Genomic DNA, 57,671 nt, shown 5'->3' on the forward strand with positions numbered 1-57,671 from the left:
CTTTGTGCCTCGAAAGCTTTATCGAGCTGACGATAATTGACTTCGCTGGTGCCCACTTGACCAAAATCGCTCGCCAAGTACACATCGCTCATCACAGGGAAGTAATAGTTGCCGTCGTATTTGACCATTAACGCTTTACTGTTGATCAACAGCTCGGCAAATAGCGACAGCACCAACATGGTGGTCAAGATCATAAACGACCAGTAACCACGTTTAATTTGCTTAAAACTGCGGATTTTCTTTTGAGTTAAAGGGCTAATCGTCAACATATCAAGATCCAAACTTCACGCGAGGGTCAATCAAGGCAACACAGATATCAGAGATGATATTGCCCGCCAGCAGTAATAGCGCATTGATGGCAACAATCCCCATCACCACCGGATAGTCACGCTCCATAATCGATTCATAGCCGAGCAAACCAATGCCGTTGATGTTAAAAATCACCTCAATCAAAAATGCACCGGTCATAAAGAACAATAAAGAGTTACCAAAGTGACTAGCAATCGGGATCAAGCTATTGCGCAGCGCGTGCTTGCGTACCGCCGAACGAAACGGTAACCCTTTGGCAATGGCGGTGCGAATATAGTCCGCGGAGAGGTTTTCCATCAGGTTGTTTTTCATCGTCATGGTCAAAGTGGCAAAATCACCAATCAGATAACAAATCAGCGGCAGTACCGCATGCCACATCACATCTTTGGCGCGTTCCCAAAAACTGGTCGCGTCATAGTAGGCATCGCCAACAAAGCCGCCCATCGGGAACCATTCGAGGTGATAACTAAATAGGGTGATCAGCAAGACCCCCACCACGTAACCTGGCAGGGCAAAACCAATAAAGATAAGTACTGAGGAGGATGAATCAAACACCGAGCCGTGCTTGAGGGCTTTGTAATAGCCAAGCGGAAGGGAGATAAAATAACTGATAAAGAAGGTCATCCCGCCATAAAACAGCGACACCGGCAGGCGCTCGGCAATCATATCCGCGACCGGCTCGTAATAGCGCGTCGACTCACCTAAATCAAAATTGGCCAACTTTCCTAACCAATCCATATAGGCTTCAACGACGGGTTTATCGAGACCATAAAAGGCGCGCAAATCGTCCATTTGCGCTTCAGACAAGGCCGAGCTATCTCCTGCACGTTGCAAGCTCGAGCCGCCATCACCTTGTGCTTGCATTTGGGTCATCATTCGCTCAACCGGCCCGCCAGGCACAAGGCGCGTGATACCGAAAATCAAAATGGTGATCCCAAGAAACGTCGGTATCACTAAAAGAAACCGACGTATAAAGTACGACAGCATAGTCCACTACTCCCTGTTAACTGTCTGATATTTTTTCAGGTCATTGATCCTGCCGTTGTGCTCTCTTGGCCATCCTAAGCACTGAAAGCAACAATACGTATTACACACTTACATAATGTGGTCTATATTTATCTCGAATATTGGTCACGATCAACGATAACAGCCTGTCAGAAGTGATTTTTTTGCTACAAAACAGCGAAAGCCATGCTGTTTTTATACTGCGTTGTGCTAGCTTTCTTATCACTAAAAGCAATAAATATTTCAATCAATAGTCAAAAAGGTTTGGTTTAAAATGCAATAAAACTGACATTTCACCGAAACCTTGTGTCTTCTCGTGATCGCACGCACCGATAACCCACCACAGCGCCTGCATTGATAAGCAGACAGCCATCCTCCCGCTCCCCCCTCAATCTCATATTCATTCATCAGGATCAGTGCAATAGAGATAGTGACTTGTTTCACTAAAAACCACAGCTACCAGCATGAATCACTAACTCCAATGATTGTGTGCAGTTGCCCCCCCTGAACGTCCATCGCATCGCTAGGGTCAGGCTCGCTGACACTGAATAACCGTATTTATTAGGGGTTGGTAATTTTTAGCATTCCTCTACAATTGGTGCGACTATGCCGAGCATGCCAATGCTCGGCTTTTTTCACCCTATTAATGTAAAGAGTGCCTGATGGAATCCGTTTCTCGCGCCAAGCGCCTCTTCTCTACCACCCTACCGATGCTGTTTGGTGTGCTGTCGCTGATGAGCTTTCAGTTGGTCGATAGTGCCTTCATTGGTCAATTGGGTGTACTCCCGCTCGCCGCACAAGGTTTCACCTTGCCGATTCAGATGATCATTATCGGGTTGCAAGTTGGCCTCGGCATTGCGACCACAGCGGTGATCTCGCGCGCGCTCGGCGCCGATCAATGTCGCTATGCCAAGCAATTAGGCGGTCTGATTTTATTTATTGGCGCCACAGGCGTGGCATTGTTTGCCGGCTTGCTCTATGCCTTGCGCCATCCGATCTTGATGTTGCTTGATGCGCCGGACAACGTATTTCCGGTAATTGATAGCTATTGGCAAATTTGGTTGGTCAGTGCTTGGACAGGCGCAGTGCTTTACTTCTTTTATAGCCTAGCACGCGCCAACGGGAACACCATGTTGCCCGGCTCCATGATGGTGGTTACCAGCTTATTAAACCTTATCCTCGATCCTATCTTTATTTTTTGGCTCGATTGGGGCATCAATGGCGCGGCGGTGGCCACTCTGATTGCTTTTGGCGTAGGCATTGCCGTTGTCGCCCCTCGCGTACTCGGCAAAGGTTGGGTTTCTTTTGACTGGCATGACGTCAACGTTAAGCAAAGTATAGGATCGATTGGTCACATTATGGGGCCAGCGATGATTAGTCAGCTGCTACCACCCGTCTCATCGATGCTGGCGACCAAGTTACTTGCGAGTTTTGGCTCAACCGCGGTCGCCGCTTGGGCATTAGGCTCGCGGTTTGAGTTTTTCGCGATTGTCTCGGTACTGGCGCTGACCATGTCAATGCCCCCCATGGTGGGTCGTTTGCTGGGCAAAGGCAATCTGACCGAAGTGCGGCATCTGGTCAAGTTAGCGTGTCAGTTTATTCTCGGCTTTCAATTGCTGATCGCCGTGGTCACTTGGCTTGCCGCCGCTCCCCTCGCCGATTTGATGACCAGCGATCAACAAGTTACCGATATCTTGCACACTCATCTTACGCTAGTACCTTTTAGCCTGGGCGCGCTGGGGGTGTGTATGTTGATGGTGTCAATTACCAATGCATTAGGCTGCTCATACACCGCCCTAACCATTTCTGCGCTCCGCCTATTTGCGTTTTTCCTGCCCTGCCTTTGGTTAGGGGCACAAATTGGCGAGCTGTTTGGCCTATTTGCCGGTGCCTTAATCGGTAACCTACTTGCGGGGGCGGTGGCTTATGCCATGTACCGACGTACGCTGGCTAAACTCATGGCGAACCAACCCCGCTAAACTGAGTCGATACTCACTGCTATTATCGGCTGGATTTGCTTAGCAGACCCTCCGCGCCATGGATGGCGCGGCGGAGCCTCCAGGGATGGATTAACGGCGTGTCTGCGTGCGACTCCAGTCGATGCACATAACTAAAAAAGCCCGCTAATAATAGGCGGGCTCAAAGGGTAAATACAGTTAACGCGCGGGGTTAATACCCTAGTTGCGTTAAGGTTGCTTCAATGTCTTTACCGTCGCTATCCGTTAACGTTTTCACCGCCATATTCGGACGATTGGTAAAGAAGCCATCCACACCGCGATCACGGTAGCGAATCATATCCTCGCGATCATCCAGAGTGTACATGTGCATCAGCAAGCCTTTTTCATGGCTCATGTCCACCATCCAGGTCTTCGCCAGGTCCATATAGCTAAATTGGCTTGACCAGGCATCATCGAAGTTGGCTTGGGTACCTGAAGGCCCTACACCGATGGCACCGTTTTGTTTGGCGTAATCGAGCCACTCTGCGTAGTCCGCTTTCGAGGCTACTTCCTGACGCGCGTAGTACTGGGCGTAAGATTCGTCATCCGCTTTCGGTGCGCTATCTTTGGTCGGAATATAGCCATCACCTGCCCATAGCAGCAAGATTTTTGGCACATTCGGCATCACATCTTGCAGTGCTTCAAGGCTCGATTTATTGAAGGTTTGCAGGACCACTTTGCCCTTGGCGTCCTTATCTAGCCAACCGTGTTGGGTTAAATCTTGTTTCAAATCCTCTTCAATGCCAGGGAAGAATTCAGGCACCTTGGTCTCGATGTAAAGTCCTGGCTGATGGGCGCAGCCTTCGGCGATTTCTCGGACCTGGTCAAGTGTCACCAACTTCAAGCCACGAAAGCTTTCGCGTGCGCGTTCGGGATAGGCTTGGTTATACCAGCTACCGGCATCCAGTTTTTCCAGCTCTGCCCACGTAAAGGTGTTAACCGGATCACTGGCACGCTCAGGATAGACTGTCTCAATATTGGTGTTGCGCTTGAGGTTATCGTCATGCACGGCGATCAGTTTGCCGTCTTTTGTGCGCTGCAGGTCCAGCTCGAGGTAATCCGCGCCCACTTCACACGCAAGCTGATAGGCTGGCAACGTGGATTCTGGCGCGTTGTAGGAATCACCACGGTGGGCAATGACCGCGTGATCGGCCATGCCAAGTTGTTCGCTTAGCGCAGTGTCACTGGCTTGAGCAAAAGAGGAAAAAGAAAAGGCACTGGCGACACTGAGCGCGGCAACGGTCACGCTCATATTTTTTTCGATGAGGTATTCAACGGGTACTCCTTACTGTCGTTGAAAAAATAGGCGATAATTAAACATGTGTTCAATTACCAAGACAGCATAGCAAAACCCTGATTTAAAGCGAAAAAATAAAAACGCCCACAAAGAGGTGGGCGTCAACACGGTTAGGAAGCCAGCGGCCAGAGTGACTCTACTGCCTGCAGGGGGCGTTGATCGGGGTTAGATAAATAGTGGGGGCGCGGTGGCAACCCACTAAAGGGCTTCACCGTTTTGTTTTCCACACTATTGTAGACGAACATTAAAATCGAACGTGGGTCGTTGGCGATATTATCGGGTGAGCCATGCATCAAGTTACAATCATGGAACACCAAGGTACCGGCTTGTCCCGTTACAGAGGCAATGCCATTGTCTTCTAACAATGCCTCCATGGTCTCTGGCTTGGGCACCCCCAGCATTTGTTTTTTCAGCGATTGCTGATAGTTCTTCTCGCCGGTGTTGCCTTCACAAGACGCATAGTGATGGTGCGAGCCGGGGATTACATACAAAGGCCCATTGTGCTCGGTGTTGTCGGTTAACATCAGCCATACGGTCACGGCTCGCATCCGTGGCATTCCATCCTCAACGTGCCAAGTCTCGAAGTCAGAATGCCAAGGAAACGACTTGCCTTTAAACGCAGGCTTAATATTGACGCGCGATTGCATCAAATATGCGTCCGAACCCAAAATTTGCCGCACTTTATTGAGAATGCGCGGATCGCGTGAGAAGCGATCAATCAAATCACTGTAGGCAAAAGGTTTAAAAATAGTACGCAGCTCATCACTATCCGGCTCGGTATATAGCTCTTCATAGCCGGCCATATCATCGCGCAAACGGGTTATTTCACGCTTAAGCGGTGCCACCATTTCCGGCATGTAATCCTTCATAACCAGAAAGCCCTGGCGCTCGAACGTATCCAGCTCGTGCTGGCTTAAGCTATGCGGTACCTCTGGCTGCGCACTGCCGTACACAACAGGGTCTAGACGTGGGGAGAGGGTTTCTTTTCCATTGACGCGTGAGGGATACAAATCGGGAGTACCTTCCATTATTGACACCTCCTTCATGTCGTTCGTTTTTTAGTGATATCTTCTCGCTGTTTGAGGCCCTAAAGGGCGTGAATTGCACACAACACAGTTGCGGGCGGCTAATCAAAAATCAACCCCCAGCGCGTGCTATGCATCTTCTTGGATAACTGCGCGCTACCCTACCAGCTCCACATCGAACAGTGAACCTTTGTAAACCCACAACCGCTATGCGTCATAGTAAGCCATCCTAATGATCGCTTTCACCGCGATCCCGTTCAAATCCAAATGAGTTCGTGCTACCCTGCGCGCCTCCCACGGGGAACAACTATCTATTCGTCGATCGACGCCTATACGCATACGCTATACTGCGGATGGGCATCAGCCAGTGAAAGTGATCAATCCATGAGCCAAGGTACGCTTTACATTGTTTCCGCCCCGAGTGGCGCGGGCAAATCTAGCCTGATTTCAGCGCTACTGAATGATAACCCTCGCTATGACATGAAAGTGTCGGTATCGCACACCACCCGCGCCATGCGTCCGGGAGAAGAAGATGGCGTGCATTATCACTTTGTTGAGGTAGAAGCATTTAAGGCCTTAATCGACCAAGGTGCTTTTTTAGAGCATGCAGAGGTATTCGGCAATTATTACGGCACGTCCAGGGTCTGGATTGAAAAAATGCTTAACAATGGCGTCGATATTTTTCTTGATATCGATTGGCAAGGTGCCGAGCAAATTCGTCAGCAAATGCCCGCAAGTAAGAGTATTTTTATTTTGCCGCCAAGCCGTGAAGAGCTGGAACGACGCTTGACAACGCGTGGCCAAGACAGTGATGAGGTCATTGCCACACGCATGCAAGAGGCACGTTCGGAAATCTCTCACTATGCTGATTATGATTACCTGATTATTAATGATGACTTTGACGTCGCATTAATGGATATTAAGGCCATCGTCCGCGCAGAGCGGATGGGGCAAACCAAGCAAGCCAGCAAATATCATACAATGATCGACGACCTGCTGGCCGACTAACCCAAATATTGAGACGTGGCCGCATTGCAGCACAAAGCTAGCAATAGGTCGCGGCCTTTTGTATACTTTTCGGTCATTTTTAATGACCTGTTTATTACATAGCTGGAGTCCTTCATGGCACGCGTAACTGTTCAAGACGCCGTTGAAAAAATTGGTAACCGTTTCGATCTCGTTCTGGTTGCGGCTCGCCGCGCCCGCCAAATGCAAACCGGTGGTAAAGACGCCTTAGTCGCAGAAGAAAACGACAAGTACACTGTGCTCTCTCTACGCGAAGTAGAAGAAGGACTGATTAACAAAGAAGTACTCGACGCCCGCGAGCGTCAAGAGAAGCAAGAGCAAGAAGCCGCCGAAATGGCAGCGGTTAGCACCATTTCTGGTCAACGTTAAACGCGTCATTTATCAGGGACAGGCCGTTTGTATCTATTTGATAGCCTGAAAGAAGTTGCTAGTCAATATTTGCCGGAGTCACAGCTTGAAGCGCTCCGGCAAGCTTACCTAGTAGCACGGGATGCCCATGACGGGCAGACTCGTTCAACGGGCGAACCTTACATCATTCACCCCATTGCGGTAGCACGGATCCTGGCAGAAATGCGTTTGGATTGTGAAACCCTCATGGCGGCGTTATTACACGATGTCATTGAAGACACCGAGGTGACCAAAGACGATCTGCAGCAGCGCTTTGGTGATGTGGTGGCTGAACTGGTTGACGGCGTGTCTAAGCTCGACAAGCTCAAATTCCGTGATCGCAAAGAAGCCCAAGCCGAGAACTTTCGCAAAATGGTCATGGCCATGGCGCATGACATTCGCGTTATTTTGATCAAACTCGGCGATCGCACCCATAACATGCGCACACTGGGCGCCCTACGTCCGGATAAAAAGCGTCGTATTGCCCGCGAAACCCTAGAGATTTTTGCCCCACTCGCTCATCGTTTAGGTATCCATAATATAAAAGTCGAGCTCGAAGAGCTGGGCTTTGAAGCTCTCTACCCCAATCGCTATCGCGTGCTCAAAAAAGTGATTGCGCAAGCTCGGGGAAACCGCAAAGAGATGATTCAAAAAATCCATGCGGAAATCGAAGGGCGACTTGAAGATGCTGGCATTGAGGCCCGTGTACTGGGCCGAGAAAAAATCTCTATTCCATCTACAACAAGATGAGGAACAAAGAGCAGCGTTTCCATACCATCATGGATTTGTATGCGTTTCGGGTGATCGTGCGCGATCTCGATACCTGTTATCGGGTGCTGGGGCAAATGCACAGCCTGTATAAGCCTCGCCCTAGCCGCGTCAAAGATTATATCGCTGTTCCCAAAGCGAACGGCTATCAATCACTGCATACGTCGATGATCGGCCCCCACGGTGTCCCGGTTGAAGTGCAGATTCGTACCGAAGATATGGATCAAATGGCGGATAAAGGGGTCGCGGCGCACTGGGCTTATAAAAACGGCTCCGATCGTCCATCAGGGACCACCGCGCAAAAACGGGCGCAACGATGGATGCAAAACATTATCGAGCTGCAACAAAGTGCCGGGAGCTCCTTTGAGTTCATCGAAAGCGTTAAGTCAGACCTTTTCCCCGATGAGCTTTACGTCTTTACGCCGAAAGGGCGAATTGTCGAGCTGCCGGTCGATGCGACCGCGGTCGATTTTGCCTATGCAGTGCATACGGATGTCGGCAATACCTGTGTCGGTGCGCGAGTTAATCGTCAGCCCTATCCGCTCAGTCAGCCGTTAAAAAACGGCCAGACCGTCGAGATCATCACTGCGCCAGGCGCGCGCCCCAATGCCGCTTGGCTTAACTATGTGGTCACGGCACGGGCGCGTACCAAGATTCGTCAGGTACTGAAAACCATGCGCCGGGAAGAGTCGGTGACCTTAGGCCGCCGCTTGCTCAATCATGCGCTTGGGGAACAAAACTTGCCGGACATCGACGCCGCGCGAGTCGATACCGTGTTAAGCGATCTCAAGCTCAAAACCAGCGACGACTTACTCGCCTCGATTGGTTTGGGTGAACTCATGAGCGTGGTGATAGCACGTCGCTTACTGAATCAAGACCCGGCCGCGCCTACCGAAGGTAAAATGCCGATTCGCGGTGCCGATGGCATTCTAGTGACCTATGCCAACTGTTGTCGCCCCATTCCAGGCGATCCTATCATTGCCCATGTTAGTCCCGGCAAGGGGTTGGTGATTCACCGTGAAACCTGTGCCAATATTCGCGGCCATCGCCAAGAGCCGGATAAGTATATGCCGGTGGAATGGGCGGATGATTTTGAGCAAGAGTTCAGTACCCGCGTCAGAGTCGATATGCAAAACCATCAAGGCGCATTGGCCGATTTAACCAACACCATTGCCTCAACGGGCTCCAATATCCAAGGGCTCTCCACTGAAGAGCGTGATGGTCGCTTGTACACTATCTTTGTTCGATTAACGACCAAAGATCGGGTGCACCTCGCCAACATTATGCGCCGCCTGCGGGTGATGCCCAATGTGGTGAAAGTCAGCCGCCAAAAGAACTGATCGTCGCGATACATTATTATTGTCTGTCGCCCACCCTTTTGGTGGGCGCGTTTGTCTTTCGTCTGTCATTTACGGAATTGAATCATGACACCTGAACGCTTTGAACGCATTCATCAGGTGCTGGCAAAGCGCCAGCCTGATCTCACTGTGTGTATGGAGCAAGTCCACAAGCCCAATAACATTTCTGCCATCATTCGTACTGCCGATGCGGTGGGCATTCATCGTATGCATGCGGTATGGCCAGAAGGCACCAAAATGCGGACCTTAGGCGGTACATCTGCCGGTTCACGCAATTGGATTGACGTGGTCACCCATAACACGACCGCGGATGCTTTTGAGGCCATGCAAGCGCAAGGCATGCAAGTATTGGTCACTAACCTATCGGAAACGGCCATCGACTTTCGTGAGGTTGATTACACCCGACCAACCGCCATTATCCTCGGCCAAGAAAAACATGGCATCAGTCGCGAAGCGCTCGATAAAGCCGATCAAGACATCCTCATTCCAATGGTGGGTATGGTACAGTCGCTGAACGTGTCAGTGGCTAGCGCCTTGATTTTGTACGAAGCGCAACGCCAACGCCAAGCGGCAGGCATGTACCAGTTGGCGAAGACACGCTTGCCCGACGATGAAGTGCATCACATCCTGTTTGAGCGCGGTCATCCGGTGCTCGCCCGCGTGGCCAAGCAAAAGGGGCTGCCTTATCCGCCACTCGATGACAATGGGCAAATTATTGCTGACGAAACATGGTGGGCGAGCATGCAGGCGGCAAAACACGCGCGTTAATCGCTTAGCAAGCTCAACCTGACGGATAAAGAAACGGATGCAATCTTCCATGCTTAGCGCAGTAACCGTCGATACCTTTAAGGGTGTCGGCAGTAAAATGGCTGAAAAGCTGGCTAAAATCGGCCTGCATACGGTGCAGGACGTGTTGTTTCATCTGCCGTATCGCTATGAAGATCGCACCCGAGTGTGGCCGGTTGCCAGTCTATTACCTGGCCAGCATGCCACCATCGAAGGTGAAATCACCCATAATGACACCGTGTTTGGCCGCCGCCGGATGCTCACGGTTCGGGTGCAAGATGGCAGCGGCGCGTTAACGCTACGCTTTTTCAATTTTAATGCCGCGATGAAAAATAGCTTGGCGGTCGGCAAACAGGTGAAAGCCTATGGCGAACTTAAACGGGGCAAACACGGGCTAGAAATCATTCACCCCGAGTATCAAGTCTTTTCCGAGCTCACCGAGTTGGTGATGGAAGAAACGCTGACGCCGGTCTATCCGACCACCGAAGGGCTGCGCCAAGCGACGCTACGTCAGCTCACCGACCAAGCGCTGGCTTTATTAGATAAAAGCGGTGTCGAAGAATTACTCCCTGAAGGCTTGTACGATCGACAACTGTCTTTGCGTGACGCCTTACACCTATTGCACCGCCCTCCGCCAGAGACGGTACTGGATGATTTATTAACGGGCCAACATCCCGCCCAGCGACGCTTAATCATTGAAGAGCTCCTTGCCCAGCACCTGTCGATGCTGTCAGTTCGTCATCACGCACAGCAAGTGAAAGGGGTCGCCCTCGCCCCGAGTCACTCGCTCGGACAACGCCTGTTAGACAATTTGCCCTTCTCTCCCACAGGGGCACAATCACGAGTGGTTAGCGAGATCAGTGCCGATTTAGCCAAACCATTCCCGATGATGCGCTTAGTCCAAGGTGATGTCGGCGCCGGTAAAACCTTGGTCGCCGTACTCGCCGCCTTACAAGCTATCGAACAAGGCCATCAGGTTGCGTTAATGGCACCGACCGAGCTATTGGCCGAGCAACACGCCACCAATTTTGCCCAATGGCTAGAGCCGCTAGGTATCCAAGTCGGCTGGCTTGCCGGTAAATTAAAAGGCAAGGCACGGACACAAACCTTGGCACACATCGCCGACGGCGAGGCGCAAATGGTGGTCGGTACTCATGCGTTATTTCAAGCCAGTGTCCAATTTAAAAGCTTGGCGCTGGTGATCATCGACGAGCAACACCGGTTTGGTGTCCACCAACGGCTTGCCTTGCGTGAAAAAGGCGAGCAACAGGGCGCGCATCCACATCAGTTGATCATGACCGCTACGCCTATTCCACGCACCTTGGCGATGACCGCCTATGCCGACTTAGAAACCTCGGTGATTGATGAATTGCCACCAGGACGCACGCCGATTCAAACCGTTGCGGTGCCGGACACGCGCCGTGATGACATTATTGCCCGGGTCAACGCCGCCTGCAGTGATGGTCGGCAAGCCTATTGGGTATGCACATTAATTGAAGAGTCTGACGCTTTAGAGGCGCAAGCCGCTGAAGATACGACTACGGCACTCAAAGAAGCGTTACCGAATCTGACCATTGGCCTGGTTCATGGCCGAATGAAAGCGGCGGAAAAACACGCAGTGATGGATGCCTTTAAGCAAGGCGAGGTGCAGTTATTGGTGGCAACCACTGTCATTGAAGTGGGCGTCGATGTCCCTAACGCCAGCCTAATGATTATCGAAAACCCTGAACGACTCGGGCTGGCACAACTCCACCAGCTACGTGGCCGTGTCGGTCGTGGATCCGTCGCCAGCCATTGTGTGCTGCTTTATCATGCCCCTTTGTCGACAACCGCCACTCAGCGCTTGGGCGTACTGCGAGACAGCAATGACGGCTTTGTCATTGCTCAACGCGATCTCGATATCCGTGGGCCAGGCGAGTTATTGGGCACCCGCCAGACCGGTTTGGCTGAGTTTAAAATTGCCGATTTAGTCCGCGACCAAGCGCTGATCCCCGAGGTACAAAAGCTGGCCAGTCATTTGCACCAGCACTACCCCAAACATGCACAGGCCATCATTCGCCGCTGGTTGGGACATAAAACCCACTATTCCAACGCCTAATGGCCGCTTAACGCGGCCTATTTACCGACCGGGAACGTCATTTGGATCCGCAGCCCGCCTTCGGTCCGTGATGATAAACGAATATCGCCATGAAGCTGTTCAACAATCCGTTTCACGATCGCAAGCCCTAGCCCTGTTCCTTCGCTACCCCGCGCCGTATCGCCGCGAGTAAACGGCTGGAACAAGGTATTTTCGAGACTCGCATCAATGCCCGGACCATTATCTTCCACCTCCACCCATTGATACGTATGGTCCGCATTGCTACCACACCGCAGCCTTACCCAGCCATTGCCATAACGCACCGCATTAACCACGAGGTTGGTAACCGCCCGTTTTAGCGCCACCGAGTTGGCATATAAATCACCGTGCAGCGATTCTAAGTCCAAGACAATATCAACGCCCATTGACTGCTGATGGTTCGCTACATCGCGACAGATGGTGGATAAATCAACGGGATCCGGATCTTGCTGTTGCACCGCGCGTAAATAATCCATGAATTGATTAATGATCTCATTACACTCTTCCGTGTCTTCGGTGATGCTATCGGCCAAATACGCATCGTCGGATGACATCATTTCAGTCGCCAGTCGAATGCGCGTGAGTGGTGTGCGTAAATCATGGCTGACGCCCGCCATTAACAAGGCGCGATCTTCTTCGAGTTTACGTATCCCTGCTGACATTTTATTAAAGGCCACGGTCACCGCCTGAATTTCTGACGCCCCCCGGGGTGGGACGGGATCAGGAAAGCGACCATCGGCGACATCGAGCGCGGCCCGCTCCAACGCAACCAGGGGTCGGTTTTGCATCTTAATAAACAACCAGCCGCCGGCAATCACCAACAACGCAATCACCAAGCTATATTGAAACAGCGGCGCAAAGTCATCTTGATGCAGCTCCGATAAGGGGATCCGCATTAAAAAATCATCAATGGCCTCAAACTTCAGCCATAACACATAGCTTTCTTCGCCACTGACCAGGCGCACTTGGGTCTTTGTTCCGAGCTCTTCGCTAATATGTTCGCTTAAGTAGTCAATCTCCATCGCATCTTGGAACGCGCTTGCGCGCTCACTGCTTGGCGCATGGAGGGTTACCCCAATTTGTTCCAGCAATTGTCGACGCACCGGCTCACCCAGATGAAGGACTTCACCATCTTTCAGATACCAGTCTTCTTCCAGCATCAAGCGGACTTCAAAGGCTAAAATCTTATTGAACTGCTGCAAGCTAGGCAGCAACGCGTAATTAACAATGGTCAGGTAAGAAAAAACTTGGCTGGCAATTAATAAGCCAGCCAAAATCAATAAGGTTCGCGCGAAGCTCGTCCGCGGTGACATCCGCATCGCTACACCTCACCATCAGGCACAAACACGTAGCCGAGTCCCCACACCGTTTGGATATAACGCGGTTTGCTTGGATCCTCCTCGACCATACGGCGTAAACGGGAGATTTGTACATCAATCGAGCGCTCCATCGCTGAGTACTCGCGGCCACGCGCCATGTTCATGAGTTTGTCCCGAGAAAGCGGCTCACGCGCATTGGTCACTAAAGCTTTGAGCACTGCAAATTCCCCCGAGGTGAGTGTCATCGGTTCGTCATTACGAAACATCTCACGCGTGCCCAAATTAAGACGAAACTCACCAAAGGTGACCGTGGTGGAGTCAGCACTCGGCGCGCCAGGCGCTTCTATTGTTTGACGGCGTAAAACCGCACGCACCCGAGCCAGTAATTCTCGTGGGTTAAACGGCTTAGGTAAGTAATCGTCGGCTCCGACCTCCAAACCGACAATTCGGTCAATTTCATCCCCTTTCGCCGTCAGCATTAAAATGGGCAATTGATTATTGGCTTGGCGCAAGCGGCGGCATATCGACAGGCCATCTTCCCCAGGGAGCATTAAATCAAGCACCATAAGATTAAAGGCTTCACGCGCCAATAATCGATCCATTTGTTCGGCATTGGCGACACTTCGTACCTGAAACCCTTGCTCGGTCAGGTAGCGCTCTAGCAGTGAACGCAGACGCATATCATCATCCACGACTAGAATTTTATAGTTCTCTTGCATGCTTCGCCCTCAATGCTGTTCGCTGCCTAATCATCAAGCAGCTATTACCGTCATCTGATTGAATTTTGCCACAGTTGTGCGCCAGGCCGCGTGTTTGTCCGCACAGAACTGTACGGTAAATTGTTACCGAGTGTTGCCTCGACAAGCTCACTCGCTTCTTGTACTTTCCTGAACAAGGTTATATCGCACGACGCCAGTTGGCTAGTGAAAGGAGAGGTAACGTGAAAACCAAATTGGTGACCCGTGAAGGGTTTAATGCGCTCAAAACCGAGCACGATTACCTGTGGCACGAGCGACGTCCAGAAGTGACCAAAATTGTCAGCTGGGCCGCCAGTTTAGGGGATCGTTCAGAAAACGCGGACTACACCTATAATAAACGGCTGTTGCGGCAAATCGACCGCCGTGTCCGCTACCTGCGCAAGCGGCTGAACGACTTAACCATTGTCGATTATGCGCCCGAGCAAGAGGGCCGAGTGTTTTTTGGCGCCTGGGTCGAGATTGAAAACGAGGCCGGCGACACCAAGCAATTTCGCATTGTCGGTCCCGATGAAATTTATGAGCGCAAAGACTACATTTCGATTGATGCCCCCATGGCGCGCGCGTTATTGAAAAAAGCGGTCGACGATGACGTCGTGGTGTCAACGCCAGAAGGCGAAAAACAATGGTTTATCAATACTATCACCTATCCCAAGCCAGGCAATGATTCAGTCTGAGCATCACTCATCTTGATGACCTTGATGGGAACGAAAAGGAAACACATGCACACATCGATTATCCAAACCCTGGCCCAAGAGCTTAATGTCGCGACTGGCCAGGTCAACACCGCGGTGACACTGCTGGACGACGGAAACACTGTCCCTTTTATCGCCCGCTACCGTAAAGAAGCCACGCAAGGTTTAGACGATTCGCAGTTACGCACCCTTGAGACCCGTTTGGTCTATCTGCGCGAATTGGACGCTCGTCGTGACACCATCCTCAAATCGATTGACGAACAAGGCAAGCTGACCGAGGGGCTGCGCCGCGATATTGTCGCCGCAGAGAGCAAAAACCGACTGGAAGATTTATACCTTCCCTACAAACCGAAACGCCGGACCAAAGGGCAGATTGCCATCGAAGCAGGGCTGGAGCCTCTTGCTGATACGCTATGGCGCGATCCGTCCCAAACACCTGAGACCACCGCCGCACCATTTGTCGCCCCTGATAAAGGCGTGGCCGATACCAAAGCGGCGCTGGATGGTGCCCGAGCGATCATGATGGAGCGTCTTGCCGAAGATGCCAGCCTGCTTGAAACGCTCCGCCAATACCTGAAGCAATATGCGGTGCTGCGCGCCACCGTGGTTGCTGGTCAGGAAGACGCCGGTGCCAAGTTTAAAGACTACTTTGATCACCAAGAGTCGATTGCCAAAGTGCCTTCTCACCGCGCGCTGGCCATGTTGCGCGGCCGCAACGAAGGCGTATTACAGCTGGCATTGATTGCCGATCCGGATCAAGATCCAGCAAGCAAGCAAAGCGTGTGCGAGACCATGATCGCTCAGCATTATCAGCTTTCTTTGGGCAGCGCCCCAGCTGACCGCTGGCGCCAACAAGTGATAGCCTTTGCCTGGCGGGTCAAAATCTTGATGCACCTAGAAACTGAGTTTATGGCTAACCTCAAAGAGCGGGCGGAAAACGATGCCATTGATGTGTTTGCCGCCAACCTCAAAGATGTATTGATGGCCGCGCCAGCAGGCCCTCGCTGCACCTTAGGTATTGATCCTGGCCTGCGTACCGGCTGCAAGGTCGCCGTGGTTGACGGCACCGGCAAACTCCTCGATACCGCCACCATTTATCCCACCGCACCTCGGCATGATATAGACGGTGCAAGCAAAGTGCTGCGCCGCTTTATTAAAAGCCATAACGTGAGTTTGATTGCCGTGGGCAATGGCACTGCCTCTCGCGAAACAGAAAGCTTTGTGACCACCTTGCTCAAGCAGGCTGATTTAAGCATTCAAACGGTGATGGTCAGCGAAGCCGGTGCCTCGGTTTACTCAGCCTCTGAGCTAGCGGCTAACGAGTTTCCAGACTTAGATGTGTCGCTCCGTGGCGCCGTCTCAATCGCCCGTCGCCTGCAAGACCCTTTGGCGGAGCTGGTAAAAATTGATCCTAAGTCGATTGGGGTGGGCCAATACCAGCATGATGTCTCTCAGCACCAACTGGCCAAAAAGCTTGATGCGGTGGTGGAAGATTGTGTCAACGCTGTGGGCGTAGATTTGAATATTGCCTCTGCACCGTTGCTCACGCGCGTGGCGGGCTTAAGCCAAACGATGGCACACAACATTGTTGCGTTTCGCGACCAAAACGGCCGCTTTAATGAGCGCAAGACACTGCTGAAAGTACCTCGTTTGGGCCCCAAAGCCTATGAACAGTGCGCGGGATTTTTACGCGTCATGGACGGTACCAATCCGCTCGACCGCTCCGGCGTTCACCCAGAAACCTACCCACTGGTCAAACACATCGCCCAAAAGACGGGTAAAGCGGTCGATGCATTAATCGGCAACGGGGGCGTACTGCAAAGTTTAAACGCCAATGATTATGCCAATGACACCTTTGGGGCGATCACTGTCGCCGATGTGCTGAGTGAGCTTGCGAAACCCGGTCGCGATCCGCGTCCAGAGTTCAAAACGGCGACCTTTGCCGATGGCATTAATCAAATCAGTGATTTGAAGCCTGGGATGCAGCTCGAAGGTGTGGTGACCAATGTCACTCACTTTGGCGCCTTCGTCGACGTGGGTGTTCATCAAGACGGTTTAGTCCATATCTCTGCGCTGTCGACGCGCTTTGTCAGCGACCCACGTGAGGTGGTCAAAGCCGGTGATGTAGTAAAAGTCAAAGTCATGGAAGTGGACGTGGCGCGCAAACGGATTGGCTTATCAATGCGTCTTGATGATACGCCCGAGGCATCGGAAGCGAACGCGAAAGCGAGGCCGACTAAGCAGCGCGAAAGCAAGGCGCCCAAACAGCAATCATCATCTTCCCTAGGAGGGAGCATGGCCGATGCCTTTGCGCGCGCCAAGCGCTCTTAAAGTCAAAGGTATATAGAGCTAACCTAATAGTGCCTAACAAATGGCATATTTAGACACTAATGGCCCCGCCAATACTGGCGGGGCTTTTTATATTTTGTCTTAATCAGGACATGGCTTAAGGACTGGATCGTATTAAATCACAATCAATACTTCGGAGGGCATGTTCGCCACGCTTGCCTGCTGGTAGCGCATCGCCACTACCGCACGCGTTTGCTCAAACCGTTTTAGCTGCTCAATTTTTTCTAACACTTCTTCGGGCATTTTTAAGCCCATCGTGTAGCCATTATCTTGGCGATCTTGCTCACTGGGATCCGTGCGTGCTATGGCATCGATACGACCTGCGATATTGGCGCCATCGTAGTCGGCATGCGTTAATGAATCACGCTGATAGTCCAGCGAGTAGTTGGGGTGTTGGGCAGGATCCCAGGATGAACGTCCCAGCTGCTTATCTTGATCAGAAGGGGCTTTACCATTGTCGGGCTCGGGAGATGACTTAGCAGGGACGATTTTTTCGCGCAAGCGATTGTCCCGCGCAACTTGCTCCGTTGGCGGGTTCACCGATGGCGCGACAGTTGGAATACTGACGCTGGCTGGCGATATGCTCATCTGATGCTACCTCCCACACCAGCTGAAGGCCTAATTGTTAGTGCGGCCTTGTCGTCTTTCTATCAGTTTAGACGATAACCGCGAGTATTGTACCTATTGTACCTAAGGCCGACACAAATTTACCCGCAGTGTACGATGAATCATCGCTTTCTTGGACTTTCTCCGGATGCTCCATCCCCAATGCGCCGTAGGTAAACGACTTTACGGCGGACGTTTCTTCCGGCTCTTTTCCCTCTTGGGCTTTAGCGACCGCACCAGCGTTGGCGCCGTCTTTCGCGTCAACACCGCCTTTCGCGTCAACATTATTTTTTGCGGCTTGAGGCGAAGCGGGTTTATCACCTTCTTTGACCCCATTCGCTTTTGCGACGTGATCCTTAAAAGTATTGGCTTTGGACACCTGCTCAGCTTGTTTGTCCGCATTTTGCTGCGGCTGTGCCGGCGTTTTGGACTTCATCGCTTGATGATACGCCGGAGACTGCCCAACGTTACCTACGTTCATTATGGTCTCTCCTTATGCCAAAACAAGTGACATAGTTAACTTATCGGCAGAACCGTGACAGGATTGAGTCAATTCTACCAAAAAATGATCCGCACTGGCTATGTTGCCGGCAACTTGTTGCCTAAAAAGGCCTTTAGCTTGTCTACCACCGCTTCAGGCTCGGTCACGAACGGCGCGTGAGCACTGTGTGTCAGGACCTCACTGTGTGAGTCCGGAGCCAATGTTGATACCGCATCAGCCACCGACACCGGCACTAAACCATCTAACCGCCCATACATTCTCAACCAAGGCACCTTGATAGCTCCACAGCCCTGACGCAAATCCGTGTCCGCTAACATGGCTAAGCCATCCGCAAGCGCACGAGGGTCCGGTGTTGGCCGCGAAAATACCGCTTGCTTAAGCGCTTTTACGTCTTTTCTCGCGGTCGGTGATCCCATCGCTTGCAGCGCCATAAAGCGCTCAACTGTCAGCGAAAAGTCACGCTCAAGCTGACGAGCAAAGTCACTGAGCACCCCAGGTTTAATTCCTCGCCACCCAGGTTCGGCAACAAACTTGGGTGAGCTGGCGATGGTAACCAATCCAGTTACACGCTGTGGCGATAAAAGCGCGGCTTGTGTTGCCACTAACCCACCTAACGACCAGCCTATCCAAGTTGCATCTCCTGGTGATTCTTTAAGCAACACTTGTGCCAGATCTTCGATATTAAGCCCCGGTTGTGCCGCGCTATAGCCAAAACCGGGTAAATCAACACAGTGCACCCGGAAGTGTGGTGTTAGGTACGGCAAGATTAATGACCACACCGCGCTGTTCATTCCCCAACCATGAATGAGAACCAGATCGAGTCCTTGCCCGTGCGACTGCCAATCACATAACGCCATGTTTACACTACCTTGGTTGCTTTTTGCTCAGGACGCTTATGATATCAATAATCGTGCCACGGCGCTTTACACGTGTACTGACCCACTGGCGAGGCAAACTCTTGCCCTTACAGTGTCCCGTTTGCCACCTCGCCTTGCCTGCCCATCACTCCCTGTGCTGTGATGCGTGTTGGGATGCCCATCATCAGTGTTTACTTTGTCAGTGTTGTGGACTGCCTGTTTCACAACCACAAGCGCGATGTGGCGCCTGCCTCAGCCAGCCGCCAGCTTGGGACCGCTTGGTTGCTATCAGTGGCTACCATGATCCTCTCCCGCAGTTAATTCACGCGTTCAAATACCAAGGAGCCTTCGAGCTGGCATTGCCGTTTGCCCAGCAGCTCAGTGATCGTATTCTCACCCCCGCACCGGTGCTGTTGCCGGTGCCGCTGCATTGGCGACGTCGTTGGCAACGAGGGTTTAATCAAAGTCTGCACTTGGCTTGGGCACTTGCCGACAACCTTGATACTCGGGTGGTGGATACGTACTTGTCTCGCGCCCGACATACCGCGCCACAACAAGGTCTCAGTCGGCAAGACAGGTTACATAATCTGCGTGGTGCTTTTGCTCTTCATGGCCCGCTCCCCGCTTCTCATGTCGCCATCGTCGACGATGTCGTCACCACCGGACAAACGGTATCGCAATTATGTCGATTACTGCGCAAAGCCGGTGCAAAAACGATCGATGTTTACTGTTTGGCCCGTACCGATCTACCCTAGCGGTAAGCGTGCTACCCCTGCACATAAAGTAGCCACATGGTTCGAGGGGTGATAGCCAAAGCAAACCGGAGTACACTGTATAAAACACACTGGATTAGTCAGGTATTTGTCGTGTCAGAAGTCAATATTTCAGAAAATGCACAAAGCCACTTTGTGAAGTTGCTTGAGCAGCAGCCCGAGGGCACCCATATTCGCGTGTTTGTTGTCAATCCAGGCACGCCAAACGCAGAGTGCGGTGTCTCATACTGTCCGCCGGAAGCGGTAGAAAGCAGTGATACCGAGATAAAATTCAACGGTTTTTCTGCGTTTATCGACGAACTGAGTCTCCCTTTTCTCGACGAAGCAGAGATCGACTTTGTCACCGATAAAATGGGCTCGCAGCTCACGCTGAAAGCACCGAACGCCAAAATGCGTAAAGTCGCCGATGATGCACCTTTGATGGAGCGCGTCGATTATGTGATTCAAAGCCAGGTAAACCCACAACTTGCCAGCCATGGCGGCCATGTGAACCTGATTGAAATCACTGATGATTCGGTGGCTATCCTCCAATTTGGTGGCGGGTGTAACGGTTGCTCCATGGTGGATGTAACCTTGAAAGAAGGGATTGAAAAGCAGCTATTGGCTGAATTTAGTGGTGAGCTACACGGTGTGCGCGATGTGACCGAGCACGCCCGGGGCGATCACTCTTACTACTAATAGACACCACCACGTTAATAGCAAAACAGGCCATGAGGCCTGTTTTTTGATCACATCAGTGAGTGAGGTATTGTTATGCGCGTCTTTTTTGCCTGTGTCTTGGTCGTCTTTCTGGCCGGTTGCTCGAAAGTGACTAAGCAAAACTACGATCAGTTAGAGGTCGGCATGAGTTATGACGTGGTAGTTGCTCACGTTGGCAAGCCAAGCCAATGTGATGACACCATGGGATTAACCCATTGCGTGTGGGGCGGTGATGGCAAACACATTAAGGTCTCGTTTGTCGCCGACAAAGCCACGGTACTGTCGGCAAAAGGGCTTAAGTAGTCCCTCCAATAGCGCCACTTAATAGCGCAACGCGTGGTCGGCAAGCAGCACCACAAAGGTCGCGAAGATATGCCATATCGAAAACTTAAAAGTCTGCCACGCGATGCCTTTTTGCGACTGGGTTTTCAGTCGCCAAGCATAGCCGACAAAAGCGAGGTTAAGGGCAGTCGCGCCCACCAGATATAGCCAACCACTCATCCCGGTCAGCCAAGGGAAAATCCCCACCACCACCAGCAATAAGGTGTAAAGCAAAACCATGGTCTGAGTAAAGCGAACCCCGTGGGTGACGGGCAGCATCGGCACATCGGCTTTGGCATAATCATGGCGCCGATGAATCGCCAGCGCCCAAAAGTGGGGCGGCGTCCACGTGAATATAATCATCACCAGCAGCAGCGCATGCGCGTGGACCTCGCCTGTCACCGCCGTCCAACCAAGTAGTGGCGGCATTGCGCCGGCCAAACCGCCAATGACAATGTTTTGCGGTGTCGCGGGTTTAAGCCACTGGGTGTATACCAACGCATAACCCACCAGGCTGGCAAAGGTCAACCACGCGGTGAGCGGATTCAGCCACCAACAGGTAATAAAGCCGCTCACCATCAGTGCCACCGCAAACACCAAAGCGGCGCCTTGACTGACACGGCCTTCAGCAACGGGACGATGGCGAGTACGCTGCATTTTGGTATCAATTTTCCAATCAATCACGTGATTAAACACCGCCGCAGCACTGGCTTGTGCGCCAATGCCAAATAATCCCACCAGCACCGCCGACCAGGGTGGCCAGCCGGGCGTGGCTAAACACATCCCCACCAGCGCGGTGAGAAGCAGCATGGCGACCACGCGCGGTTTGGTGAGCTCGTAATAATCACGCCAATTAGCGCCAGTAGGCGTCGATACATTAGCGGTGCGTTGATACTGTGCCATGGTGAGATCCTTGTCGGGCCGACGGTGAAAGACATAAAAACCGGGAGAGCAGTAATATGGCCAGTAGCGACAATCCACCGAGGTTATGCGCCACCGCCACACTTAGCGGCAGCAACGCGACCACGTTGGTCACGCCCAACGTAATTTGAATCGCCAACACACCACTCACTGCCATTGCCAGCGCACGCGCCCCAGCACGCCACAGCATCCATGCCCAAGCGAGCACTAATGCGGTGACCACCATGGCGCCGAGACGGTGCGTGGCATGAATGGTCACCCGCTCGGCATGATTCAGTACGCCAAACTGGTAGGTCTCGCTGTGAGGGCTGATAGGATTAAACGCCGAGGGGGTGAAAAGCTGCCACCAAGGGCTTTCGCAGATAGGTAACTGCGTACAGACCGTGGCGGCATAATTTGCTGAGGTCCAACCGCCCAATCCTATCTGTATGATCACGGCGACCACTGCCACACTGCCCACGCGGCGTGCGGGCGGCGATATTTGCATAACGGGCAGCTTGATTGCCCCTGCCAACACCGCAAGCCAAGCCAGCAAACACACCGTAGTGAAGCCACCGAGCAAATGTGCTATCACCACCACCGGCATTAAGCTTAAGGTGACCGTCCACATCCCGAGCGCCGCTTGCATGACTACCACCACACTCAGCAGCGTGGTCAGCGGCCGTAACGCCCGATAATCGGAGCGTCGCCAGCTTATCCAAGTCAACGCAAAAATAGCCAATGCTAAGGTGCCTGCGACATAGCGGTGCAGCATTTCATTCCACGCTTTCGTCACATCCAAGGGCGCGTCGGGGAACCGCAACATCGCCACCGATTGCGCAGTTCCACTGTCGGGCACGCCCAAGTGGCCATAACATCCGGGCCAATCAGGGCAGCCAAGTCCGGCTTCAGTTAAACGGGTAAACGCGCCCAGCCCAACCACCAGCACGGCCAGTATCAGTGTCGATAAGACGGCGAGTTGGTAGCGACGTGTTGCCATAATCAGCCTACCTTAGACAACTTGAGAAGCCGTTTGAGATCGCGCAATAAGCCTTTACCTTGCGCAATCCACTGGGTGTTATCATCACTGACTGGATAGGCCAGCACCACATTGTTCATCGGATCGCTAAGATAAATGGTATTTTTATCAAATGCTTGCTGCTGCCATGCCTGCGCCTGCTCGGTCGTCAAAGTTTGCCATGTCAGTACCTCCGGCGCTTTCGGTGCAGTACTTGTCAGGGCCACGCTAGTGACGCGATCGCGCTCTTTACCCACCGCAATAGGAATTTGCGTTAACTGAAAAAGGGCTTGCTCACACACCAAGTCACACTGTTCTGGCACCCGATAAATCAACCGCCACTGCCCTTGCTCGGGTAACCAATTCAAGGTCGCTGGCTCAGCAAGAAACTGGCCGTAATTGGTGACACCTTTTTGGTACCAACTTTGCTCGAGCACTAATTTGGCCACCACCACCGGCAGTATAAAGATCCCTATCAATGCCACGACAAGCATGCGTCCTTTCATTCGCACTCCTTCCTTTGTGTTTTGTGCCACCATATGCCCGCACCGATACCGACTGCGAGAGCCATCAGTGCCCATTGCAAGGCATAGCCATAGTGCTTCGTCGGCGGCATCACCACTGGCTGCCACACCGGCCTCACCCCTGCTTGCGCCAAGGCATCCCGGCTCGGCGCTGTCACATCCACCAGTTTTTCTGCCCGTATCAGCCACTGCACCTCTAGCGCGGGTAGTCGTGCCTGCAATGTGGGTAAATCAATGCGTTGTACCCGCACCGGCCAGGTTTGCGTTTCCGTCTGTTGCTTAAGCACAACGCGCTTTGACGGTGTGTCAGCAAATCCGAACAGTTGATAGCGCGATGCTAACGTGGGTACGTCCGGCAATGCACGAAGCGCAGGCGCGGCCATCCAGCCCAATTCAACCAACCACCACTGCGATGGCTGCTGGCTTGGAATAAAAGGAAGAAAAAGGCGATAGCCTACGCGGCCTTGGTGAATCTGATTGTCGAGCCACACGGCGAACTCGGGGCGAAACTGGCCATCGATCACCAGGTATTGCCCTTTTTGCACCGAGCCTGTGAGTGATTGTGGTGTTTGGTTGGCGTCAAACCGTGCCAGATGTTGGGCTTTTTGCGCGCCACGCGTCCATTGCCAATGGCTTAACTTGACGAGCAGCAAGACCACAACCACAGTCAATATCAGAAATCCCATTCGTCGTCCTTGTTTCATACTTACCCATTGCGCGAAGGAGCGCTTATGTTGATCAAAGCCATTCTGATTTGTTTACTGGTTTTTATTTTGTTTAACCTCTTTCGTGCCTTGCCCGTGTTATTAAAAGGCGATAATTCAGTGCCTTTATCCCGTTATCTCGGTCGCCGGGTGCTGTTTTCCGTGATTGTCTTCGTGTTATTGCTGATTGCGCTCTCCATGGGCTGGGTTGCCCCCAATCCGCGCCCATACTGAGTTAAAGAATGTAAACCAACACAAACAAGCACAGCCACACCACATCCACAAAGTGCCAATACCACGCACTGGCTTGAAAGCCAAAGTGATGCTCAGGACTAAAATGTCCACGCATCACGCGCAACCAAATAACCAAGAGCATTACGGTTCCCAAGGTCACGTGTAAACCATGGAAGCCCGTCAGTAAGTAGAAGGTGTTGCCATACACGCCTGAATCGAGGCGCAAGTTCATTTCTTGATAGGCATGCACATACTCTTCGCCTTGAAAGAACATAAACACCGCCCCAAGTAAGACGGTCGCCAGTAAAAATCCCTTCAGCCGTCCGCGTTGGTTTTTTTCAATCGCAGTATGGGCAATATGGAGCGTGACCGACGAGGTCAGGAGGATCAGCGTGTTAAGCAAGGGCAGTCCCATCGCGGGCATTGCCGTGGTTTCTATCCCGCCCGGTGTGACAGTCAGTGGCCACTGGGCAACAAAATCCGGCCACAATACCGCCGCGGTCATCGCATTATTGCTGGCCCCGCCTAGCCAAGGTACGGCGATAAAGCGGGCGTAAAAGAGCGCACCAAAGAAGGCACCAAAAACATCACCTCAGAGAAAATAAACCAGCTCATTCCTTGGCGAAAAGAACGGTCCATTTGAGCCGAGTAGAGGCCTTGCATGGATTCGCGGATCACATCGCGAAACCAGCCGGTCAGCATCACCACAATCAGTACGGTGCCCGCAAGCAACAACCAAGGGCCGTATCCCCCAAACAAGCCGCCTACCGTGGCACCGGCCCCTGCCGCAATTAAAAACAGCGCCATCGCACCGACAATCGGCCATATACTGGCAGCTGGGACGTAGTAACGTTCAGGCGTCGCCATGATCGCCTCCTTATTCCTTGGCACTGGCGGTGACATCAAACAGCGTATAGGCCAGCGTTAAATGGTTAATGTCATCCGGCAGCTCAGGATCCACATAAAACACCAGGGGCAACGCCGCGTCCTCGCCACGTGGCAATGGCTGCCGGTTAAAACAAAAGCATTCAATCTTGTTAAAGTATTGCGCGGCTATCCCCGGTGAGACCGAGGGTACGGCTTGACCAATGGTGTCATAGCGTGCGTTATTCGTTGCGAGATAATTAATCGTGTGAGTCGCACCAGGGTGCACTTGCATCTGGTTGACTTGGGGCTCAAATGTCCAACGCATCCCCGGATTGGTGTAGGCAATAAATTCAATGGTCACCAAGCGATCTTGGTTAATGCCAGCACTGGATGCGGCCGCCTCGGTATCCGTTTTGCCATTAATGCCCGTCACGTCGCAAAACACGTCGTAGAGCGGAACTAAGGCAAAGGCAAAACCAAACATACCCACGGCGAGCAACAGTAGACGACGAGCGGAGCGCGTTGATTTAGTGACCATAGCGCGCTTCCTCCAGATCCGGCGGTGTCTCAAAGGTGTGGTAAGGCGCGGGCGATGGCACGGTCCACTCCAGACCTTCGGCCCCCTCCCAAGGTTTAGCGGCAGCAGGCTCGCCACCACGCGCGCATTTAATGACGACGGCTAAAAAGATGAGTTGCGACAAACCAAAGGCAAAGCCACCAATGCTGACAATGGCGTTCACGTCGGCAAACTGCAGGGCATAATCGGGGATCCGGCGTGGCATGCCTGCGAGGCCGAGAAAATGCATCGGAAAAAAAAGAATATTGACGGAAATCACTGAGCACCAAAAATGCCACTGTGCCAGGGTTTCATTAAACATATGCCCAGTCCATTTAGGCAGCCAGTAATAGGCGGCTGCCATGATCGAGAACACCGCCCCTGAGACTAAAACATAGTGAAAGTGCGCCACCACAAAGTAGGTGTCGTGGTACTGAAAATCAGCCGGTGTGATCGCCAACATTAGCCCAGAAAACCCGCCAATGGTAAATAAGACGATAAATGCAATCGCAAACAGCATCGGCACTTCAAACGTTAGCGAGCCTCGCCACATGGTCGCCACCCAGTTAAACACTTTGACCCCAGTCGGCACCGAGATCAGCATGGTACAGAACATGAAAAACAGCTCGGCAAACACCGGCATCCCGGTAGTGAACATATGATGTGCCCATACCAGAAAGCTTAATCCTGCAATCGAGGCGGTGGCATACACCATGGAGCTGTAACCAAATAGCCGTTTGCGTGAGAACGCCGGCACGATGGCCGAGATAATGCCAAAACTGGGCAAAATCATGATGTAAACTTCTGGGTGACCAAAGAACCAGAAAATGTGCTGGAACAAAACCGGATCACCGCCCCCCGCTGCATCAAAAAAGCTGGTGCCAAAGTATTTATCGGTCAGCACCATGGTCGCTGCTCCCGCTAATACCGGCATCACCGCAATCAGCAAAAAGGCGGTTATCAGCCAGGTCCAGACAAACAGCGGCATTTTCATATAGGTCATGCCAGGCGCGCGCATATTGATAATTGTCACAATCACATTGATCGCCCCCATAATGGAGCTGATCCCCATAATATGTAGGGCAAACACAAATAAGCCGGTGCTATCGGGGCTATAGGTAGTCGACAGTGGCGCGTAGAAGGTCCAGCCAAAGTTGGGGCCGCCACCTTCCATAAATAACGAGCCGATCAACAATAGAAACGCAAACGGCAGAATCCAAAAGCTCCAGTTATTCATCCGTGGTAGCGCCATATCCGGCGCCCCTATCATCATCGGCACCATCCAGTTAGCGAGCCCAGTAAAGGCAGGCATGACCGCGCCAAACACCATAATCAAACCATGAACCGTAGTCATTTGATTAAAAAAGTTGGGCTCTATCAGTTGCAGGCCGGGCTGGAATAATTCCGCACGGATCACCATTGCCATCGCGCCACCCAGCAAAAACATGGTGAAGCTGAAAATCAGATACATGGAGCCGATGTCTTTGTGGTTAGTGGTCAGCACCCAGCGCATGATGCCGCGCGGTTTATGGTGGTGGTCGTCATGAACGGATTCTGGCGTTGTATCTGTCATAGTGCGCTCCTAAAGCTCTTCGCCCGACATCACCGCGTTAACCTGAGCGGCTTGTACCGTCTCGCCGGTGTCATTGCCCCACGCATTGCGCTCGTACGTCACTACCGCTGCTAACTCTTTGAGTGACAATTGCGGTCCAAACGCTTGCATGGCGGTGCCGGCTTTGCCGTTGACGACAATATCGATATGATCGACCAATCGATTTGGTTGCGTCGCAATCTCAGCATCCGCTAACGCTGGGAATACGCCAGGCATGCCTTGCCCTTCACTTTGATGGCACATGCCGCAGCGGCTGTCATAGACTTGTTTGCCCAGCGCCATCAGTTCATCCATCGGCATTTCCATCCCCAATAAGCGTTGCTCTTCTTCGCGAGCTTGTTGCTGAGTGAGTGCGGTTTTTTGCACCCAAGCATCAAATTCTTCTTGCGGCTTGGCGATCACCACAATTGGCATAAAACCGTGGTCTTTACCGCACAGCTCGGCACACTGCCCACGATAAATACCGGGTTTGTCGATTTTGGTCCAAGCCTCATTGATAAACCCAGGGTTGGCATCCTTTTTCACCGCGAAGGCCGGTACCCACCAAGAATGAATCACATCTTGCGACGTGATCAAAAAGCGCACCTTGCGTCCCACCGGTAACACCAAGGGTTGGTCGACTTCTAACAAATAGTTATCGCGTTTTTGTCTTTCGTTGCGGATCTGTTCAGGGCTAGAGGCAAGCAAGGAGAAAAAGGCAACATCGTGATCAAAGTAGCGGTAATGCCACTTCCATTGTGAGCCAGTCACTTGAACGGTTAAATCAGGCTTGGTGGTATCTTCCATATCGAGTAAGACTTGGGTGGCGGGGATCGCCATACCCACCAAAATGAGAAACGGTACGAGCGTCCACGCAATTTCTACCTTGGTACTTTCATGAAACGAAGCAGGCTTGGCGCCTTTGGATTTACGATGGCGGATAATGGCCCAAAACATTACGCCGAACACCAATACCCCTATCGCCACGCAAATATAGAAAATCGTCATATGCAGGTCATACACCTGCTGACTGATGGCCGTGACCCCTTGAGTCAGATTCCACCCTTCACGTTCGGCAGCCTGCACTTGCCCAGGCAGCAAAGCCATTCCCGATGCCAGTATTGGTTTATGGTAGCTCGACACGGCCCCCTCCTGCCCGCAGGCATGAATGCATTGCACCTTTGCTTAAACCCACGCAGCTTAAGCAAAGGTTAAGGAAACAACGCGATACATACGATCACAAAAATTAACGTTTTGTTTACATTCAATCTAGGAGAGGTTTGCCCAAAGGACAAAAAATAGACAAAGAAAGATCGTGAGGCTAAGCACAGACTGAAAAGCGAAAGGCGGCATCCGCGCCGCGCTAGATCTCAATATGCAACACCATCGGGGTAAAACGCAGACGATAACGCGGCATCGCCGCCAGTGCGCGCTGCCAAAAACGCCACCTTGGGCAAGGTTTATCAAGTGGGGAGTGTTCTTCAACCCGACAGGCCCAGGGCAAGGCTTGAATGATCGCCATACGCGGATCGGCAAAACCATGTTGATAAGATTCACACCCCAGTTTCTGGCCGATCCGGCTATGGCACTTATCTCCCGCTAAGACTAAACAGGCCTCAACTTGCGGAAAATAGCGACTAATATGCTGGCAAAATGCAGAAATTTCTTGGTTGGTGCACTCAAGTAAGGCTTGATCGCAAATTAACATGGTCGGATGACCCGCAGGGACCGCCAGTTGCGCCAGCCAATCAAGCTGTTTGACCGACCCTTGCACCATTCGGAAACGCTCACTGGTGTGGAATAAACGCTCTCGCCATAACAAGGTTTCGTCAACATCGACTTCTAACCAACGACAACGGCCGTTATCCAGTCGATAAAAGCGGGTATCTAACCCACCACCAACATTAATGATCCATGCCGTGGGATGCTGAGCAAGAAACTGTTTAACAATGGCATCACACTGGCTAGTGAGCGTGGCATAAAGAAGCTGGGTTTGATCGAGATTGTGCCAATCACATTCGGGCTGCATGACACACCCTTGGCATGCGGCGGCCGCCATGGGGTCATAGATCACACCATTGTCAGTCAGGCTCTCACGACTGCGCAGCCACATAGGCTTAAATAGCTTACTGGGAACAGAATGCTGTTGCGTACGCACGGACACCTCCACACACGATAATCAAGGATGATAATAATTATCGTTTAAATGTAGAGAAATGCAAAGATGTTTTTTTAACCGCATTCCATTGGCGGACATCAATGTCCGCCAACGTGAGAAATCACATCCAATCGGTATTACGAATCACACCAACAGCAACACCTTCAATCGTCAGTGATTGTGCAGTTAAATCCACCGAGATCGGCATAAATTCATCGTTTTCAGCATGAAGAACAACATTCGACCCTTTCTTCTCTAGCCGTTTGACGGTGACATCGTCATCCACTCGCGCGACGACCACTTGGCCATTATGTACGTCTTGTGTTTTGTGCACCGCCAGTAAGTCACCGTCAAGAATGCCAATATCTTTCATGCTCATGCCGCTAACTCGCAGTAAAAAGTCGGCACTTGGCTTAAACAAGGCTGGATCGACCTGATAGAGGCTCTCAACATGCTCTTGTGCCAAGATGGGCTCACCCGCCGCGACACGGCCAATTAAAGGCAAGCCTTGGTCATCAGGCGTCACCACTTCTTCTTCGCTAATTAAGCGAATACCGCGTGATGCCCCGGGAATAATCTCGAGTACGCCTTTGCGCGCCAACGCTTTCAAATGCTCTTCGGCAGCGTTCGCGGAGCGAAACCCCAGCTGACGGGCGATTTCGGCACGTGTTGGGGGCATCCCTGTGTCTTCAATATGGGTTTTAATCAGCTCGAAGATTTGTTGCTGTCTCGCGGTTAACGGCTTCATGCTCTTACCTGTCTTTTTATACAGTTAACTGTGAGTATATCCAGTAACATACGGCTTGAAAAGGACTAATTATAGACACGAGAAGCGGATCTCATTGTCGGTAGCCGATTCAAACGCGCGCAATCTCGCGTCAATTCTCTGCCTTTGGTTGCAAGTTCGCAGCCATTTTCTGCTATCCTTGGCGCGCATTTTGAATTTGAGGCACTGACAATCATGGCGCTCTGGCAAAAGATTTATTACAAGCTATTGAATTTGCCGCTTTCTGCCTGGGTAAAAACCCAATGTATCCCCTCTGAACCGGTCGAGCAGCTAAACCTGTCTCTCGCACGTCCTATTGTGTACGTGTTGCCGTTTCAGTCTCATTCGGATTTATTAACGCTACGGCGAACCTGTTTACGTCAAGGATTACCGGATCCATTAAAGCCCCTCATTATTGGCGATACCACACTGCCGCGCTATGTCTTTATTAGTCACGGTCGTAAGGTCTTTTCCGCGGATCAAGACTTGCCCAAACGCTCCTTAGCGCATTTTCAAGATCTGCTGCGCTTACATCGTCAAGATAGTGAATTGGATATCCAGCTGGTTCCCGCTTCCGTGTTGTGGCAACGCGATCCGGGTAACGAAACACAACGCCACCAAGCAACGCTGCACGCAATGAATGGGCCAGAAAAATTCTGGACCATCCTTACGCGTGGCCGTGATGGCATGGTGCGGTTAAGCCAAGCGGTATCCTTGCGCTATATGGCGGATAAACACGGCACCGATCAGGCGATCGCCCATAAACTGGCGCGAGTGGCAATGATCCACTTTTCGCGGCAAAAACTCGCGGCTTCAGGCCCACGCTTACCTAATCGTGCTTTGCTCTTCAAACGCCTACTGGCGTCAAAGGCCATCGACAAAGTCGTCCACGATGAAGCACAAAGCCGTGATGTGTCAGTTGAAAAAGTTCGTAAAGAAGCCGTCGACATGATGGAAGAGATTGCGGCAAACTTTTCGTATCGTTTGATTCGATACAGCGACCGCATTCTAACCTGGCTTTGGAATAAACTGTATCAAGGCCTTCATGTTAACAATGCCGAACGGGTTCGCCAGCTGGCGCAAGATGGTCACGAGATTGTCTATGTGCCTTGCCATCGCTCGCACATGGATTACTTGCTGCTCTCTTACGTACTGTATAAAGAAGGCTTAGTGCCGCCGCATATTGCCGCGGGCGTCAACCTCAACTTCTTCCCTGCCGGGCCGCTCTTCCGTCGCGGTGGCGCCTTTTTTATTCGCCGCAGTTTTAAAGGCAATCGCTTATATTCCACCGTTTTTCGTGAATACTTGGCCGAGTTGTTTGCCCGCGGTTATTCGGTCGAATATTTCGCTGAAGGCGGGCGCTCGCGCACTGGTCGCTTACTGTCGGCCAAAACGGGGATGTTATCGATGACCTTGCAAGCCATGCTGCGCGGGCAACAGCGTCCTATCACCTTAGTGCCTGTCTATATCGGCTACGAGCATGTGATGGAAGTGAACACTTATGCCAAAGAGCTACAGGGCCAGCGTAAAGAAAAAGAGAGCTTTGGTCAGGTACTCGGGATCGTGCGTAAGTTGCGCAATTATGGCCTTGGCTATGTCAACTTCGGTGAGCCGATTGCGCTCAATCAACACCTCAATGAGAAAGTGCCAGATTGGCATGATTATATTGATCCAATGGAGCCTCAAAAGCCGGCTTGGATGAACCCAGTGGTGAGTGAGTTAGCGACCAAGGTCATGACCCATATCAACGATGCCGCCGCGACCAATGCGCTGAACCTCTGTGCGACCGCGCTGCTCGCCTCGCGCCAACGAGCCCTGAGCAGAGAAGCCTTAGAAGCACAGCTTGCGGTCTATCAAGGCCTACTGACTCAGGCCCCATATTCCACCAGTAGCAGTGTCCCACAAGCCTCGCCGGTAGAATTGGTCGAGCATGCGTTGTCGTTAAATAAACTGGTGGTCGAGAAAGACACCATGGGTGAAGTCATTTCGCTTGACCGCCAGCAAGCCATCTTAATGACTTACTATCGCAATAATGTGATCCACCTAGTGGCACTGCCATCACTGATTGCACAAATCCTGGTAACCCACCAAACCATCAGTCAATCCGGCTTGCGGGCTTGTGTGCAGCAGTTGTATCCCTTGCTCAAAGCAGAACTCTTTATGAGCTTTGATGATGCCGGACTCGACAGCTACTTTGATGCACTCTTACATGCCATGCATGCGCAGTCCTTGTTGTGCTGTGAGGGCGACAAAGTCACCATGAATAATGCCAAGCTCGGCGAGCTACAATTACTCGGCCGTACCATTGCCGAAACCCTGCAGCGCTATGCCATTACCTTGACCTTGTTCACCCATCAGCCACACATTGATAAGCGCGATTTGGAAAAACACAGCCAAATGCTAGCGCAACGACTCAGCCGTTTGCATGGTATCAATGCGCCTGAGTTTTTCGATAAACAGGTCTTTACCATCTTTATCGATACCCTGCGCGAGCAAGGCTATTTAGACGATGATGCCAAAGCCAATGCTGAGCGCATCCAGGCCTTAAATGACTTTGTCTGTGGTTTGATCTCACCAGAAGTGCAATTAACAATTCAAGCCGTGCTAAATCAGCCGCTGAATGAAAGCCAGCCTGATGATAGCTAACAGGGTACCGTCAGCTTGTAGTGCCCATAAGCTCTTGGTTTTCATAAGCTCTTGGTTACCATAAGATATTGATTAAAAAGCTATTGACGGCCAGAAACAGTTAGATACTTAAAAAAAGGCGCTTCATTCAGAAGCGCCTTTTTAGTGTCTCGTTGTTGATGATAAGAGCGACAACATTAACCGTAAATACCGGCCAAAACACCAATGAATACCACTAAACCGACATAGTTATTGTTTAAAAAAGCCTGAAAACATGCCATGCGTTCCCGTTCACGGGCAAGATAGTGTTGATAAACAAATAGCGCAAAGGCCGCTAATAGGCTCCATTGGTAACCGGCCGCCAGCTCTAGCCATTGCCCGGCGAGCATCAATAGCGCAAGCGTCAATAACTGCAATACACCAACCGCGGCTTTATCCCAACGTCCGAACAAGATGGCGGTCGATTTAATCCCAATCTTTAGATCATCATCGCGGTCCACCATGGCGTACAAGGTGTCGTAAGCAATAGTCCAGCAAATATTGGCCATAAATAGCAGCCAAATCACCGGAGGGAGTGCCCCTTGTGCCGCGGCAAACGCCATCGGGATCGCCCAGCTAAACGCCAGCCCCAACACCAGCTGGGGAAGATGGGTATAGCGCTTCATAAACGGGTAAATAAACGCCAGCGCCACCCCAACAAACGAGAGCTGAATGGTGAGCGTATTTTGGGTTAATACCAATAAAAATGCACCTAACACTAGCGCAATAAAGAAACCCAGCGCTTCTTTCTCGCCAATCCGCCCTGAGGGCAAAGGGCGCGCTTTGGTGCGTTTGACGTGACCATCAAAGTGGCGATCCGCATAATCGTTAATCACGCAGCCGGCAGCACGCATCATATACACCCCGAGCACAAATACGACCAGGGTCAGCAACGCCGGCATGCCATCGGCGGCTAAAAATAACGCCCATAATGTTGGCCAGAGTAATAATAAGGTACCAATGGGACGGTCTAAACGTGCAAGCTGGCCATAAGCAGCCAATTTCGTGCTCATGCAGGCGCCTCCTTGCCATATAAGGGAGAGTGAGGCAAAAAGAGTTCGGCCACTAACATGGGTCGATTATGAAGCCAAAGACGTGAGCGACGGGCATAAAGCTGGTGTGACAAGCAAGAGACATGCGCGGTTTCAATCGCATCGCGGCGAGAGGCCCGCTGTTTAAACACATGCTGACCCAGTGGTTCGGTCCCCAGCGCGTGTAAGTGGCCACCCTGTCCCTCTAAGGTGGAAGCCGGCATTAGCGTTCGCGCACAGAGCCAAGCTTGTCCGTCACCTTTGAGGACGACTTCCCGTACCACACAGGCCTCTGGGCCAATCAAAGCGGTTTCATGATCGGTCAATTTGTCCGGCGTCAGTTGATAGACCTGGAGCACGTCGACATCGAAATCCTGACAGTGGCGTTTGAGTCGTGCCGTCATGGAGTGTGATTCTAACAACCAGCTGCCTTCTGCGGTGCGCTTTAACGCCGCAATATCGGGTCGCTCCCAGCGTGCCTGTTGCAGCGCCTCTAGATAGGTATGATTTAAGTCTGACATTATTTCCTGTGCCACATCGCGCAAAATTCGCCTGTCCGTCCCCCTATGAGGCGGACAATGTTGCTATACTCGGCGGGTAATTGTATCAGGCTGACCGCGATTGGAGAATGCGCACGGCCTACTCCTATCACATCATCAACCGAATTTTTGGGTGGCTATGAGTAAACGACAACCCCTATTGATGGTACTGCTGAGCCTGTTGTTATGGGTCAGTACCGCCGTCCAGGCACAAGAAGAAGGCAGTAACGGCAGCCAAGCAAAGTACAGTTACTTTTCCTTAGAGCCTGAAATTACCACCAATTATGTCACCGAAGGCCCACGGCTCGGTTTTATCAAGGTGAAAGTTGAATTGATGGTTGATGACCCTAAGTGGGTCAGCGAGCTGGAATACCACTCGCCGCTGATCCGCGATGTCATCATAGAAACCTTGGCGCAACAGACCGCGAGCAAAATTAAATCGCTGTCGGGACGCGAAGCGATTCGCAAAGCATGCCTAGAAAAGGTCAACGCGCTTCTTCTTGCCGAAACCAATCGCAGAATGCTGGCCGACCTTTTATTTACCAAGTACCTCTATCAGTAATCACCCAACTGATGGCATATCCTCAGAGACGGCATGGCTGATCACCTCTAGGTGGCTGCCTTGTGCCGCTAACATCTCCTGAATTTGCGCGGGCGGAGTGACATCGGTAAAGACCATATCCAGTTGGGTAATATTGCCTAAGTTCACCATCGCATTACGGCCAAATTTAGTATGGTCAGCGGCCAACATCACACAGCGGCTATTGTCTAAAATGGCTTTTTTAACCCGCACCTCATGATAGTCAAAGTCCAGTAATGACCCATCATCGTCAATACCACTGATCCCCAAGATGCCAAAGTCGAGTCGAAACTGAGAGACAAAATCGAGCGTGGCCTCTCCCACAATGCCACCATCACGATTGCGTACCTCACCACCGGCAATAATCACCGTAAAATCCTGTTTCGGCATTAAGATCGCCGCCGCATTGAGGTTATTGGTGACTACCCGTAAGTTATGATGATCCAGCAATGCGCGCGCCACCGCCTCTGGGGTGGTCCCAATATCAATAAATAACGTTGCGCCGTCGGGAATATGCTGCACCAGCGCCTGAGCGATGGTGTCTTTTTCCTGTTGTTGCAATACTTTGCGGGTCGCATACGCGGTGTTTTCAGAGCTGGAGGGCACGGTGGCACCACCGTGATGGCGGCGAATTTGATTTTCTGCTGCCAATTCATTGAGATCACGTCGAATCGTTTGTGGGCTGACATTGAAGCGCTCAACCAAGTCTTCCGTGCTCACGTATCCTTGTGATTTAACCAGATCAATGATTTGCTGATGACGTTTGTTTTGCTTCACTGCATCTCCCCTTACAAAAAAAGCCCCCGCGATCACGAGGGCTTCCTAGTTTACGCATAGCCACTAGGCAATGCCAAGACAGATCATTTAGGCAGCGTGCACAGCCGCGTCACGGCGCACACGATGCTCTCCCACCCACGCGAGGCACAAGAAGAAGATGGCCAAGCCACAGCCACCGGTGAGCAGCATAAAGCCACCGTCCCAGCCAAAGTGGTCCACGGTATAACCCAGAGCAATGTTCGCGACAACCGCGCCACCTAGATAACCAAATAGTCCGGTCAGTCCTGCCGCGGTACCCGCCGCTTTTTTCGGTGCAAGCTCCAAGGCATACAGACCAATGAGCATCACGGGGCCATAAATTAAGAAGCCAATCGCAACCAGTGCCACCATATCAATGCCTGGATTGCCGGCGGGGTTAAACCAATACACCAACACAGCGACCGTCACCAGCACCATAAATAGCACCCCGGCTGGCGCACGAGCCCCTTTAAAGAACTTATCGGACATCCAACCGCACAACAGTGTGCCTGGGATACCGGCCCATTCATACAAGAAGTAGGCCCAAGACGATTTATCCACAGTAAAGCCTTTGGCTTCATCCAGGTAAACCGGCGCCCAATCGAGCACGCCATAGCGAATCAAGTAAACAAAGGCATTGGCAATCGCGATATACCACAACAGACGGTTTTTCATCACATAAGTGATAAAGATGTCTTTGGCAGACATTTCTTTTTCAAATGCTTCTTCGTCATAGTTATCCGGATAATCGTCTTTGTACTCTTCAATCGGCGGCAAGCCACACGATTGTGGGGTATCTCGCAAGGTAAACCAGATAAAGACAGCGACCAACGCAGCAAAGAATGCCGGCACATAGAAAGAAGCGCGCCAGTCGTCGTTAAACAGCCATAAACCCAGTAAGAACAAAGGACCAATCAGTCCGCCACCAATGTTATGGGCAACGTTCCAGACGGAGACTAGCTCACCACGCTCTTTCCGTGACCACCAGTGCACCATGGTGCGTCCACAAGCCGGCCAGCCCATACCTTGCACCCAGCCATTGATAAACAGCAGCACAAACATGATGGCAATACTGCTTGTCGTCCATGGCAAAAAGCCAAAGCTGAACATCACCAGTGATGACATTAACAGACCGGCACTTAAGAAATATCTTGGGTTTGAGCGATCAGACACGCTGCCCATGAGGAACTTGGACAAACCATAAGCGATGGATACCGCTGCCAATGCGACACCTAGATCGCCGCGACTAAAGCCATATTCGTCAATCAGAAACGGCATCGCCAAGCTAAAGTTTTTACGCACCAGATAATAACCGGCATAGCCGATAAAAATACCAAAAAATAATTGCCAGCGCAGTCGGGTATAAGTGTCACCGATCTGTGACTCTGGCAATCTTTGCCGGTGAGCTGCCGGCCGGAAGATTCCAAACATGGGAGGGTCCTCAGTAAGATGTACGCGATGGATTAATTAAAAAGATAAAAATCAAACAAGTGAGCAACTAAAGTTTCGATTTCGCTCAACAAATGGAATAATCACTCAAAATGAAAACCAAAACCGTGAAATCGAACATAAAAACATAGATCTAACGCAAAAAAGGCATGCGTTCGAACAAAAAAAGAGCAATTCATTGCTCTTTTTTAGGGCACAGTGGTATCAGTCGATGAACGAGGGGTTAGCGGATAGTCAGGCGTGGCGTTTTGCGTCCCATAAACCCAGGACACAACCGATGATTAAGCCAAATAAATGCGCCATATTGGCGATGTTCATGCCCATAGGCTGGAAAAATCCAATCACCAGCCATGCCAGCATAAAGATCACATAAGGTTTTTCGATGGTTAATCCACGCTCGGGAGCCAACCAAGTTAGCCACCATAAATAGCCCAGTAGCGCATAAACCACGCCGGAAAGCCCACCAAAATACGGGCCGTCTAACCAATATTGGCCTAAGCCTGAGAAAAGTGCGGCAAAGAGAAAGATCTGCATCAGCTTACTGCTACTATCGAGACGCTCAATTCGGCCTCCGAGCACCCACCACCACAACAAATTAAAGATGATGTGTAAGGCAGAAAAATGCAGCAGTGCATGGCTGAATAAACGCCATAATTGCCATTGTTGGCTGCTGTCTGCAGGAAACAGCAGACGACGCGCTACCACATCAAAGCCGCCGAGGGTCATCAGCGTAAACAAGGCCACACAGATAAACATGATACTCAAGGTAACCGGGCCAGATTTCTCTTTTACCGTTTGCCATAATCGGGCTGAGGGGTAGTGAAAGCGTGCTTGGCGCGTCTCGGCAACTTGCCAAGACGCCGCTTGATAACGACTATGTGTTGGATCGGCAATAAAACGTTCTAGCTCGTTGTCGACCCATGCTTTGTCGTCGTCATTAATCAACCAAACCGCAACGTGTGCGTCTGGCTCTGGCGCGAGCTCAAGGCTAACATCATGCGCGGCCGCGTAATCGATAAAAGCTTGTGCCAAGCGCGCATTGGGCAATACCGCGATTTTTGCATGGGCTGTCCTATTTTATATCGATCCCTGATGCGGTCGGCAGTGACTGTCGATGCCAGGCTTCAAACCCACCATGACACTATAAACCGTATCGAAGCCTTGATTGATCAAATACTGTGCCGCCCCTTGGCTACTGATCCCGTGATAACACATCACCAAGACGGGTTGATCAAAATCGACCTGATCCATAAACGCCACCAGCGTGTCGTTGGTAAGGTGATAGGCCTCTTGAGGATGCGCGACCTGAAAGGTTTGAGGATCACGAATATCCACTAATACTGCATTTTGCTGATCATCGTTCAGCATTTCCCACGCATCGGTCACAGAGATATGTGCGAACTGATCCATACCTTATACCTCTCCACTCACAAAGTTATTCCCAGCAGATGTTACACGAGGATCGCGTGCGCCTCGAGATGAACCCGCATTGTACCTGAGTTTGTCTCCCCCCGCCTGCCTAGCAATACTCGCTTTGTTTGATTTTTGATCGTTTGTGGACAAAGGTGTGAATTGCGTTGATAAGCGATGATCGTAGCTAAGGATCCACTACATATAGTATGGATCCAGGATAAGCTGTGCATAACTTGCTATCGGGATGAGTACCGCCTGGTTTTCAGGCATAAAAAAACCGGCCAACGGGCCGGTTTTTCTTCACGAAACCAATACAAGGATCAGGAGGCGCTATAGCGCATCGCCAATGGCTTGCTTTAATTTCTTCATCGCATTTTTTTCTAGTTGTCGCACACGCTCTGCGGAGACTTGATAATGCGTTGCCAAGTCTTGCAACGTTGCCTTATTGTCCTCTAACCAACGAGCACGAACAATATGCTGACTACGTTCATCCAAGCCTGATAACGCATTCGCCAAGCGACGATTAGCGTGCGCTTCCCAGTTTTCTGCCTCTAGAGACTCGGCAATATCTGAGCTTTTGTCCTCTAGGTAGTAAACCGGCGCCATTGGGCCATTTTCACGCTCATCGTCTGCCGATGCGGGCGCTTCAAAGGTCGGATCTTGTGCCGCTAAACGGGCTTCCATCTCACGAACTTCTGACGCCTCAACGCCAAGTTGCTCCGCGACCATATTCACTTCGTCGTTATTAAACCAACCCAAGCGCTTCTTATTTTTACGTAAGTTGAAAAACAGCTTACGTTGCGCTTTGGTCGTTGCCACTTTAACGATACGCCAGTTACGTAATACGTACTCGTGAATTTCGGCTTTGATCCAATGGACAGCAAATGACACCAGACGTACGCCAACTTCAGGGTTGAAACGTTTGACCGCCTTCATCAAGCCAATGTTGCCTTCTTGAACCAAATCCGCGATGGGTAAGCCGTATCCGGTGTATCCACGGGCGATGTGAACAACAAAACGCAAGTGAGATAAGATCAGCGACTTTGCCGCCTCCAAATCACCATGATAATGGAGACGCTCGGCCAGCGAATGCTCCTCTTCCGCGCTGAGCATAGGGTGGCTGTTAACCGCTTGCAGATAACCATCGATGTTACCTTGTACAATCGGTGCCAATGCGTTCATCTCTTTTGTCATTCAAACCTCGTTTCCGAATCGTCGAAGACCGAATTGCTATTAAGCATGCAAAAATATACCCAAGCGGGGGAAAACTGCAAGCCCTGATGTCTCTCTCGTTGTTCTATGACCGTATTACCCCTATACAGGTTCAATCTCTTTTAAGTGACGGCGCGTCGCCAGCAAGGCAGCGCCTACGCCAAGCAAAACGGATCCCATCAATAATAGCAAAGACTCATCCCAACTCAGTCCGCTGAGGGTAAAGGGCTTGTCATATAGCTGTGCAAATTGGTGGACGGCACCATCCATCAGCCACGTATTCATGGCAGTGAGAATCCAGGCCACGACTGCGGCTAAACTCCCCAGCCAAGCCCCCATGTATAAATAGGGACGCAAAATAAAACTGTCCGTTGCGCCCACCATTTTCATCACCTGGATCCGGGGTTGATGATGCAGGACCTGTAAGCGCAGCGTATTCCCGACCAGCAAAACAACAGCCGCCAGCATTAAAATAGAAAATAACCACGCCATCGTCATCGCCAAGGTCTTTATGGCATCAAGACGCGCGAGCCAGTCGGTATCGAGCCGCACTTCAGCGACCTCATCCCGTTGCCTTAATTGCTCTGCTAATCCACTCGCGCGATCCGACAGTGTCCGAGTGCTGTCATTGTCAGCATCTCCCCTGGGAACCACCACGATCACGCTGGGAAGAGGATTGTCCTCCAATAAAGTGACCGCTTGATGAAAGCCACGCTGCTTTTTAAGCGCGGTCATGCCTTCAGACGGTGACACATAGGTGACGCTATCAATACCTGGCCACGTTTTCAGTGTGTCCGCCAGCGCCTGTCCCTGTTGCTCAGATTGTGTCGGCGACAAGAAAACATTGATCTCTGCTGGGCTTTGCCAATGCGCACTTACCGCGACCACATTTTTAGCTAGCAAATAGAAGGTCGCCGGCAAAGACAAGGCAACGGCCAACACCATCAGCGTGAGTAAATTACCCATCGGACGCTGAAAAAGATCACGCCAAGCCGTCAATGCGTGACGTTGCTGGGTCTGAATAAATGATTCAGCCATGCCCCACCTCCGCTAAGCTTCCGTGTTGAAGGTCAAAGCGCCGTAAATGGTTGTATTGTTCGAGCAGGCTGGTGTCATGCGTTGCCATCAAGATGGTCACCCCGACTTGATTGAATAAGCGGAATAATTCCATAATTTGCGCAGACAACGCCGCATCTAAATTTCCGGTCGGCTCATCAGCCAACAGCACTTGGGGACGATTGACCACCGCACGCGCAATCCCTACCCGCTGTTGCTCACCACCGGACAGTTGTATGGGGTTACAACGCGCTTTATCAAGCAAACCAACTTTATCGAGCGCGGCTGAAACCCGCTTTTTGATTTCATTGTCTGACTGCTGCTCAATCCGTAAGGGCAAGGCGACATTTTCGAACACGGTCGCGTCCATCAGCAGTTTATGATCTTGAAAGATAATCCCTAAATGACGACGCAAAAAGGGAATATCTTGACGCGGGAGGCGCGATATATCGTGGCCGTTGAAATAAATATGTCCATCACTGGGACGCTCAATGGCACAAATTAGTTTCAACAAGGTGCTCTTCCCTGCGCCTGAATGACCCGTGAGCAGGGCCATGTCGCCTTTAGGCAATTCAAAATTAACCTTTTGTAAGGCCTGACGTCCCCCGCGATAGGCTTTGCTGACTTGCTGAAACTGGATCACGGTTATTCCTCCCGGCTAAACAGCGCCTCGATAAAGTCATTGGCGTTAAAGGTGCGTAAATCTTCAATGCCTTCACCGACACCAATATAGCGAATCGGAATATTAAATTGTTCAGCCACCGCAAAAATCACCCCGCCTTTTGCGGTGCCATCTAATTTAGTGAGGGTAATACCGGTGATCGGTGCTATCTCATTAAATAACTTGGCCTGACTGATCGCATTTTGCCCGGTGCCTGCATCAAGGGTAAGCATCACTTCGTGCGGGGCACCTACGTCCAGTTTTTGCATCACACGGACAATTTTGCGTAGCTCTTCCATCAAGTTGGCTTTGTTTTGCAAGCGTCCGGCGGTATCGGCAATCACCACATCGACATTTCGTGCTTTGGCCGCTTCAATCGCATCATAAAGCACAGACGCGCTATCAGCGCCGGTATGCTGGGCAATCACGGGCACGTGGTTACGCTCACCCCAAGCTTGCAGTTGTTCAACGGCGGCAGCACGGAAGGTGTCACCGGCGGCTAACATGACCGATTTGCCTTGATCCTGAAATTGGCGTGCCATTTTGCCGATCGTGGTCGTTTTACCCACGCCATTAACGCCAACCATCAAGATCACATAAGGCTTTTGATCCGTCAGCACCAAGGGTTGCTCAACGCTTTCCAGCATGTGCGCCATTTCTTGTTTGAGAATGCCGTACAGGGCTTCACCATCTTTGAGATCGCGACGGCTGGCCTTATCGGTGAGGTTATCAATGATTTTGGTCGTGGCTTCCATCCCTACATCAGAGATCAGCAACTGTTCCTCAAGCTCTTCAAATAGCTCTTCATCGATTTTCTTGCCGCTAAACAAGCTAAAGAAGCCGGAGCCGAGGTTGGTTTTGGTTTTTTGCAGGCCACGTTTTAACCGCGCAAAGAAGCCTTCACGTTGCGGTTTTTCGCGCACCGCTGGCTCTGGCTCTGGCTCTGGCTCTGGCTCTGGCTCTGGCTCTGGCTCTGGCTCTGGCAAGCTACCCGTGTTGATTTCGCCCTCAGGTGCAAGGCTTTCTTGTTGATTTTGTGAAGCAGTTTCAACAGACGTATCCGTCGACGTCACTGACGCCACCGTATCGTCCGCCACGTCTGGCGAATGCGTTGATGATTCTTGTTCTGGGTCCGGCTGTGCCTGGTCTTTTTTACGACCCAAGCCCAACCATGACATAAATCCACGTTTCTTTTTTTCTGCCATTGGCAAATCCTAAAGCATGCTTGATACAATCAGCGGCACAATACCGAATCGGCATAGTCTACCACCTTCTTAACGGTCAAAAAATCTATGGTTAAACGCGCCAACCGCAAACCCTCATCGCCTACCCCTTCTCGTGGGGTTGGGTCTGTCCGTATTATTGCTGGCCGCTGGCGTGGCCGTAAGCTTGCGGTACAAGACGCGCAAGGGCTCCGCCCCACCACTGACAGGGTGAAAGAAACCGTTTTTAACTGGCTCGCGCCTTATTTGCCAGAGGCTCGCTGCCTCGATATTTTCGCAGGAAGTGGCGGACTCGGCTTTGAAGCGCTCTCTCGTGGCGCAAGCTGGGTCCATTTTTGTGAGAAACATCCCGCGGCAGCCAAACAATTACGGGCTAATGTAGATCACCTTGGGGCGCAAAACGCACACATTGATTGCGGCGATGCGCTCGCCCTACTTGCCACCGCCCCCAAAGACGGTCCGTATGATATTGTGTTTGTCGATCCGCCTTTTCATCAAGGCCTACTCGAGGACACCTTGGCCGCGTTAGACGCCAATCATTGGCTTGCGCCAAACGCCTGTGTTTATGTCGAAGCCGAGAGTGATTTAGAGGCTTGTCAGATCCCCGCGCATTGGCACTGTCACCGTGAAAAACGCGCAGGACAAGTCAACTACCGGTTATATTTTACTGAACCCGATCATTAAGCAAACAAGACCCGTGAGAGAAAAACTATGAAAGTGTTAATCTTATTGGCGAAAGCCGCCATCGTCTTTGTGTGGCTGGTGTTGATTGCCAATATTGTCCATCCTTTTCCTGGTGTCGCCGCCATGGCACTGTACATCATGACGGGCTTTTTGTTAGTCATGCACGGCTTACAAATGCTGATCTTTTTAGGGGCCTTTGGCGATAAAGTTGCCATGAGCCGCTGGGAGAAGTGGTCAATTCTGATTTTTGGGATCTTTGCGCTGCTCGATATTCGCCGTAAGTATATGGTGTAACGCAATCACTCGCGACTATGCTGGCACTGCCAGCATAGTTCAAAGCTACCGGCATTCTCTTCACCGCATGCTTGGCAAATCCAATGGGTGTGACTTTGGGCTTCGTATTCCTGTAGCAACGTCCGCGCCTGAGTCACCTTTTCTGGCTCGACCCACAAGGTGACCCCCTGAACATCCGGGGGTAGCTCTCCCACCGCGGCACTCAATGTTTCACCTTTTAACACACAATCAATCTGGTGGCTGACCAGTAGCCCTTTTAGGCTGTGTGCTTCTAAGAGGTTCATCGCTTGATAGACTTGCTCCATGGTTATCCTCCTTGGGCGATCACCACCGAGGCGCTAATCAATGCTTGCGCCAAAAAGTAACTCGACATCACCATCGCTTGTGCTGCACGGAACTCACCTTTAAAACGCGCAAAAGCAAGCACCGTATCTGAGAACATGAATAATATTGCTCCCGCTAACGCCATCCCTGCTGCGAGAGAATGGGTGTTCAACCAGTACTCGCCTGCGGCCCATACCATCTGTGTGATCACGGCAATATAGATAGCAACCGGTAAGGCAAAACGCCCAAGGTTGGGAAGTAGCAAAAGAAAAACGATCACCCCAAGGCCTGAGAGCATGGCGGGTAACCACCACACCATGTGGCCGTCAAATTGCGCCCAGAACGCAAATATATAAACGAGATGTGCGAATAAAAAGCTGGTTAACCCATGGACAAATCTGTCTTTGGGTAGCATTAAAAAGACATCACCGACCACTGACAGTAATAGTGCAACGAATACCCATTGCGCATAATGGGAGACGCTAAGGTGTGCACCAACAATGAGCATCAGCAGCACAATGGTCAGCGGTTTAAAAAGATAAAACTGCCAACGCGGGCCCCGGTAGGCTGCGGAGATATGCAGCAGTCCAGAACAACAGACAGCGAACCAGCTCCACATGATTATCATTCCTTTCACAACAAGGACGCCAAGTCTAGGCAGGCTAGCGAAGATGTCCAGTGTACCTTGATAAGAATAAGATCCAGTTTAAAAAAATCGTAATGTTAACGAGGCGGTGACAGTCGCGGCGAGTCGTTCGTTAGCCGCTCCACTGCGGCCAAACTTGCGCGTAAAAACCTATCGCCCCGGCGGTAAACAGCAGAATAAGGGCAGCAGCAAGGCGCCATATTAAGCGGTTGCTTCGCGGTACCAGTTCCGACTCACAATACTTGCTTACCGATATAAATTTACGCATATCATCGACTTGGTAACCGTCTTCATGCACCACTTTATTCCTAATGGTCGCCACGAAGCGCAGCTTTTTGACCACATCATGGGGAAGCCGTTTTTGACTGCTGTCGATAAGCTGGTGGAGCCCTTTCCCTTCCGCGTGATAGTGCTGGCGCAGTAAGCTTTCTAGGCGCTTACTGTGCTTAATAACCACTGCTACATCATCCATGATCTCTCTCCTTGCTGGCTCACTGCCATCTTTCTAGTATGACGGTTTTTACGCCCTTTAGGGATTCGCGATTTCATGATTGGGATCTGACTCCGTATACATGCTTTCAATTACTTATGACTGCTTTTATCGCAAAAAGTGTCATCCACTAGGGAACCAGCCACGCGGTGATGCGCTGACGCTGTAATAATGCCGTTATCAACGCCGCGCCTGCAAACGCATAAATCGTCAGAGCCGGGATCCATAGCCACGATGGCGACAAGGTCGGCCAGTATGCACGCACCGGCCAAAGGAAAATCGGATGAATCAAATAAATGCCGAGGCTATAACGACTTAGCGTGGCCACCCATGATGGTGTGGTTCGTCCCTGCCGCCACTGCCGAACCGCCAAAAAGACCGCGGCGCTGATCAGTACCGTGTTGATCGTCGTGTAAGATAACCAGCCTTCGGTGATATAACGCTGGTATTGGATACTGGTACCAAGCACATGGTATCCGGTCATTCCCACGGCGAGTAACCCTAAAACCCACCAAAGAGGCCGCGCGCGTGGGTAATAATGAAGCCAAAACCCCAGCCACAAATAACCGCCATAAAGAATAAAGTCATTCCGCCACCACCCCTGCGCGCCCGATAAATACCAGGCGGTGACGCCCATCCACGCAAGCCCCACCGCCGCCACGCCCGATGCCGGTAAATGCGCGACAACGGGACGCAGTATCGGAATCCAAAGTAATAGCGGGATGTAATAGTAAAAAAAACCCAGATGATAATAGGTCTCATGGTCGGGCGCAGCGTGTAATGTTTGCGCTACCGTCTGCCAAGAAAAGCCTTCAGCAGTGAGTCCAGATAAGCCCGCGAACAATAGCGACCAAAGCACAAAAGGCACCACCACTTTCATCACCCGACGCTGAATAAAGTGTCTAAGCGTGAACCGGTGCGAGGACGACAACAGCAACACCCCTGAAATCATAATAAATATAGGGACCACCCAGCGGCTGGCGCTATTGAGTCCAACCGCCACGCTCCAATCTGATAAAGCGATCTGCCCAATTTCAGTGCGATACGGCCCCAAGACATGAATCGCGACCACAAATAATGCGGCCAACACGCGAAGTACATCGAGATACGCAATATGCCCTTGATGTTGCGCTGGTTGCATTTGTTAACACCTTTAACCATCTGAGTGAACAAGACGAACTTCATAATACGCCAAATTGCCGTCAAAAGACGCTCATTCACGACAACTTACAGTCAAGTATGTCAATTTTTATGCCGAAAACTAGCACACAGATCGGCTTATTACGTTAAAAGTTAGCATTTAATGTTGATATTTGGTTTAAAAAACAATTAACATCCGGCCTTCTTTCCCATTGACGGGAAGTGCAGTACTAACATGGAGACGAATGACATGCACTCAAACACCTCCGAGCAACGGGGCGGCCCACATAAACGCACGCTGTTTACGCGTTTTCTCGATACCGTCGAGTGGCTCGGCAACTTATTACCCCATCCTGTGACCTTATTCGCAATTTTCTGCGTCGCTATTCTGCTGGCATCGGGTGTCGCCGGTTACTTTGATGTTTCAGTGGCGGATCCGCGTCCAGAAGGCGCAAGCGGGCGTGCCGCCGATGGCATGATCTACGTGCAAAGCCTGCTTAATGCCGAAGGTTTGCAAATGATCGTCACCAATTTGGTGAAAAACTTTACTGGCTTTGCGCCATTAGGCACCGTATTGGTTGCTATGTTGGGTGTCGCAGTAGCCGAGCATTCTGGCTTACTCTCAGCATCAATGCGTGGTTTAGTGATGGGCGCCTCTCGCCGTACCGTCACCTTTACCATTGTCTTTGCCGGTATTATCTCTAACACCGCCTCAGAGCTCGGTTATGTGGTCTTAATTCCGCTCGCGGCGATGATCTTTCACTCGTTAGGCCGCCACCCACTTGCCGGCTTGGCAGCAGCATTTGCCGGGGTGTCGGGCGGCTATTCAGCTAACTTATTGCTGGGTACCGTCGACCCATTGCTCTCCGGGATCACCGAATCTGCTGCACAAATGATTGATCCCGAGTACACCGTGGGCCCAGAGATGAACTGGTACTTTATGTTTGTCTCCACCTTCTTTATTGCCTTTGTCGGCGCCTGGATAACCGATAAGATTGTTGAGCCTAAGCTTGGACCTTATGACCAAAGCCAAGCGTCTGAAGACATTTCTGCGGCCTCGGCCAGTAAGCTTAATGATGACGAAAAACGCGGCCTGCGTAATGCGGGGATTGCGGTGCTGATTGTCAGTGGTATTTTAGCACTCACCATTGTCCCAGAGTGGGGAGCACTGCGTCATCCCGAGACCGGTGACGTGGCGGGATCTCCGTTCTTGAAAGGGATTGTCGCCTTTATCATGGTGTTCTTCGCGGTACCGGGTATCGTGTTTGGTCGTACGGTTGGTACCATCAACAACGATCGTGATGTGATTGACTCGATGTCGAAATCGATGAGTGCGATGGGGATGTACATCGTACTGGTGTTCTTCGCCGCTCAGTTTGTCGCCTTCTTTAAGTGGACCAACTTCGGCCAAGTGATTGCCGTCGGCGGCGCAGACTTTCTGCAAACCATTGGTTTAACCGGCCCTGCGTTATTCTTTGCCTTTATTTTAATGTGCGGTCTAATCAACCTATCGGTGGGATCTGCATCGGCACAATGGGCGATTACCGCACCGATTTTTGTGCCGATGTTAATGTTGGTGGGGTATGCACCAGAGACCATCCAGTCCGCTTATCGTATCGGTGACTCGGTCACCAATATCATTACTCCGATGATGAGTTACTTTGGGCTGATTTTGGCGGTAGCTTGCCGCTATGTGAAAAACCTGGGGATTGGTACCTTAATAGCCACCATGCTGCCTTACTCGATGATCTTTATGGTCGGGTGGAGCATCTTGTTCTATGTGTGGGTTTTTGTTCTCGGTTTACCGGTCGGCCCGGGCGCTGAGACGTATTACAACTTTAACCAATAATCGTCTTTGATTCTTTACCAGGCAAGCCGATCACGCTTGCCTTTTTTCCCTCTTAAGTGGGATTTTCATCCTTCCTCGAAGACGGTTATAGTAACGCTATCTCAATGATGGTAGCCAACAAATGACAACTCTTGCCGACAGTCAGGACCAACCGGCTTGCGACGCTCACTCTCTTGCCCGCGAGGCACAACTGAGTGAGACGTTTAAACACAATATTACGCCCTTTTGGCAGCAACGTGAGCATGGATTTTTCCATGGAGAAAGTGGCTTGCGTCTGCATTGGTGTAGCTTTACGCACCCACAACACACGCGTGCAGTCGTGGTGGTAAATGGCCGCATTGAAAGCGTAATGAAGTACCAAGAGATCTTTTATGACCTCTTTCAAATGGGCTATGACGTTTACAGCTTTGATCATCGCGGCCAAGGTTTATCAGAGCGTTTAGTCATTAAACCGCGCGATTTGGGACATGTTGAACGTTTTGACGATTATGTCACCGATCTCGCGACCTTCATGCAAACCATTCGGGCCCATCGTCATTATGATCAGACCTTCATGCTAGGTCACTCGATGGGGGGCGCCGTTGCCACACTCTATGCGCATCAGTATCCGAACGCGCTCGCAGGATTAGCCATGACCGCGCCCATGTTTGGCGTACAAGTGAGTCCCTGGCTCGGCCGTATCGCGCCTTGGCTTTGTCGCTCGATGGCACGCTATCAACACCCACCGCGTTTTGGGCCGGGGCAAGTGGGCTATCGTCATGTGCCGTTTGAGCAAAACCGCCTGACTCACTCGCGAGCACGCTATGCCTGGTTTCGCCAGCTATATATCAACCAACCCCAGTTACAAATCGGTGGACCGAGCGCGCGCTGGATTGCCGAAGGCATGGCCGCAGGCGAACAATGCTTAGCGGTCGCATCACAATTAACGACGCCAACATTTATCTGCCAAGCTGGTGGCGAGCAAATCGTCTCTAATCCAGCCATGTCGCAATTTCATTTTTTACGCCAACAGGCCAATCAACCCAGCCAATGGCAGTTTTTTGCGGGGGCACGGCATGAGATCCTGTTTGAAACCGACACCCATCGTATTGCCGCTTTATCCGCGATACGCGACTTTTTTGATCGCCAATGCGAGGATCGCTAATGCAAGCTGTCGGCTCATCCATGGGGTCACTAAAAGCGGAAATCAAACAGTGATAGTGTTCCCTTTTTAACCGCTGCGAGTTGCAGTAGACTCAAAGGATACTGTGATTGTGATCGCCAAACTAATGAGGACATGATGTACAAACTTGTCGCTTCTGATCTAGACGGTACCTTGCTGACGCCTGAGCATCGTATCGCCCCCTATACCAAGCAAGTGCTGGAGCACCTTCATCAGCAAGGTATTCACTTTGTGTTTGCGACAGGTCGCCATCATGTCGACGTTGCTAGCATTCGTGAAACGGTTGGTATTCCAGCTTACATGATCACCTCGAACGGCGCCCGTGTGCACGACAGTGATAACCAGTTGGTTTACCAGCATAATGTTGACCCTGCTATCGTCGCGAGTCTGATTCAAGACGTCAAAGATGATGCAACTGTCACCATTCACTTATACCGTGATGATGAATGGCTACTGAGTAAAATGGACGAAGAACTCGCCCGTTACCATCAAGACTCAGGGTTCCAGGCCCGTGAATTTGACGTCGATAATCCCCCGGTTGATAACGTGGCCAAGATTTTCTTTATCCGCCATGATCATGACTACCTACTGCAGTATGAGCATCAATTTATTGAGCAGTATGGGGATCAAGTCAGCATTGCCTTCTCTACCCCTTTCTGTCTCGAAGTCATGGGGAGTGGGGTGTCAAAAGGCGCAGCCTTAGAGGCCGTCGCCCGCCGCCACCAGCTCAATCTCAGTGACTGTATTGCGTTTGGCGATGGCATGAATGATGTCGAAATGCTGAATGCCGCCGGCCAAGGGCTGGTGATGGCAACGGCACAGGCACGGGTAAAAGCGACTCTTTCAGACAAGGCAATCATTGGCAGCCATGCCGACGAAGCCGTCGCTCGCTATTTAAAAGCCCATTTATTGGATCAGTGACAGCTTCATTGGGCTTACTTTTGGCGCCAGCCTCGCTGTGGTTACTCCCCCACCATGGCGAGGATGGCCTGCCATTGCGTATCCGTCACCGGCATCACACTTAGACGGTTGCCTTTTTTCACCAAGGGCATCTCAGCCAGGGCCGGATTACCTTTCATCTCAGCCAAGGTAATTAACGGTAAATGACGCTGATAGGCCACATCCACCATAAACCACCTCGGTATCTGTGGCGTCGATTTCGGATCAAAATAGCCGCTTTCTGGCTCAAACTGGGTATGATCGGGATAACACGCACGCACCACGGTCGCCACGCCGACTACCCCAACGTGCTTGCAGGATGAGTGATAAATCAACACCTGATCACCGACCGTCACCTCATCACGCAGCATATTTCGTGCTTGATAATTGCGCACCCCTTCCCAGCATGAAACCTTTTGCTGCTTTAAGGTGTCTATGGAAAACGTATCTGGCTCGGTTTTAAATAACCAATAACGCATGCTAGCTTGCTCTTCATCCAATCCTAACGGCAATCTTGCCCGCCAGCTTGAATCGGCGCAAGTCTGTCTATCGCTTATCACAAGGAGTTTATCGTGCCATCCACTCGTCATCTGTTCGTGATTACCGCTGTGAGTGTGCTCAGTTTGGTGGGATGCAGCCAATCTTCTGGCCCTATAGAGCTTGGGCACCGTAGCGATGTCGTTGCCTCGGGACTCAGTCAGTCGCCAATTCCTTTTATGCAAAGCGGTCGTATCGCTGTGAGTCCCGAAACAGCCAGTTTTACCCCCTGCGGCAGCCAACAACAGTACTGGCTTGATTTAACCAGCGAACAGCGCGCGGCACTTGACCAGCATGAGGCGTCGGTTTATGCCGAATTTGAAGGCTTTATCACCCCTGTCTCTCGCCGAGGTTTTAGTGCCGATTACCCTGCCGCCGTCACCGTTTCGCGCTTAAACATGCTGACAAGTGAGCTAAAAGGTTGTGCTCAACCGCGTAATACTGTGCTGGCCGAAGGCAGTGATCCCCGACTTTGGTCCGCCGCGGTAGGAAAAGGACATGTAGCGTGGGAAAGTGACAATGATACCCAAGAGGTTCCCCTATCCGACTATCAGTTGGACGATGAACAGGCACAGTTTAGCAGTAAAGAGGCCGTTCTCACTCTCACCCTCAACGGATGCCAACAAAGCGAACACACCCTTTATGGCTGGCAGGCTCGTTTAAAAACAGCCCAAAATACCTTCCAAGGCTGCGCGGTTTTGCCTTCAGCCGACACCAGCCAGCATTGGACGGGCCAATATCAAGGCACCAGCCAGCACTCAGGCCAACCAACACTAACCACCCAACTGACGTTACTGCCTGACCACAGCGCCATCACCATCTATCACCCGCAAGGGGAAGCCGTGACTAAAGAAACCGGGGTTTGGCAGCCGGTCGCTAACAATAAGGTACAAGTGCTAACCACTCGCAGTGGCGAACAAATGGTAGTGTCTGAGCGTATTTATCAACGCAACGGCTTGTCCTTGACCGCAACCGAAGAGACATTTAATGGCAATACGTATCCTTTGGGCCCTGAAGGGTTAACACTTAAGCGTCAGGTCGATGGCGCGGACAGCAGACAACAATGACCTGGTATTCGTGGCTGGGCTTGCGCACAATAGCGCGCTATTAACCAAGGAGACAATCATGGCCCGTTCGCCCTGCCGCCAATGCGGTTTTACCTATCACTGTATCTGTCACTGCTATTGGCCGCTTGAAAGCCAATTGCAATGCGTGCTCGTGATGCACGAAAACGAAGCGGCGCGCCAATCCAACACCGGCAAACTGGTTAAAGCGGCGCTGTCCCACACTCAGATAGAGATTTGGCAACGCAAACAACCACCGCAAGCCTTGCTCGACAGCTGGGCGCGCGGTGATGTGTCACCTTGGTTGTTGTTTCCCAGTGATGATGCCGTCCCCGCAGATAGACTCTTCGCTGACCCGGCTCGGTCTGTCTCTTGCGAGAATAGGTTAGTCTCTTGCGCGGATAGTTCTGTCTCTTGCGCGGAGACGTTAGCCGCCACGAATGCGCCTCGCGCGCCGTTACAATTTGTGGTGCTGGATGCGACTTGGCAGCAGGCGCGAAAAATGCTCAATAAAAGCCCATGGCTCAATCGTCTGCCGCGGGTCAGTTTGCCGTCGACTGCGGCCTCGCAATATACGCTTAGGCGCAATCAGCCACCGGGACACCTGTGTACCAGTGAAGCGGTAAGTGCATTACTACGAAGCCAAGGCGACGTGAACGCCGCCACGCAGCTGGACCATTTTCTTGCCCACTTTATCAAGAGCTACGAGGCCGATCGCCACCATCACACCACACCGCTCCCCGTCCCCAAGGTGCTGACACCAAACACGTGAACAAAAAAACGCCGAGCACAGCGCGTTGCCATGCTCGGCGTTTAAGCGGTTTATAGGTTACAGCTTAAAGCGGCTGATCTCTTGCTCAAGGCTATGAGAAAGCTCGGATAACGTCGCGGCTTGACGCGCGGCTTCATCCGCTTCGGTCGATAGCTCATTGGACACATCGCGAATGCCCTCTGAGTTGCGGGTGATTTCCGAGGTCACGCTCGACTGCTCTTCCGCCGCCGAGGCAATTTGGGTGGCCATATCGCTAATTTGGCTCACCGCCGCGACAATTTGGCTCAGGCTTTCATGCGCAACGCTCGCCTCATCGACACTGGCATGTGCCCGTTGTTGGCTATTTTGCATCATAGTCACCGCTTTACCGGTCGCCTGCTGCAAGGTATCAATCATTTGCTGGATTTCGGTAGTCGAGGCATGGGTGCGTTGACTCAAAATACGCACCTCATCGGCCACCACCGCAAAGCCTCGGCCTTGCTCGCCCGCACGCGCCGCTTCGATCGCGGCATTCAACGCCAACAAGTTCGTTTGTTCGGCCACACTCTGAATGGTCGATAAGATACTCGTGATGCTGTGCGCGTGTTGATCCAACTCACCAATCACACCGGTGGCCGCCTCGACGTCATGCGCCAACTCGGTGATAGCGTGTTTGCTTTTCTCTACCTGCTGGCCGCCATCGTTGGCAACGCTTTCGGTCTCTTGGGCGGTGCGGGCGGTGTTATCGGCATTGCCGGCAATATCTTGGGTCGCCGAGGCCATTTCATGGATAGCGGTTGCCACCATATTGATTTCATCTTGCTGATGACCAATACGGGTAGAGCGCTCTTCGGCTTGTGCCGCGGTCAGCTCGGCTTGTTGCTTGAGCGAGCCAGACAGCTGGCGCAAATGCGACACCATGGTGTGCATGTTGCCGACAAAGCGGTTGAAGTTATTGGCCAGTTTACCAATTTCATCATTACTGTGTGGCTCAAGGCGCTGGGTTAAGTCCCCTTCACCGGAGGCAATTTCTTCTAGCGCAGCGGACACATTGAGCAAGTCACGGAACAACACATGCATCAACCAAGTCACAGCACCGGCCACCAGCAAGGTGATAACGAGGGCTGTCAGTATAAGATCGAACAAGGCATCACCCTGGCTGGCGTATTCGGTGCGCTTATCCAGTTCAATCGCCAGCACCCAATCGGTGTTGGGAACCGAGGCAAAGTAAAACAGTTTATCGACCCCATCGACAGGCAATTCCACCAGCGATTGCTGTGCCAACGCCTGACGCACGCGGTTTTCATTCAGCTCAGGAGACAGGCTGCTATACGGCTTTAGCAAGCGTGCTTTGTCTTTGTGGGCGAGAAAAGTGCCGTCAGCGCCTAGCAGCATCGCGTTCGCATTTTTGCCCACTTTCAATTGGGTCACATCGCGGATCAACTGGTCAATCAACACATCTGCGCCCACAACACCGATCAATTCGCCATTGCGACGCACCGGCTCGGCCAAAGTCACCAGCATCGCACCGGTAATCGCATCACTGTAAGCGGTGGTAATCATCGGGCTACCTGCGCTCACGGCTTGTTTGTACCACGGGCGAAGACGCGGGTCATAGTCATCGCGGTTGCGCTCTGGGCGCGAGCGATACATGGCACCTTTTGGGGTACCAAAGTAGATATCGTCAAACCCACCGGCCTCGCGCGCTTGCTGTAAATAGCTCACACGATGGCTACTGCTGGTGTAATCGGTAAAGGCACTGGTGATATCAGCACGGATTTGCACCCAACCGCTGATCGATTCAGTCGCCGCATCGGCGATACCACTGACGCGGCTATAGATGCTCGACTGGGTTTGGGCTTGAATCTGGCTTACCGCAAGCCAGGTGAGAAAGGCGGCCATCAGCAATACAGCAGATAAGCATGCCCCAATTAATTTTTGTTTTAGTGATAACTGCATGGGAACGGCTCTCAAAGCAACGACAGGTTAATTCCAAACTCCCCGATAACCGAGGTAGCAATAGTGAACAGCCGTCACCCCGTCCCTAGGGTACCGCGAGCTTATCCAGCGCGTCGCGGGTTCACAGCGCCGGATAGTTTTTATCCGACATGGCAAGCGCGCGCTAATGTAACAGCGCGCAAGAAAGATTGCTATTTTTTAGACAAAAAACAGTCAACTAGAGAAGAGTTAGAATCAAGATCACATAAACTAATCATTGCTTATGATACGCAGTTTGTTGTAAATAACACAAAAGCAAGCATCTGAGGATTGGGGATTCCTCGCAAGACCGACAGAAACGCGGCCTATTGGCGGACCTCAATAATAACTCGGCTATCTGCATATGAATCAATCAGCGCACCTATCTTTTTCGTATTCTCTGAGTCGAGAAACGCATCCCATTCATCCAGAATCAAGTGACCCGAGCTATTTTCCAGTAACCACTGAATACTCTTGGCGGAGTACATACCATCAGACAGTATTGCTGAATCATCCCAAGGCCACAGTAAGCGCTTAGACGGGTTGAAGTAGAGATAATCATTTTTGGCACAGAGGTGCCTTAAGAAAGAAGTTTTTCCAGATCCGTTTTCTCCAACAACGCGAAAACGGCCCTCCTGCGCTTGAGCAAGGTTCACGGTATCAACGCTCTCGTTATCTTTAAGGATCGCGATATTCCATTGTGGCTGGTAAAGCGGCTTATTTTTCGAAAACACGTCATCACCGACAGCTGGCCTTTGATAGACGGAAAAGAGATTAACAAGCTAACAATATCCGACGCAGAATTTAAAAGATGATAAATGCGTGTGAGGTTAACAATCGACGCCACCTTTACCTCCATCGGGACACTGCTAGACGTAAAAATGAACAGTAATACACAGGAAGTTGGCGCAAGCGCGAGCAAGGAAGAAACCAACAATGCCTTATACCTAAACACAGCCTCTTTGATTCTCAGCCCTAAGTATTTCGCTTTCCCTTCCTCGAACCGCGTTTGATAAGCCAATGCATTCACCGACGAACCAAAATGTACATTGTCATGGATAGTCGATAACGTTGACGTCAGTGATGAACCCGCTTTATGGGTGGTGACGGCGTTATTTTCCAGATGCGAGGAAATGAGTTTATTGAACCCCAAGATAAGCAGCACACTGATCATAACGCTGACAAAAAAACGCCAATCAATAAAAGCGGTGATCATTAGCAGACTCAGGAAGAAGTTGAGCCCAGACGACATCCCCCAAAAGGCATAGCCAATAAAGTCAGAAATCGCACTCTTTCCCTGAGAAACGTACACGCCCAGCGTATGGTCGACTGTGCGACTGTCAGTGCAAGATTGATAGCGTTTAGTCGCGGATTGCCAAAATCGACTCAGTGATTCACACAACCACTTTTCTTTATACACATCAGAAAAGTAGCCGATTATATAGGGAAGAATCATCGCGACAATGTAGAGGAATACCCAGAGCTTCAATGCTTCATAATGTTGATTAATTTCAAGAATATAGCCTGAAACCATCACAGAGGCGAAAATAGAAAAAGCAATCGATGACTGGTGAAGCAGCACAAATAGAAACGTATAGAGCGTGTTTTTATTCGATACACCACGGCATATCTCTCTCACGCTTAGAAAAGAAATCACTCACCACTCCTTGGCTCTACTTAAGGAAAAACGGGGAGTCTTCATCCTTTATCCCCCCCGCAGCAGATTCTCTACGTGATTAGCGATTAAGCAATAAATTCAGTAAGATAATGTGCATCCAAGCGTGTTTTTTTATACATACTGCCCGGCTACCCAGCCGGAGCTCCAAGCCCATTGAAAGTTATAGCCACCGAGCCAGCCGGTGACATCAAGTACTTCACCGATAAAATACAGGCCGGGAATATCTCGCGCTTCAAGAGTTTTAGAGGAAATTGCGTGGGTATCCACCCCACCAAGCGTCACTTCTGCGGTGCGGTAACCTTCAGTGCCATTTGGGGCAATGGACCACTGGTGAAAGTAGTAATGAAGCTGATCGAGCTGCTTGTCATCGAGCTGCTTGAGCGGTTTATCCGGCAAGCTATCGCGCGCAATCAAGACCTCGACCAAGCGTTTGGGGAATAGGCGAGACAGTGAGGTTTTTAAGGTTTGGTTGGGGTGCTTATCACGCATGGCTACCAGCACGTCTTTTAGCGACTCACTGGGGAGTAAATCGATGGTGACCGCTTCGCCCGGTTGCCAAAACGAGGAGGTTTGCAACACCGCCGGTCCCGATAAGCCGCGGTGGGTAAAGAGCAGGTTCTCGCTAAAACACACCCCAGACTCGGTGGTGATCGAACATGGCACCGACACCCCGGAAATATCGGCAAAGCGCGTTTTGTCTTCTTGATGCAAGGTATACGGCACCAAGGCGGCGCGAGTGGGCAGCACCTTTAAGCCAAATTGTTCGGCAAGCTGGTAACCAAAGGGGGTGGCACCAAGCTTGGGCATGGAAAGGCCGCCCGTGGCGACTACCAAAGACTGGCAGCGTACCGGCTCACCATTGAGTTTGAGGCGAAAGCCGGTTTCTTCTTGCTCGATATCATGCACTTCACAGCGATAGCGTTGACTGATGGTGGCTTGGTCGCATTCGGCCAAAAGTAGGTTAACGATATCTTGGGCGCTGTCATCACAAAACAGCTGGCCATGGTCACGCTCGTGATAAGCCACGCCATGGGTGGCCACCAGACCAATAAAGTCCCATTGGCTGTATTGCGCCAATGCGGATTTGACGAAGTGCGGGTTCTCACACAGGAAATTATTGGCGGTGACGTCATAGTTGGTGAAATTGCAGCGCCCGCCGCCCGAGATCAGGATCTTGCGGCCCGGCTTTTTGGCATGGTCCACCACCAAAACGCGGCGGCCACGTTGGCCGGCTTGTGCCGCACA

The 57,671-nt window shown here is 51.4% G+C and carries 56 protein-coding genes and 3 pseudogenes (2 of these 59 cut by a window edge); 21 read left to right on the top strand and 38 right to left on the bottom strand.

Annotated features, from left to right (window positions below):
- Together HLG76_RS01955 and HLG76_RS01960 are read right to left on the bottom strand one after the other, a co-directional pair.
- A protein-coding gene (locus tag HLG76_RS01955; RefSeq protein WP_175992977.1) for an ABC transporter permease crosses the window boundary here: on the bottom strand, window positions 1–269 show its beginning. Its footprint begins 775 nt before the window's first position; only the first 269 of its 1,044 coding nucleotides appear in the window; the start codon lies at window positions 267–269; the stop codon falls past the left edge of the window.
- 1 nt (window position 270) lies between these two features.
- A complete protein-coding gene (locus tag HLG76_RS01960; RefSeq protein ID WP_025744376.1) occupies window positions 271–1,296 on the bottom strand; it encodes an ABC transporter permease in 1,026 nt (341 codons plus the stop codon).
- Between the two features lie 680 nt (window positions 1,297–1,976).
- Here HLG76_RS01960 and HLG76_RS01965 point away from each other — a divergent pair.
- Window positions 1,977–3,293, top strand: a complete 1,317-nt coding sequence (locus HLG76_RS01965) for an MATE family efflux transporter (RefSeq protein WP_175992978.1) — start codon at window positions 1,977–1,979, stop codon at window positions 3,291–3,293.
- A gap of 190 nt (window positions 3,294–3,483) precedes the next feature.
- On the opposite strand, the gene HLG76_RS01970 is transcribed toward HLG76_RS01965, so the two are convergent.
- Together HLG76_RS01970 and HLG76_RS01975 are read right to left on the bottom strand one after the other, a co-directional pair.
- Window positions 3,484–4,563 (bottom strand): glycerophosphodiester phosphodiesterase, encoded by a 1,080-nt coding sequence (locus HLG76_RS01970; protein WP_175992979.1) that lies wholly within the window; start codon window positions 4,561–4,563, stop codon window positions 3,484–3,486.
- A 155-nt stretch (window positions 4,564–4,718) separates the two neighbouring features.
- A complete protein-coding gene (locus HLG76_RS01975; RefSeq protein WP_077461491.1) occupies window positions 4,719–5,636 on the bottom strand; it encodes a phytanoyl-CoA dioxygenase family protein in 918 nt (305 codons plus the stop codon).
- Window positions 5,637–6,017: 381 nt separating this feature from the next.
- On the opposite strand from HLG76_RS01975, the gene gmk reads away from it, so the two are divergent.
- The 5 genes and pseudogenes from gmk to recG all read left to right on the top strand — a co-directional run bounded on the left by gmk (window position 6,018) and on the right by recG (window position 12,056).
- On the top strand, window positions 6,018–6,641 hold the full coding sequence (gene gmk / locus HLG76_RS01980; RefSeq protein WP_025744374.1) for a guanylate kinase: 624 nt from the start codon (window positions 6,018–6,020) through the stop codon (window positions 6,639–6,641).
- 114 nt (window positions 6,642–6,755) lie between these two features.
- The gene (rpoZ, locus tag HLG76_RS01985; protein ID WP_077461490.1) at window positions 6,756–7,028 is read left to right on the top strand and encodes a DNA-directed RNA polymerase subunit omega; all 273 of its coding nucleotides are present in this window, start codon (window positions 6,756–6,758) and stop codon (window positions 7,026–7,028) included.
- Window positions 7,029–7,055: 27 nt separating this feature from the next.
- Window positions 7,056–9,154, top strand: a pseudogene (gene spoT / locus HLG76_RS01990) (bifunctional GTP diphosphokinase/guanosine-3',5'-bis pyrophosphate 3'-pyrophosphohydrolase).
- Between the two features lie 84 nt (window positions 9,155–9,238).
- The gene (trmH, locus tag HLG76_RS01995) at window positions 9,239–9,940 is read left to right on the top strand and encodes a tRNA (guanosine(18)-2'-O)-methyltransferase TrmH (protein WP_025744372.1); all 702 of its coding nucleotides are present in this window, start codon (window positions 9,239–9,241) and stop codon (window positions 9,938–9,940) included.
- A 37-nt stretch (window positions 9,941–9,977) separates the two neighbouring features.
- Window positions 9,978–12,056: an ATP-dependent DNA helicase RecG gene (recG, locus tag HLG76_RS02000; protein WP_077576362.1), complete on the top strand. Its 2,079-nt coding sequence runs from the start codon at window positions 9,978–9,980 to the stop codon at window positions 12,054–12,056.
- Between the two features lie 17 nt (window positions 12,057–12,073).
- On the opposite strand, the gene envZ is transcribed toward recG, so the two are convergent.
- Window positions 12,074–13,393, bottom strand: a complete 1,320-nt coding sequence (gene envZ / locus HLG76_RS02005) for a two-component system sensor histidine kinase EnvZ (protein WP_077461487.1) — start codon at window positions 13,391–13,393, stop codon at window positions 12,074–12,076.
- A gap of 2 nt (window positions 13,394–13,395) precedes the next feature.
- Entirely contained in the window at window positions 13,396–14,112 is a 717-nt protein-coding gene (ompR, locus tag HLG76_RS02010) for a two-component system response regulator OmpR (protein ID WP_077461486.1), read from the bottom strand.
- A gap of 221 nt (window positions 14,113–14,333) precedes the next feature.
- Here ompR and greB point away from each other — a divergent pair, with 221 nt between their 5' ends.
- Both greB and HLG76_RS02020 read left to right on the top strand, forming a co-directional pair.
- Window positions 14,334–14,825: a transcription elongation factor GreB gene (greB, locus tag HLG76_RS02015; protein ID WP_077660371.1), complete on the top strand. Its 492-nt coding sequence runs from the start codon at window positions 14,334–14,336 to the stop codon at window positions 14,823–14,825.
- 45 nt (window positions 14,826–14,870) lie between these two features.
- Window positions 14,871–17,174, top strand: coding sequence for a Tex family protein (locus HLG76_RS02020; protein ID WP_175992980.1), 2,304 nt, complete (start codon window positions 14,871–14,873; stop codon window positions 17,172–17,174).
- Window positions 17,175–17,306: 132 nt separating this feature from the next.
- Here HLG76_RS02020 and HLG76_RS02025 read toward each other — a convergent pair whose 3' ends face one another.
- The 3 genes from HLG76_RS02025 to bioH all read right to left on the bottom strand — a co-directional run bounded on the left by HLG76_RS02025 (window position 17,307) and on the right by bioH (window position 19,157).
- Window positions 17,307–17,780, bottom strand: coding sequence for an ATP-dependent Lon protease (locus HLG76_RS02025; RefSeq protein WP_175992981.1), 474 nt, complete (start codon window positions 17,778–17,780; stop codon window positions 17,307–17,309).
- A gap of 67 nt (window positions 17,781–17,847) precedes the next feature.
- On the bottom strand, window positions 17,848–18,279 hold the full coding sequence (locus HLG76_RS02030) for a hypothetical protein (RefSeq protein WP_175992982.1): 432 nt from the start codon (window positions 18,277–18,279) through the stop codon (window positions 17,848–17,850).
- A 98-nt stretch (window positions 18,280–18,377) separates the two neighbouring features.
- Window positions 18,378–19,157, bottom strand: coding sequence for a pimeloyl-ACP methyl ester esterase BioH (gene bioH, locus HLG76_RS02035; RefSeq protein WP_175992983.1), 780 nt, complete (start codon window positions 19,155–19,157; stop codon window positions 18,378–18,380).
- Window positions 19,158–19,195: 38 nt separating this feature from the next.
- Between bioH and HLG76_RS02040 the strand changes: the two genes are divergently transcribed.
- From HLG76_RS02040 to HLG76_RS02050, 3 genes are all read left to right on the top strand, one after another.
- On the top strand, window positions 19,196–19,912 hold the full coding sequence (locus HLG76_RS02040) for a ComF family protein (protein WP_175992984.1): 717 nt from the start codon (window positions 19,196–19,198) through the stop codon (window positions 19,910–19,912).
- 111 nt (window positions 19,913–20,023) lie between these two features.
- Window positions 20,024–20,608, top strand: coding sequence for a Fe-S biogenesis protein NfuA (gene nfuA / locus HLG76_RS02045; RefSeq protein WP_025744364.1), 585 nt, complete (start codon window positions 20,024–20,026; stop codon window positions 20,606–20,608).
- A gap of 75 nt (window positions 20,609–20,683) precedes the next feature.
- Entirely contained in the window at window positions 20,684–20,932 is a 249-nt protein-coding gene (locus tag HLG76_RS02050) for a DUF3862 domain-containing protein (protein ID WP_077461480.1), read from the top strand.
- Between the two features lie 18 nt (window positions 20,933–20,950).
- Here HLG76_RS02050 and cyoE read toward each other — a convergent pair whose 3' ends face one another.
- Genes cyoE through HLG76_RS02070 form a run of 4 tightly spaced genes read right to left on the bottom strand, consistent with a single transcriptional unit; the run spans window position 20,951 to window position 24,078 of the window.
- A complete protein-coding gene (gene cyoE / locus HLG76_RS02055) occupies window positions 20,951–21,853 on the bottom strand; it encodes a heme o synthase (protein WP_175992985.1) in 903 nt (300 codons plus the stop codon).
- Window positions 21,828–22,850, bottom strand: a complete 1,023-nt coding sequence (locus HLG76_RS02060) for a heme A synthase (protein WP_175992986.1) — start codon at window positions 22,848–22,850, stop codon at window positions 21,828–21,830. The genes cyoE and HLG76_RS02060 overlap by 26 nt, the downstream gene beginning before the upstream one ends.
- Before the next feature lie 2 nt (window positions 22,851–22,852).
- Window positions 22,853–23,374 (bottom strand): hypothetical protein, encoded by a 522-nt coding sequence (locus HLG76_RS02065; protein ID WP_077660377.1) that lies wholly within the window; start codon window positions 23,372–23,374, stop codon window positions 22,853–22,855.
- Window positions 23,371–24,078, bottom strand: a complete 708-nt coding sequence (locus HLG76_RS02070) for an SURF1 family protein (RefSeq protein ID WP_175992987.1) — start codon at window positions 24,076–24,078, stop codon at window positions 23,371–23,373. Before HLG76_RS02070 ends, HLG76_RS02065 begins: the two co-directional genes overlap by 4 nt.
- 45 nt (window positions 24,079–24,123) lie before the next feature.
- Here HLG76_RS02070 and HLG76_RS02075 point away from each other — a divergent pair, with 45 nt between their 5' ends.
- Window positions 24,124–24,330 (top strand): DUF2909 domain-containing protein, encoded by a 207-nt coding sequence (locus HLG76_RS02075; RefSeq protein WP_077461475.1) that lies wholly within the window; start codon window positions 24,124–24,126, stop codon window positions 24,328–24,330.
- Window position 24,331: 1 nt separating this feature from the next.
- Here HLG76_RS02075 and HLG76_RS02080 read toward each other — a convergent pair.
- From HLG76_RS02080 to lexA, 6 genes and pseudogenes are all read right to left on the bottom strand, one after another.
- Window positions 24,332–25,197: pseudogene (locus HLG76_RS02080) on the bottom strand (cytochrome c oxidase subunit 3).
- Window positions 25,198–25,207: 10 nt separating this feature from the next.
- Window positions 25,208–25,735, bottom strand: a complete 528-nt coding sequence (locus tag HLG76_RS02085; RefSeq protein WP_077670153.1) for a cytochrome c oxidase assembly protein — start codon at window positions 25,733–25,735, stop codon at window positions 25,208–25,210.
- Window positions 25,725–27,326, bottom strand: a complete 1,602-nt coding sequence (gene ctaD / locus HLG76_RS02090; protein ID WP_077461472.1) for a cytochrome c oxidase subunit I — start codon at window positions 27,324–27,326, stop codon at window positions 25,725–25,727. Before ctaD ends, HLG76_RS02085 begins: the two co-directional genes overlap by 11 nt.
- Window positions 27,327–27,335: 9 nt before the next feature.
- On the bottom strand, window positions 27,336–28,451 hold the full coding sequence (gene coxB / locus HLG76_RS02095) for a cytochrome c oxidase subunit II (RefSeq protein WP_077576375.1): 1,116 nt from the start codon (window positions 28,449–28,451) through the stop codon (window positions 27,336–27,338).
- A gap of 256 nt (window positions 28,452–28,707) precedes the next feature.
- Complete coding sequence (locus HLG76_RS02100) at window positions 28,708–29,502, bottom strand: class I SAM-dependent methyltransferase (RefSeq protein ID WP_025744362.1); 795 nt, start codon at window positions 29,500–29,502, stop codon at window positions 28,708–28,710.
- A gap of 121 nt (window positions 29,503–29,623) precedes the next feature.
- Window positions 29,624–30,250, bottom strand: coding sequence for a transcriptional repressor LexA (lexA, locus tag HLG76_RS02105; protein WP_025744361.1), 627 nt, complete (start codon window positions 30,248–30,250; stop codon window positions 29,624–29,626).
- Between the two features lie 213 nt (window positions 30,251–30,463).
- On the opposite strand from lexA, the gene plsB reads away from it, so the two are divergent.
- Window positions 30,464–32,914, top strand: a complete 2,451-nt coding sequence (plsB, locus tag HLG76_RS02110) for a glycerol-3-phosphate 1-O-acyltransferase PlsB (protein WP_077646533.1) — start codon at window positions 30,464–30,466, stop codon at window positions 32,912–32,914.
- Window positions 32,915–33,090: 176 nt separating this feature from the next.
- On the opposite strand, the gene ubiA is transcribed toward plsB, so the two are convergent.
- Both ubiA and HLG76_RS02120 read right to left on the bottom strand, forming a co-directional pair.
- A complete protein-coding gene (ubiA, locus tag HLG76_RS02115; protein ID WP_077461468.1) occupies window positions 33,091–33,945 on the bottom strand; it encodes a 4-hydroxybenzoate octaprenyltransferase in 855 nt (284 codons plus the stop codon).
- Window positions 33,942–34,484 (bottom strand): chorismate lyase, encoded by a 543-nt coding sequence (locus tag HLG76_RS02120; RefSeq protein ID WP_077576378.1) that lies wholly within the window; start codon window positions 34,482–34,484, stop codon window positions 33,942–33,944. The genes ubiA and HLG76_RS02120 overlap by 4 nt, the downstream gene beginning before the upstream one ends.
- A 157-nt stretch (window positions 34,485–34,641) precedes the next feature.
- On the opposite strand from HLG76_RS02120, the gene HLG76_RS02125 reads away from it, so the two are divergent.
- Window positions 34,642–35,064 (top strand): flagellar basal body-associated protein FliL, encoded by a 423-nt coding sequence (locus tag HLG76_RS02125; RefSeq protein ID WP_077670169.1) that lies wholly within the window; start codon window positions 34,642–34,644, stop codon window positions 35,062–35,064.
- On the opposite strand, the gene HLG76_RS02130 is transcribed toward HLG76_RS02125, so the two are convergent.
- The 8 genes and pseudogenes from HLG76_RS02130 to ftsY all read right to left on the bottom strand — a co-directional run bounded on the left by HLG76_RS02130 (window position 35,065) and on the right by ftsY (window position 42,873).
- The gene (locus HLG76_RS02130) at window positions 35,065–35,859 is read right to left on the bottom strand and encodes a DeoR/GlpR family transcriptional regulator (protein ID WP_077461465.1); all 795 of its coding nucleotides are present in this window, start codon (window positions 35,857–35,859) and stop codon (window positions 35,065–35,067) included.
- An 87-nt stretch (window positions 35,860–35,946) separates the two neighbouring features.
- On the bottom strand, window positions 35,947–37,308 hold the full coding sequence (gene glpT / locus HLG76_RS02135; protein ID WP_077670170.1) for a glycerol-3-phosphate transporter: 1,362 nt from the start codon (window positions 37,306–37,308) through the stop codon (window positions 35,947–35,949).
- Window positions 37,309–37,560: 252 nt separating this feature from the next.
- Window positions 37,561–38,382: a rhomboid family intramembrane serine protease GlpG gene (glpG, locus tag HLG76_RS02140; RefSeq protein ID WP_175993006.1), complete on the bottom strand. Its 822-nt coding sequence runs from the start codon at window positions 38,380–38,382 to the stop codon at window positions 37,561–37,563.
- 16 nt (window positions 38,383–38,398) lie between these two features.
- Window positions 38,399–38,736: pseudogene (gene glpE / locus HLG76_RS02145) on the bottom strand (thiosulfate sulfurtransferase GlpE).
- Between the two features lie 333 nt (window positions 38,737–39,069).
- Entirely contained in the window at window positions 39,070–39,933 is an 864-nt protein-coding gene (gene rpoH, locus HLG76_RS02150) for an RNA polymerase sigma factor RpoH (protein WP_021022237.1), read from the bottom strand.
- Window positions 39,934–40,053: 120 nt separating this feature from the next.
- The gene (ftsX, locus tag HLG76_RS02155; protein ID WP_077461461.1) at window positions 40,054–40,989 is read right to left on the bottom strand and encodes a permease-like cell division protein FtsX; all 936 of its coding nucleotides are present in this window, start codon (window positions 40,987–40,989) and stop codon (window positions 40,054–40,056) included.
- Window positions 40,982–41,650, bottom strand: coding sequence for a cell division ATP-binding protein FtsE (gene ftsE, locus HLG76_RS02160; protein WP_077576383.1), 669 nt, complete (start codon window positions 41,648–41,650; stop codon window positions 40,982–40,984). The genes ftsX and ftsE overlap by 8 nt, the downstream gene beginning before the upstream one ends.
- 2 nt (window positions 41,651–41,652) lie before the next feature.
- Entirely contained in the window at window positions 41,653–42,873 is a 1,221-nt protein-coding gene (ftsY, locus tag HLG76_RS02165) for a signal recognition particle-docking protein FtsY (protein ID WP_175992988.1), read from the bottom strand.
- 87 nt (window positions 42,874–42,960) lie between these two features.
- Between ftsY and rsmD the strand changes: the two genes are divergently transcribed.
- Together rsmD and HLG76_RS02175 are read left to right on the top strand one after the other, a co-directional pair.
- Window positions 42,961–43,575, top strand: coding sequence for a 16S rRNA (guanine(966)-N(2))-methyltransferase RsmD (gene rsmD, locus HLG76_RS02170; RefSeq protein ID WP_021022234.1), 615 nt, complete (start codon window positions 42,961–42,963; stop codon window positions 43,573–43,575).
- A 27-nt stretch (window positions 43,576–43,602) separates the two neighbouring features.
- Window positions 43,603–43,869, top strand: a complete 267-nt coding sequence (locus HLG76_RS02175) for a DUF1145 domain-containing protein (protein WP_175992989.1) — start codon at window positions 43,603–43,605, stop codon at window positions 43,867–43,869.
- Between the two features lie 5 nt (window positions 43,870–43,874).
- On the opposite strand, the gene HLG76_RS02180 is transcribed toward HLG76_RS02175, so the two are convergent.
- From HLG76_RS02180 to HLG76_RS02195, 4 genes are all read right to left on the bottom strand, one after another.
- Window positions 43,875–44,174, bottom strand: a complete 300-nt coding sequence (locus HLG76_RS02180) for a DUF2007 domain-containing protein (RefSeq protein WP_021022232.1) — start codon at window positions 44,172–44,174, stop codon at window positions 43,875–43,877.
- A gap of 2 nt (window positions 44,175–44,176) precedes the next feature.
- The gene (locus HLG76_RS02185) at window positions 44,177–44,812 is read right to left on the bottom strand and encodes a lysoplasmalogenase (RefSeq protein ID WP_077461877.1); all 636 of its coding nucleotides are present in this window, start codon (window positions 44,810–44,812) and stop codon (window positions 44,177–44,179) included.
- Between the two features lie 139 nt (window positions 44,813–44,951).
- On the bottom strand, window positions 44,952–45,311 hold the full coding sequence (locus HLG76_RS02190) for a DUF4145 domain-containing protein (RefSeq protein ID WP_077461876.1): 360 nt from the start codon (window positions 45,309–45,311) through the stop codon (window positions 44,952–44,954).
- 148 nt (window positions 45,312–45,459) lie between these two features.
- Window positions 45,460–46,470: an acyltransferase gene (locus HLG76_RS02195; protein WP_077461875.1), complete on the bottom strand. Its 1,011-nt coding sequence runs from the start codon at window positions 46,468–46,470 to the stop codon at window positions 45,460–45,462.
- 249 nt (window positions 46,471–46,719) lie between these two features.
- On the opposite strand from HLG76_RS02195, the gene HLG76_RS02200 reads away from it, so the two are divergent.
- From HLG76_RS02200 to HLG76_RS02210, 3 genes are all read left to right on the top strand, one after another.
- Entirely contained in the window at window positions 46,720–48,318 is a 1,599-nt protein-coding gene (locus tag HLG76_RS02200) for an AbgT family transporter (protein WP_077461874.1), read from the top strand.
- Window positions 48,319–48,439: 121 nt separating this feature from the next.
- The gene (locus HLG76_RS02205; RefSeq protein WP_077576388.1) at window positions 48,440–49,462 is read left to right on the top strand and encodes an alpha/beta fold hydrolase; all 1,023 of its coding nucleotides are present in this window, start codon (window positions 48,440–48,442) and stop codon (window positions 49,460–49,462) included.
- Window positions 49,463–49,597: 135 nt separating this feature from the next.
- Window positions 49,598–50,401 carry a Cof-type HAD-IIB family hydrolase gene (locus HLG76_RS02210; RefSeq protein ID WP_077461872.1) on the top strand — a complete coding sequence of 268 codons (804 nt, stop codon included), beginning with the start codon at window positions 49,598–49,600 and terminating at the stop codon, window positions 50,399–50,401.
- 41 nt (window positions 50,402–50,442) lie between these two features.
- Here HLG76_RS02210 and HLG76_RS02215 read toward each other — a convergent pair whose 3' ends face one another.
- The gene (locus tag HLG76_RS02215) at window positions 50,443–50,898 is read right to left on the bottom strand and encodes an EVE domain-containing protein (RefSeq protein WP_077773521.1); all 456 of its coding nucleotides are present in this window, start codon (window positions 50,896–50,898) and stop codon (window positions 50,443–50,445) included.
- Between the two features lie 93 nt (window positions 50,899–50,991).
- On the opposite strand from HLG76_RS02215, the gene HLG76_RS02220 reads away from it, so the two are divergent.
- On the top strand, window positions 50,992–52,023 hold the full coding sequence (locus HLG76_RS02220) for a hypothetical protein (protein WP_175992990.1): 1,032 nt from the start codon (window positions 50,992–50,994) through the stop codon (window positions 52,021–52,023).
- Window positions 52,024–52,081: 58 nt separating this feature from the next.
- Entirely contained in the window at window positions 52,082–52,792 is a 711-nt protein-coding gene (locus tag HLG76_RS02225) for a tRNA-uridine aminocarboxypropyltransferase (protein ID WP_175992991.1), read from the top strand.
- Window positions 52,793–52,849: 57 nt separating this feature from the next.
- Here the strand turns inward: HLG76_RS02225 and HLG76_RS02230 are convergent, their stop codons facing one another.
- The 4 genes from HLG76_RS02230 to HLG76_RS02245 all read right to left on the bottom strand — a co-directional run.
- Window positions 52,850–54,730, bottom strand: coding sequence for a methyl-accepting chemotaxis protein (locus HLG76_RS02230; protein WP_175992992.1), 1,881 nt, complete (start codon window positions 54,728–54,730; stop codon window positions 52,850–52,852).
- 344 nt (window positions 54,731–55,074) lie between these two features.
- Window positions 55,075–55,404 (bottom strand): ABC transporter ATP-binding protein, encoded by a 330-nt coding sequence (locus HLG76_RS02235; protein WP_175992993.1) that lies wholly within the window; start codon window positions 55,402–55,404, stop codon window positions 55,075–55,077.
- Window positions 55,401–56,405 (bottom strand): hypothetical protein, encoded by a 1,005-nt coding sequence (locus tag HLG76_RS02240; protein ID WP_175992994.1) that lies wholly within the window; start codon window positions 56,403–56,405, stop codon window positions 55,401–55,403. The genes HLG76_RS02235 and HLG76_RS02240 overlap by 4 nt, the downstream gene beginning before the upstream one ends.
- Window positions 56,406–56,537: 132 nt before the next feature.
- Window positions 56,538–57,671, bottom strand: the 3' portion of a protein-coding gene (locus HLG76_RS02245) for an NAD(P)/FAD-dependent oxidoreductase (protein ID WP_175992995.1). Its footprint extends 51 nt past the window's final position; 1,134 of the gene's 1,185 nt are visible here — the last part of the coding sequence; the start codon falls outside the window, past its right edge — the gene reads right to left on this strand; the stop codon is at window positions 56,538–56,540.

Origin of the sequence: Salinivibrio sp. EAGSL, assembly GCF_013366455.1 — a bacterium.
GTDB classification, from domain to species: domain Bacteria; phylum Pseudomonadota; class Gammaproteobacteria; order Enterobacterales; family Vibrionaceae; genus Salinivibrio; species Salinivibrio costicola.

Bases quoted from the DNA above. Each gene is read 5' to 3' on its own strand.
- HLG76_RS01960 (WP_025744376.1), bottom strand. From the start codon at position 1,296: ATGCTGTCGTACTTTATACGTCGGTTTCTTTTAGTGATACCGACGTTT.
- HLG76_RS01965 (WP_175992978.1), top strand. From the start codon at position 1,977: ATGGAATCCGTTTCTCGCGCCAAGCGCCTCTTCTCTACCACCCTACCG.
- HLG76_RS01970 (WP_175992979.1), bottom strand. From the start codon at position 4,563: ATGAGCGTGACCGTTGCCGCGCTCAGTGTCGCCAGTGCCTTTTCTTTT.
- HLG76_RS01975 (WP_077461491.1), bottom strand. From the start codon at position 5,636: ATGGAAGGTACTCCCGATTTGTATCCCTCACGCGTCAATGGAAAAGAA.
- gmk (WP_025744374.1), top strand. From the start codon at position 6,018: ATGAGCCAAGGTACGCTTTACATTGTTTCCGCCCCGAGTGGCGCGGGC.
- rpoZ (WP_077461490.1), top strand. From the start codon at position 6,756: ATGGCACGCGTAACTGTTCAAGACGCCGTTGAAAAAATTGGTAACCGT.
- trmH (WP_025744372.1), top strand. From the start codon at position 9,239: ATGACACCTGAACGCTTTGAACGCATTCATCAGGTGCTGGCAAAGCGC.
- recG (WP_077576362.1), top strand. From the start codon at position 9,978: ATGCAATCTTCCATGCTTAGCGCAGTAACCGTCGATACCTTTAAGGGT.
- envZ (WP_077461487.1), bottom strand. From the start codon at position 13,393: ATGCGGATGTCACCGCGGACGAGCTTCGCGCGAACCTTATTGATTTTG.
- ompR (WP_077461486.1), bottom strand. From the start codon at position 14,112: ATGCAAGAGAACTATAAAATTCTAGTCGTGGATGATGATATGCGTCTG.
- HLG76_RS02020 (WP_175992980.1), top strand. From the start codon at position 14,871: ATGCACACATCGATTATCCAAACCCTGGCCCAAGAGCTTAATGTCGCG.
- HLG76_RS02025 (WP_175992981.1), bottom strand. From the start codon at position 17,780: ATGAGCATATCGCCAGCCAGCGTCAGTATTCCAACTGTCGCGCCATCG.
- HLG76_RS02030 (WP_175992982.1), bottom strand. From the start codon at position 18,279: ATGAACGTAGGTAACGTTGGGCAGTCTCCGGCGTATCATCAAGCGATG.
- bioH (WP_175992983.1), bottom strand. From the start codon at position 19,157: ATGGCGTTATGTGATTGGCAGTCGCACGGGCAAGGACTCGATCTGGTT.
- HLG76_RS02040 (WP_175992984.1), top strand. From the start codon at position 19,196: ATGATATCAATAATCGTGCCACGGCGCTTTACACGTGTACTGACCCAC.
- HLG76_RS02050 (WP_077461480.1), top strand. From the start codon at position 20,684: ATGCGCGTCTTTTTTGCCTGTGTCTTGGTCGTCTTTCTGGCCGGTTGC.
- cyoE (WP_175992985.1), bottom strand. From the start codon at position 21,853: ATGGCACAGTATCAACGCACCGCTAATGTATCGACGCCTACTGGCGCT.
- HLG76_RS02060 (WP_175992986.1), bottom strand. From the start codon at position 22,850: ATGGCAACACGTCGCTACCAACTCGCCGTCTTATCGACACTGATACTG.
- HLG76_RS02065 (WP_077660377.1), bottom strand. From the start codon at position 23,374: ATGAAAGGACGCATGCTTGTCGTGGCATTGATAGGGATCTTTATACTG.
- HLG76_RS02070 (WP_175992987.1), bottom strand. From the start codon at position 24,078: ATGGGATTTCTGATATTGACTGTGGTTGTGGTCTTGCTGCTCGTCAAG.
- HLG76_RS02075 (WP_077461475.1), top strand. From the start codon at position 24,124: ATGTTGATCAAAGCCATTCTGATTTGTTTACTGGTTTTTATTTTGTTT.
- HLG76_RS02085 (WP_077670153.1), bottom strand. From the start codon at position 25,735: ATGGTCACTAAATCAACGCGCTCCGCTCGTCGTCTACTGTTGCTCGCC.
- ctaD (WP_077461472.1), bottom strand. From the start codon at position 27,326: ATGACAGATACAACGCCAGAATCCGTTCATGACGACCACCACCATAAA.
- coxB (WP_077576375.1), bottom strand. From the start codon at position 28,451: ATGGCTTTGCTGCCTGGGCAAGTGCAGGCTGCCGAACGTGAAGGGTGG.
- lexA (WP_025744361.1), bottom strand. From the start codon at position 30,250: ATGAAGCCGTTAACCGCGAGACAGCAACAAATCTTCGAGCTGATTAAA.
- plsB (WP_077646533.1), top strand. From the start codon at position 30,464: ATGGCGCTCTGGCAAAAGATTTATTACAAGCTATTGAATTTGCCGCTT.
- ubiA (WP_077461468.1), bottom strand. From the start codon at position 33,945: ATGAGCACGAAATTGGCTGCTTATGGCCAGCTTGCACGTTTAGACCGT.
- HLG76_RS02120 (WP_077576378.1), bottom strand. From the start codon at position 34,484: ATGTCAGACTTAAATCATACCTATCTAGAGGCGCTGCAACAGGCACGC.
- HLG76_RS02125 (WP_077670169.1), top strand. From the start codon at position 34,642: ATGAGTAAACGACAACCCCTATTGATGGTACTGCTGAGCCTGTTGTTA.
- glpT (WP_077670170.1), bottom strand. From the start codon at position 37,308: ATGTTTGGAATCTTCCGGCCGGCAGCTCACCGGCAAAGATTGCCAGAG.
- rpoH (WP_021022237.1), bottom strand. From the start codon at position 39,933: ATGACAAAAGAGATGAACGCATTGGCACCGATTGTACAAGGTAACATC.
- ftsX (WP_077461461.1), bottom strand. From the start codon at position 40,989: ATGGCTGAATCATTTATTCAGACCCAGCAACGTCACGCATTGACGGCT.
- ftsY (WP_175992988.1), bottom strand. From the start codon at position 42,873: ATGGCAGAAAAAAAGAAACGTGGATTTATGTCATGGTTGGGCTTGGGT.
- rsmD (WP_021022234.1), top strand. From the start codon at position 42,961: ATGGTTAAACGCGCCAACCGCAAACCCTCATCGCCTACCCCTTCTCGT.
- HLG76_RS02175 (WP_175992989.1), top strand. From the start codon at position 43,603: ATGAAAGTGTTAATCTTATTGGCGAAAGCCGCCATCGTCTTTGTGTGG.
- HLG76_RS02180 (WP_021022232.1), bottom strand. From the start codon at position 44,174: ATGGAGCAAGTCTATCAAGCGATGAACCTCTTAGAAGCACACAGCCTA.
- HLG76_RS02185 (WP_077461877.1), bottom strand. From the start codon at position 44,812: ATGTGGAGCTGGTTCGCTGTCTGTTGTTCTGGACTGCTGCATATCTCC.
- HLG76_RS02190 (WP_077461876.1), bottom strand. From the start codon at position 45,311: ATGGATGATGTAGCAGTGGTTATTAAGCACAGTAAGCGCCTAGAAAGC.
- HLG76_RS02195 (WP_077461875.1), bottom strand. From the start codon at position 46,470: ATGCAACCAGCGCAACATCAAGGGCATATTGCGTATCTCGATGTACTT.
- HLG76_RS02200 (WP_077461874.1), top strand. From the start codon at position 46,720: ATGCACTCAAACACCTCCGAGCAACGGGGCGGCCCACATAAACGCACG.
- HLG76_RS02205 (WP_077576388.1), top strand. From the start codon at position 48,440: ATGACAACTCTTGCCGACAGTCAGGACCAACCGGCTTGCGACGCTCAC.
- HLG76_RS02210 (WP_077461872.1), top strand. From the start codon at position 49,598: ATGTACAAACTTGTCGCTTCTGATCTAGACGGTACCTTGCTGACGCCT.
- HLG76_RS02215 (WP_077773521.1), bottom strand. From the start codon at position 50,898: ATGCGTTATTGGTTATTTAAAACCGAGCCAGATACGTTTTCCATAGAC.
- HLG76_RS02225 (WP_175992991.1), top strand. From the start codon at position 52,082: ATGGCCCGTTCGCCCTGCCGCCAATGCGGTTTTACCTATCACTGTATC.
- HLG76_RS02230 (WP_175992992.1), bottom strand. From the start codon at position 54,730: ATGCAGTTATCACTAAAACAAAAATTAATTGGGGCATGCTTATCTGCT.